At 72.4% G+C, this 57,671-nt stretch carries 37 protein-coding genes and 2 pseudogenes (1 of these 39 running past the window's edge); 27 read left to right on the top strand and 12 right to left on the bottom strand.

Going from position 1 to position 57,671, the window contains the following annotated elements:
• Window positions 1-7,138 (top strand): annotated as a pseudogene (locus ACZ6EM_RS30710) (type I polyketide synthase) (its annotated part extends 16,769 nt beyond the left edge of the window); the annotation flags it as partial.
• 481 nt (window positions 7,139-7,619) lie between these two features.
• On the opposite strand, the gene ACZ6EM_RS30705 reads toward ACZ6EM_RS30710, so the two are convergent.
• The 7 genes from ACZ6EM_RS30705 to ACZ6EM_RS30675 all read right to left on the bottom strand — a co-directional run bounded on the left by ACZ6EM_RS30705 (window position 7,620) and on the right by ACZ6EM_RS30675 (window position 15,985).
• The gene (locus ACZ6EM_RS30705; protein ID WP_465773751.1) at window positions 7,620-8,648 is read right to left on the bottom strand and encodes an alpha/beta hydrolase; all 1,029 of its coding nucleotides are present in this window, start codon (window positions 8,646-8,648) and stop codon (window positions 7,620-7,622) included.
• A gap of 11 nt (window positions 8,649-8,659) precedes the next feature.
• Window positions 8,660-9,898, bottom strand: coding sequence for an esterase/lipase family protein (locus ACZ6EM_RS30700; protein ID WP_465773750.1), 1,239 nt, complete (start codon window positions 9,896-9,898; stop codon window positions 8,660-8,662).
• A gap of 257 nt (window positions 9,899-10,155) precedes the next feature.
• Complete coding sequence (locus tag ACZ6EM_RS30695) at window positions 10,156-10,368, bottom strand: ferredoxin (RefSeq protein WP_465773749.1); 213 nt, start codon at window positions 10,366-10,368, stop codon at window positions 10,156-10,158.
• A gap of 15 nt (window positions 10,369-10,383) precedes the next feature.
• The gene (locus ACZ6EM_RS30690) at window positions 10,384-11,589 is read right to left on the bottom strand and encodes a cytochrome P450 (RefSeq protein WP_465773748.1); all 1,206 of its coding nucleotides are present in this window, start codon (window positions 11,587-11,589) and stop codon (window positions 10,384-10,386) included.
• Between the two features lie 204 nt (window positions 11,590-11,793).
• Entirely contained in the window at window positions 11,794-13,158 is a 1,365-nt protein-coding gene (locus ACZ6EM_RS30685) for a hypothetical protein (protein WP_465773747.1), read from the bottom strand.
• Window positions 13,155-14,468, bottom strand: a complete 1,314-nt coding sequence (locus tag ACZ6EM_RS30680; RefSeq protein WP_465773746.1) for a phenylacetate--CoA ligase family protein — start codon at window positions 14,466-14,468, stop codon at window positions 13,155-13,157. Before ACZ6EM_RS30680 ends, ACZ6EM_RS30685 begins: the two co-directional genes overlap by 4 nt.
• Before the next feature lie 278 nt (window positions 14,469-14,746).
• Entirely contained in the window at window positions 14,747-15,985 is a 1,239-nt protein-coding gene (locus ACZ6EM_RS30675) for an MFS transporter (protein WP_401043592.1), read from the bottom strand.
• 107 nt (window positions 15,986-16,092) lie between these two features.
• On the opposite strand from ACZ6EM_RS30675, the gene ACZ6EM_RS30670 reads away from it, so the two are divergent.
• Entirely contained in the window at window positions 16,093-16,674 is a 582-nt protein-coding gene (locus tag ACZ6EM_RS30670; protein WP_380543862.1) for a GNAT family N-acetyltransferase, read from the top strand.
• 27 nt (window positions 16,675-16,701) lie between these two features.
• Here ACZ6EM_RS30670 and ACZ6EM_RS30665 read toward each other — a convergent pair whose 3' ends face one another.
• Entirely contained in the window at window positions 16,702-18,372 is a 1,671-nt protein-coding gene (locus tag ACZ6EM_RS30665) for a class I adenylate-forming enzyme family protein (RefSeq protein WP_401043589.1), read from the bottom strand.
• A gap of 214 nt (window positions 18,373-18,586) precedes the next feature.
• On the opposite strand from ACZ6EM_RS30665, the gene ACZ6EM_RS30660 reads away from it, so the two are divergent.
• Genes ACZ6EM_RS30660 through ACZ6EM_RS30635 form a run of 6 tightly spaced genes read left to right on the top strand, consistent with a single transcriptional unit; the run spans window position 18,587 to window position 27,235 of the window.
• A complete protein-coding gene (locus ACZ6EM_RS30660; RefSeq protein WP_465773755.1) occupies window positions 18,587-18,907 on the top strand; it encodes a chorismate mutase family protein in 321 nt (106 codons plus the stop codon).
• 37 nt (window positions 18,908-18,944) lie between these two features.
• The gene (gene pabB / locus ACZ6EM_RS30655) at window positions 18,945-21,056 is read left to right on the top strand and encodes an aminodeoxychorismate synthase component I (RefSeq protein WP_465773745.1); all 2,112 of its coding nucleotides are present in this window, start codon (window positions 18,945-18,947) and stop codon (window positions 21,054-21,056) included.
• Complete coding sequence (locus ACZ6EM_RS30650; protein WP_465773744.1) at window positions 21,053-21,949, top strand: prephenate dehydrogenase/arogenate dehydrogenase family protein; 897 nt, start codon at window positions 21,053-21,055, stop codon at window positions 21,947-21,949. The genes pabB and ACZ6EM_RS30650 overlap by 4 nt, the downstream gene beginning before the upstream one ends.
• A complete protein-coding gene (locus ACZ6EM_RS30645) occupies window positions 21,946-23,196 on the top strand; it encodes an aminotransferase class I/II-fold pyridoxal phosphate-dependent enzyme (protein WP_401043581.1) in 1,251 nt (416 codons plus the stop codon). The genes ACZ6EM_RS30650 and ACZ6EM_RS30645 overlap by 4 nt, the downstream gene beginning before the upstream one ends.
• Window positions 23,193-24,068, top strand: coding sequence for a N5-glutamine methyltransferase family protein (locus tag ACZ6EM_RS30640; RefSeq protein WP_401043579.1), 876 nt, complete (start codon window positions 23,193-23,195; stop codon window positions 24,066-24,068). Before ACZ6EM_RS30645 ends, ACZ6EM_RS30640 begins: the two co-directional genes overlap by 4 nt.
• Before the next feature lie 11 nt (window positions 24,069-24,079).
• Complete coding sequence (locus tag ACZ6EM_RS30635; RefSeq protein WP_465773743.1) at window positions 24,080-27,235, top strand: amidohydrolase family protein; 3,156 nt, start codon at window positions 24,080-24,082, stop codon at window positions 27,233-27,235.
• A 13-nt stretch (window positions 27,236-27,248) separates the two neighbouring features.
• On the opposite strand, the gene ACZ6EM_RS30630 is transcribed toward ACZ6EM_RS30635, so the two are convergent.
• Window positions 27,249-28,358, bottom strand: a complete 1,110-nt coding sequence (locus ACZ6EM_RS30630) for a helix-turn-helix transcriptional regulator (RefSeq protein ID WP_401053086.1) — start codon at window positions 28,356-28,358, stop codon at window positions 27,249-27,251.
• Between the two features lie 476 nt (window positions 28,359-28,834).
• Here ACZ6EM_RS30630 and panD point away from each other — a divergent pair, with 476 nt between their 5' ends.
• Both panD and ACZ6EM_RS30620 read left to right on the top strand, forming a co-directional pair.
• A complete protein-coding gene (gene panD / locus ACZ6EM_RS30625) occupies window positions 28,835-29,257 on the top strand; it encodes an aspartate 1-decarboxylase (protein WP_401053088.1) in 423 nt (140 codons plus the stop codon).
• A gap of 315 nt (window positions 29,258-29,572) precedes the next feature.
• Window positions 29,573-29,749, top strand: coding sequence for a hypothetical protein (locus ACZ6EM_RS30620; RefSeq protein ID WP_465773742.1), 177 nt, complete (start codon window positions 29,573-29,575; stop codon window positions 29,747-29,749).
• Window positions 29,750-29,823: 74 nt separating this feature from the next.
• Here the strand turns inward: ACZ6EM_RS30620 and ACZ6EM_RS30615 are convergent, their stop codons facing one another.
• A complete protein-coding gene (locus tag ACZ6EM_RS30615; protein ID WP_465773741.1) occupies window positions 29,824-30,270 on the bottom strand; it encodes a hypothetical protein in 447 nt (148 codons plus the stop codon).
• Between the two features lie 82 nt (window positions 30,271-30,352).
• Between ACZ6EM_RS30615 and ACZ6EM_RS30610 the strand changes: the two genes are divergently transcribed.
• Both ACZ6EM_RS30610 and ACZ6EM_RS30605 read left to right on the top strand, forming a co-directional pair.
• Window positions 30,353-30,865, top strand: coding sequence for a phosphatidylserine decarboxylase (locus tag ACZ6EM_RS30610; RefSeq protein WP_465773740.1), 513 nt, complete (start codon window positions 30,353-30,355; stop codon window positions 30,863-30,865).
• Between the two features lie 160 nt (window positions 30,866-31,025).
• Window positions 31,026-32,639: a M4 family metallopeptidase gene (locus ACZ6EM_RS30605; protein ID WP_465773739.1), complete on the top strand. Its 1,614-nt coding sequence runs from the start codon at window positions 31,026-31,028 to the stop codon at window positions 32,637-32,639.
• Between the two features lie 236 nt (window positions 32,640-32,875).
• On the opposite strand, the gene ACZ6EM_RS30600 is transcribed toward ACZ6EM_RS30605, so the two are convergent.
• Window positions 32,876-34,030 carry an oxygenase MpaB family protein gene (locus ACZ6EM_RS30600; RefSeq protein ID WP_465773738.1) on the bottom strand — a complete coding sequence of 385 codons (1,155 nt, stop codon included), beginning with the start codon at window positions 34,028-34,030 and terminating at the stop codon, window positions 32,876-32,878.
• Between the two features lie 648 nt (window positions 34,031-34,678).
• Here ACZ6EM_RS30600 and ACZ6EM_RS30595 point away from each other — a divergent pair.
• From ACZ6EM_RS30595 to ACZ6EM_RS30525, 15 genes and pseudogenes are all read left to right on the top strand, one after another.
• Window positions 34,679-36,019: a GH1 family beta-glucosidase gene (locus ACZ6EM_RS30595; RefSeq protein ID WP_465773737.1), complete on the top strand. Its 1,341-nt coding sequence runs from the start codon at window positions 34,679-34,681 to the stop codon at window positions 36,017-36,019.
• Window positions 36,020-36,686: 667 nt separating this feature from the next.
• Window positions 36,687-38,003 carry a discoidin domain-containing protein gene (locus ACZ6EM_RS30590; RefSeq protein WP_401046736.1) on the top strand — a complete coding sequence of 439 codons (1,317 nt, stop codon included), beginning with the start codon at window positions 36,687-36,689 and terminating at the stop codon, window positions 38,001-38,003.
• 2 nt (window positions 38,004-38,005) lie between these two features.
• Window positions 38,006-39,277 carry an MFS transporter gene (locus ACZ6EM_RS30585; protein ID WP_465773754.1) on the top strand — a complete coding sequence of 424 codons (1,272 nt, stop codon included), beginning with the start codon at window positions 38,006-38,008 and terminating at the stop codon, window positions 39,275-39,277.
• On the top strand, window positions 39,274-40,245 hold the full coding sequence (locus ACZ6EM_RS30580; RefSeq protein WP_400297529.1) for a TolB family protein: 972 nt from the start codon (window positions 39,274-39,276) through the stop codon (window positions 40,243-40,245). The genes ACZ6EM_RS30585 and ACZ6EM_RS30580 overlap by 4 nt, the downstream gene beginning before the upstream one ends.
• Before the next feature lie 214 nt (window positions 40,246-40,459).
• Window positions 40,460-41,044, top strand: coding sequence for a cysteine hydrolase family protein (locus ACZ6EM_RS30575; protein ID WP_465773736.1), 585 nt, complete (start codon window positions 40,460-40,462; stop codon window positions 41,042-41,044).
• Window positions 41,041-42,015, top strand: a complete 975-nt coding sequence (locus ACZ6EM_RS30570) for a GlxA family transcriptional regulator (RefSeq protein WP_401046742.1) — start codon at window positions 41,041-41,043, stop codon at window positions 42,013-42,015. The genes ACZ6EM_RS30575 and ACZ6EM_RS30570 overlap by 4 nt, the downstream gene beginning before the upstream one ends.
• Before the next feature lie 64 nt (window positions 42,016-42,079).
• Window positions 42,080-42,208 (top strand): annotated as a pseudogene (locus ACZ6EM_RS30565) (family 1 glycosylhydrolase); the annotation flags it as partial.
• A gap of 616 nt (window positions 42,209-42,824) precedes the next feature.
• The gene (locus ACZ6EM_RS30560; RefSeq protein ID WP_465773735.1) at window positions 42,825-43,673 is read left to right on the top strand and encodes a hypothetical protein; all 849 of its coding nucleotides are present in this window, start codon (window positions 42,825-42,827) and stop codon (window positions 43,671-43,673) included.
• Window positions 43,674-43,739: 66 nt separating this feature from the next.
• A complete protein-coding gene (locus tag ACZ6EM_RS30555; protein WP_465773734.1) occupies window positions 43,740-44,858 on the top strand; it encodes a hypothetical protein in 1,119 nt (372 codons plus the stop codon).
• Complete coding sequence (locus tag ACZ6EM_RS30550) at window positions 44,855-46,354, top strand: hypothetical protein (RefSeq protein ID WP_465773733.1); 1,500 nt, start codon at window positions 44,855-44,857, stop codon at window positions 46,352-46,354. The genes ACZ6EM_RS30555 and ACZ6EM_RS30550 overlap by 4 nt, the downstream gene beginning before the upstream one ends.
• Window positions 46,351-47,739, top strand: a complete 1,389-nt coding sequence (locus ACZ6EM_RS30545) for an AAA family ATPase (protein WP_465773732.1) — start codon at window positions 46,351-46,353, stop codon at window positions 47,737-47,739. The genes ACZ6EM_RS30550 and ACZ6EM_RS30545 overlap by 4 nt, the downstream gene beginning before the upstream one ends.
• A gap of 75 nt (window positions 47,740-47,814) precedes the next feature.
• Window positions 47,815-49,329 (top strand): TIGR02677 family protein, encoded by a 1,515-nt coding sequence (locus ACZ6EM_RS30540; RefSeq protein WP_465773731.1) that lies wholly within the window; start codon window positions 47,815-47,817, stop codon window positions 49,327-49,329.
• Window positions 49,326-50,540: a TIGR02678 family protein gene (locus ACZ6EM_RS30535; RefSeq protein ID WP_465773730.1), complete on the top strand. Its 1,215-nt coding sequence runs from the start codon at window positions 49,326-49,328 to the stop codon at window positions 50,538-50,540. Before ACZ6EM_RS30540 ends, ACZ6EM_RS30535 begins: the two co-directional genes overlap by 4 nt.
• Window positions 50,541-50,556: 16 nt before the next feature.
• A complete protein-coding gene (locus ACZ6EM_RS30530) occupies window positions 50,557-54,654 on the top strand; it encodes a TIGR02680 family protein (RefSeq protein ID WP_465773729.1) in 4,098 nt (1,365 codons plus the stop codon).
• Window positions 54,655-54,743: 89 nt separating this feature from the next.
• Window positions 54,744-55,877, top strand: a complete 1,134-nt coding sequence (locus tag ACZ6EM_RS30525) for a TIGR02679 family protein (RefSeq protein WP_465773728.1) — start codon at window positions 54,744-54,746, stop codon at window positions 55,875-55,877.
• A 206-nt stretch (window positions 55,878-56,083) separates the two neighbouring features.
• Here ACZ6EM_RS30525 and ACZ6EM_RS30520 read toward each other — a convergent pair whose 3' ends face one another.
• Window positions 56,084-57,436 carry a chloride channel protein gene (locus tag ACZ6EM_RS30520; protein WP_465773727.1) on the bottom strand — a complete coding sequence of 451 codons (1,353 nt, stop codon included), beginning with the start codon at window positions 57,434-57,436 and terminating at the stop codon, window positions 56,084-56,086.
• Window positions 57,437-57,671: the final 235 nt, after the last annotated feature.

Raw genomic sequence — 57,671 nt, 5'->3', positions numbered from 1 at the left:
CGACCGGCCGCTCACCGACGCGGTGTTCGAGGGCATCGGCATCGACCGTACGGTGTGGGCGCAGGCCGGGCTGTTCGCGGTCGAGGTCGCCTCGTACCGGCTGCTCGAATCCTGGGGCGTGACCCCCGACTTCCTGCTCGGGCATTCGATCGGTGAGATCGCGGCCGCCCATGCGGCGGGCGTGTTCTCGCTGGCGGACGCGTGCGCCCTGGTGGCGGCGCGCGGCCGGTTGATGGACGCGCTGCCCGAGGGCGGGGCGATGCTGGCGGTCCAGGCCACTGAGGCCGAGGTCCGCGCCGCGATCGGCGACCGGCTGGACGTGGCGGCCGTCAACGGCCCGACCTCCGTGGTGGTCTCCGGTCCGGTCGAAACGATCGAGGAGTACGCCGCGCGCTGGAAGGCCGAGGGCCGCAAGACCCGTCGACTGACCGTCTCGCACGCCTTCCACTCGGCCCTGATGGAGCCGATGCTCGCCGAATTCGCCGCCGTGCTCGCGGAGTTGACCTTCAACGAACCGCGGATCCCGGTCGTCTCCAACCTGACCGGCGGGATCGCCGGGCCCGGGCTGCTCACCACCCCCGAGTACTGGGTGCGGCAGGTCCGGGAGGCCGTCCGCTTCGCCGACGGCGTCGAGACCCTGCACCGGGAGGGCGTCACCCGCTTCGCCGAGCTCGGCCCCGACGGCGTGCTGAGCGGACTGGCGCAGCAGAGCGTGGCGGACGGCGTGTTCGCGCCGCTGCTGCGCCGCGGCCGGGAGGACTCCCGGACCGCGCTGCGGGCGTTGGCCCGGCTGTGGGCGGACGGCGCCGAGGCCGACTGGTCCACGGTGCTGCCCGAGGGCCGACGGGTGGAGCTGCCGACGTACGCCTTCCAGCGGCAGCGGTTCTGGCCGCAGGCCGGTGCCGCCGAGCCCGTCGGCGACGTGGTGGAGGCCAGGTTCTGGGACGCGGTGGAACGCGAGGACTTCGGCGATCTGGCCGACCTCCTGGACACCCCGGACCCCGCCGAGCTGCTCGGCGCGGCCCTGCCGGTGCTCTCCTCGTGGCGGCAGCGGCGCAAGGTCGACTCGGTGGTGGACTCCTGGCGCTACCGGGTGATGTGGCGGCCGCTCGGCACCCCGGCCGGCGCCCCGGCGCTGACCGGCCGGTGGCTGCTGGCCGTCCCGCGGGCGGCCGCCGAGCACCCGCTGACCGAGGCCGTGGCGGCGGCGATCCGCTCGGCGGGCGCCGAGGTGGTCCGCTTCGAGCCCGTCGGCACCGACCGGGCGGCCCTGGCCGCGCAGCTCGCCGAGGCGGGCCCGGGCACGTTCGCCGGTGTGGTGTCGCTGGCCGCGCTCGCCGGGGAACCGGACCCGGACTCGGCGGTCTCGCCGGGCCTGGAGCTGACCCTGGCCCTGTTCCAGGCGCTCGGCGACGCGGGCGTCACCGCCCCGTTCTGGGCGCTGACCGCGCACGCGGTCTCCGTCGGCCGCTCGGACCGGGCCGCCGACGCCGGACAGGCGCAGGTGTGGGGCCTCGGCCGGGTCGCGGCGCTGGAGTCCCCGGACCGCTGGGGCGGTCTGATCGACCTGCCGTCCGCGCCGGACGCCCGGGCCGGCACCCGGCTGGCCGCCGTGCTCGCCGGTGGCGGCGAGGACCAGGTGGCCGTGCGCGGCTCCGGCACGTACGGCCGCCGACTGGTCCGGGCGACGGCCGGCGCGGGCGCGCCGTCCTGGTCGCCGACCGCCGGGGGGACCGTCCTGGTCACCGGCGGGACCGGCGCGCTGGGCGCCGAGGTCGCCCGCTGGCTCGCCGACCACGGCGTCGCCCGGGTGGTGCTGACCGGCCGTCGCGGGGCGGCCGCGCCGGGCACGGCGGACCTGGTCGCGGAGCTCGCGGCGCGCGGCACCGAGGCCGTGGTCGCCGCCTGCGACGTGACCGACCGGACCGCACTGGCCGCGGTGCTCGCCGCGGTGCCGGCGGACCGCCCGCTGATCGGCGTGGTGCACGCCGCCGGCGTGCTGGACGACGGGGCGCTGGACGCGCTCACGCCGGAGCGCCTGAGGACGGTGCTGGCCGCGAAGGCGGCCGGCCTGGTCATTCTGGACGAGCTGACGCGGGGCCACGAGCCGGAGTTCTTCGTCGCCTTCTCCTCGCTGGCGGGCGCCGTCGGCAGCGCCGGCCAGGGCAACTACGCCGCCGCCAACGCCTTCGTGGACGCCTGGATGGAGGGGCGGCGCGAGCGCGGCCTGCCGGGCGTCTCGGTCGCGTGGGGCCCGTGGGCGAACGAGGGCATGGCGGCCGACCCGGCCCTGGTGCAGCGGCTGCGGCGCGGCGGCCTGCCGCCGATGGACCCGGCGCTCGCCGTCACGGCACTCGCCCGGGCGATCGGCCACGACGGGGCCGCCCTGGTGGTCGCCGACGTCGACTGGTCGCTGTTCGCGGCCGGTGCGGGCGGGCTGCGGCCCAGCGCCCTGCTGGCCGACCTGCCGGAGGCCGCCTCGGCCACGGCCGGCACCCGCGGCGCCGGACCGGCCGAGGAGTTCCGGGCCGAGCTGGCGGCGGCACCCGGGAGCAGGCGCTCCGGGCTGCTGCTGGACGCCGTGCGGTCCTGGACCGCGGCGGTGCTCGGCCACGGCTCGCCGGACGCGGTCGGCGCCGAGCAGGCGTTCCGCGACCTCGGGTTCGACTCGGTGACGGCGGTGGAGTTCCGGAACCTGGCGAGCGCCCGGACGGGGCTGGCGCTGCCGGCCACCCTGGTCTTCGACCGTCCGACCCCGGCCGCGCTGGCGCGCCATCTCGGCGAGCAGCTGTTCGGCGCGGCCGAACCGGCCGTGGCCGCCGAGGTCGCGGACCGCACCCGGGCCGAGGACGAGCCGATCGTGATCGTCGGCATGGCCTGCCGCTTCCCGGGCGGCGCCGGCTCCCCGGACGCGCTCTGGGAGCTGCTGTCCGACGGCGTCGACGCGATGACCGGCATCCCGACCGACCGCGGCTGGGAGGCCGGCTGGACGGGCGTGGACGCGGCCGCCCGGGGCGGATTCCTGGAGGGCGTGGCCGAGTTCGACGCGGGCCTGTTCGGGATCTCGCCGCGCGAGGCGCTGGCGATGGACCCGCAGCAGCGGCTGCTGCTGGAGGCCTCCTGGGAGGCCTTCGAGTCCGCCGGAGTGGACCCGAGGGCGATGCGCGGCCGGCCGGTCGGCGTCTTCGCCGGCACCAACGGCCAGGACTACCCGCTGGTGCTCGCCGCCTCGGAGGAGGACGTGGACGGCCACGTGGCCACCGGCAACGCCGCCTCCGTGCTCTCCGGCCGGATCTCGTACGCGTTCGGGCTGGAGGGCCCGGCGATGACCGTGGACACCGCCTGCTCCTCCTCGCTGGTCGCCCTGCACCTCGCGGCCCAGGCGCTGCGCCGCGGCGAGTGCGAACTGGCCTTCGCGGGCGGCGTCTCGGTGATGTCGACCCCGGTGGTGTTCGCGGAGTTCGACCGCCAGGGCGGCCTCGCGGCGGACGGCCGCTGCAAGGCCTTCTCGGCGGAGGCGGACGGTACGGGCTGGGGCGAGGGCGTGGGCGTGCTGCTGCTGGAGCGGCTGTCCGACGCGCGGCGCAACGGCCACCGGGTGCTCGCGGTGGTGCGGGGCAGCGCGGTCAACCAGGACGGCGCGTCCAACGGCCTCACCGCCCCCAACGGCCCGTCGCAGGAGCGGGTGATCCGCCAGGCGTTGGCGGACGCCGGGCTGTCGGCCGCCGAGGTGGACGTGGTCGAGGCGCACGGCACCGGTACCCGGCTGGGCGACCCGATCGAGGCCCAGGCGCTGCTGGCCACCTACGGCCGGGAGCGCACCGCGGAGCCCCTGCTGCTGGGCTCGGTGAAGTCCAACCTCGGGCACACCCAGGCCGCCGCCGGCGTCGCCGGGGTGATCAAGATGGTGCTGGCCCTGCGGCACGGCATCGTGCCGCCGACCCTGCACGTCGGCGAGCCGACCCCGCAGGTGGACTGGTCGGCGGGCGCGGTGGAGCTGGTGACGGAGCGCCGGGCGTGGCCCGCCGTGGACCGGCCGGCCCGCGCCGGTGTGTCCTCCTTCGGGATCAGCGGCACCAACGCCCACGTCATCCTGGAGGCAGCCGTCGAGCCGGACGCGGTGGAGGCCGCTTCCGCCGTCGAGTCGGACGCGCTGCCCTGGCTGCTGTCCGGGCGCTCGGCCGCGGCGCTCGCCGCCCAGGCCGGGCGACTGCGCTCCTTCGCGGAGCGGCGGGCCGAGCTGCGGCCGCAGGACGTGGCCCGGTCGCTGCTCTCCCGTGCCGGGCTGGAACACCGAGCGGTGGTGCTCGGCGCCGACCGGGACGCCCCGCTGGCGGCCCTGGCCGCGGGCCGACCGTCCGGCACTCTGGTGTCGGGCGTCGTGGCCGAGGGGCGGACGGCGTTCCTGTTCACCGGTCAGGGTGCGCAGCGGGTCGGGATGGGCCGGGAGCTGTACGAGGCGTTCCCCGCCTTCGCGGACGCCTTCGACGCGGTCTGCGGGGAGCTGGACCTGCTGCTGGACCGGCCGGTGAAGGGCGTGGTGTTCGACGGCGTCGAGGACCTGGACCGGACGGTGTGGGCGCAGGCCGGGCTGTTCGCGGTCGAGGTGGCGTCGTTCCGGCTGCTCGAATCCTGGGGCGTGACGCCCGACTTCCTGCTCGGGCACTCGATCGGCGAGATCGCCGCGGCGCACTGCGCCGGCGTGTTCTCGCTGGCCGACGCCTGTGCGCTGGTGGCGGCGCGCGGCCGACTGATGCAGGCGCTGCCGAGCGGCGGGGCGATGCTGGCGGTCGAGGCCGCCGAGGCCGAGGTCCGCGAGGCGATCGGCGACCGCCTGGACGTCGCGGCCGTCAACGGCCCGACCTCCGTGGTGGTCTCCGGCCCCGTCGAGGTGGTCGAGGAGTTCGCCGCCCGGTGGCAGGCCGAGGGCCGCCGGATCCGTCGGCTGACGGTCTCGCACGCCTTCCACTCGGCCCTGATGGAGCCGATGCTCGAAGAATTCGCCGCCGTGCTCGGCGGGTTGACCTTCGCCGAGCCGAGCATCCCGGTCGTCTCCGACCTGACCGGGACGCTCGCCGAACCCGGGCTGCTCTCCGCACCGGACTACTGGGTCCGCCAGGTCCGCGAGGCCGTCCGCTTCGCCGAGGGCGTCACCCGCCTGGCGGAGCAGGGCGTCACCCGGTACCTGGAGCTCGGCCCCGACGGCGTGCTCTGCGGGCTGGCACAGCAGTCGGTCGCGGCGGACACCTTCGCTCCGCTGCTGCGCAAGGGCCGCGAGGAGCGGGACACCGGCCTGGAGGCGCTCGCCCGGCTCTGGACGGCGGGCGCCGAGGTCGACTGGTCGGCCGTGCTGCCGGAGGGCCGCCGGGTGGACCTGCCGACGTACGCCTTCCAGCGGGACCGGTACTGGCCGCGGTTGCCGCTCGCGGCGGCCGGCCGGTCCGACGGTGCCGCCGCGGTCCTCGACGACTGCCTCTACCGGATCGACTGGAAGCCGGTCGAGGTCCCGCCGGCGCGGCTCGACGGCGGCTGGCTGCTGGTCACCGACACCGAGGACGACGGCGTGTTCGCGGACACCCTGCTCACGCGACTGCCCGCCGACACCGCCCCGGTCCGACTCGCCGTCGGCGACCTCGACCGGGAGCAACTGGCGGAGCGGCTGCGCGCGCTGGCCGAGAAGGCCCGCGGGATCGCCTACCTGCCCACCGGGCTGGACCGCGGTCTCGTGCTGCTGCACGCCCTCGGCGACGCGGAGCTGGAGGCCCCGCTGTGGATGGTCACCCGGGGCGCGGTGGCCGTGGACGCGGCGGACCGGGTCACCCGCCCCGAGCAGGCGCAGCTGTGGGGCTTCGGCCAGGCCGCGGCGCTGGAGCACCCGCGGAGCTGGGGCGGGCTGGTCGACCTGCCCGCCGAGCCGGACGCCGGCACCCTCGCGGCGCTCGCGGCGGTGCTCGACGGGGCCACCGGGGAGGACCAGCTCGCCCTGCGAGGTGAGCGGGTGCTCGCCCGCCGCCTGGTCCGCACCGACGCGGGAGCGGCCCCGGCGGAGCCCTGGCGGCCGTCGCGGCCCGGCACGGTGCTGGTCACCGGCGGTACCGGCGCGCTGGGCGCGGTCGTCGCCCGCTGGCTGGTCGGCCGGGGCGTCACCGACCTGGTCCTCACCGGCCGCCGCGGCTCCCGGACCCCGGGCGCCGAGGAGCTGACCGCCGAACTGACGGCGGCCGGCGCCCGGGTGACGGTGGCCGCGTGCGACGCCGCCGACCGGGAGGCGCTGGCGGCGACGCTGGCCGCGGTCCCGGCCGACCGCCCGCTGATCGGCGTCGTGCACGCGGCCGGTGTCGCCCAGTCGGCGATGCTGGCGCAGACCGGCGTCGAGGACATCGCGAGGATCACCGGAGGCAAGGTCGACGGCGCCGCCCACCTGGACGAGCTCACCGCGGAGGCGGACCTGGAGCTGTTCCTGGTCTTCTCCTCCATCGCCGCCACCTGGGGCAGCGGCGGGCAGGCCCTCTACGCGGCGGGCAACGCCTACCTGGACGCCCTGGCCCGGAACCGGCGGGACCGCGGTCTCGTCGGGACGTCGGTCGCGTGGGGCCCGTGGGCGGGCGCCGGGATGGCGGTCGACGGGGCGGAGGAGTACCTGCGCCGCCGCGGACTGACGCCGCTCGACCCGCAGTTCGCGCTCACCGCCCTGGCGGCGGCCGTGGACGGCGGCGCGGACGAGCTGACCGTCGCCGACGTGGACTGGACCCGGTTCGCGCCCGCCTTCACCTCGGGCCGGCCGAGCCCGCTGCTGGGCGACCTGCCCGAGGCGGCCGACGGCCGGTCCCCGGCCGGGGCCGCGGCTTCGGCCGGGACTCCGGCGGCGGACGGCGGGGCGGACGGCGGGGCGCTGCGCGCCCGGCTGGCCGGGCTGGACGCCAAGGAGCGGACGGCCGTCCTGCTGGAGCTGGTCCGGGACGTGCTGGTCGAGGTGCTCCGCTACTCCGCGGCCGAACAGATCGACGAGACCAGGCCGTTCCGCGACCTCGGCTTCGACTCGCTCACGGCCGTCGAGTTCCGCAACCGGCTGGCGCGGGAGTGCGGCGTCGCGCTCCCGGCGACGATCGTCTTCGACCACCCGACCCCGGTCGCGCTGGCAGACCACCTGCACGGCGCGCTCCCGGGCGGCGCCGAGTCGGCCGCGGACGTCGAGCCGCTGCTCGGGATGCTCGACGGGCTGGAGGCGGCGATGACCGTCAACCCGCTGGACGAGCTCTCCCGCTCCAGGGTCACCGTGCGCCTCCAGGCCTTCCTGGCCCGCTGGTCCGCCGGTGCCCCGGTGGAGGAGGACACCATCGCGGACCTCCTCGACGCCGCGGACGACGAGGAACTGCTCAACCTGGTCCGGGAGGAGCTGGGCAACAGCGACCTGGACTGAGCGGTCCCGCCCGGAGGGCCCGGGGACGTGCCGGATCGCGGTGCCACCGAGTCGATCGGTGGCACCGCGCCGCGCCGGACCCGTCGAACGGCGCACGAGGAGAGCGGCCGGAGCACGAAGAGGGCGGCCGGAGCGCATCGCTCCGGCCGCCCTTCCCCGTCCGTCGGGACTGCTCGACCCGCCGGGGGCCGTCCCGCCGTCAGGCCCCGTCCAGCACCTCCACCAGCGCCGTCAGGAACTCCTTCGGCCGTTCCAACTGCACGCTGTGCCCGGCGCCTTCGACCGCGACCTCGCGCACCCGGCCGCCGGCGGCGGCGTAGCGGTCCAGTACGGCGCGGGTCTGCGCCACCATCGGCTGGGCCGGGCAGGTGTCCGCGCCGGGCCAGCCCGGGACGGCACCGATGGCCCCCAGGTGGGCCAGGTCGAAGAGCGAGGTGTCGGAGACGATCACGTCGGCCGTGCCGCGGATCCACAGGATCGGCGGCTTCGGCTCGACCAGTTCCAGGTCGTCGATCCGGAAGTGGGTCGGCGCCATCGAGTTGAGCACCCCGCGTTCGCCGGGACCGAAGCCCGGCCAGGCCTCGCTCGTGCGGCTGTCGCCCGGGTAGTGGTCCTCCCCGGTCCGGGTGGTCAGCATCGCCGCCACGTAGTGGTCCGGCTCCGCCAGCGGCTCGCTGACGTAGGTGGTGTTCAGCACCGAGAGCGGCGCGAACGGCGACTCGGCGCCCGTCTCGCCCTCGCGCAGCAGCCGGACGAAATCGGGGGCCGCGCCGCCGGCGCCGGAGCCCGCCCCGTCGGGCGAGTTGAGCCGCCCGTCCACCCCGTGGGTGCCGCCGAAGCCGTACGGGGAGACCGGGTTGACCAGGGTGAGCGAGCGGACCAGCTCCGGGTGGTCGCGCAGCAGTTGCAGCACCACGCCGCCGCCCATGCTCCAGCCGACCAGGTGGACCGGGCCCAGGGCCAGCGCCCGGAGGTAGGAGAGCAGGTCCTCGCTGTGGTCGCGCAGGCCCCGGGTGGCGTCCACCGGCAGCGGCTCGGTGCGGCCGAAGCCGCGCAGGTCGGGGGCCAGCGGGCGGTAGCGGGCGGGGAGCCCGGTCATGGTCGAGTGCCAGAAGACGCCGGAGGAGACGTTGCCGTGCACCAGGACCACGGGTTCCCCGGTGCGGCCCGCGATCTCGGCGTAGCCCACGGTGAGCCGGTCGGTGGGGATCAGTCGATCGGTGATCATCCGGGATGTCCTCAGTTCAGCCAACTGGCGACCTGCGCGCTCGCCGCGCTGTCCCAGCCGAGTTGCAGGTGGTTGGCGAGGGCGATCAGCGCGGTGCCGCCGACGGTGCCGAAGCCGGTCTTGTCCAGGGCGCTGGCCACGAAGACCACGCCGTCGCTGGGCCCGCGGTTCTCGTTGAAGATCCCGACGATGCTGGGCGTGCCGCCGGCCAGGAGGTAGGCCGTCACCGAGGAGGGCACCCCGGCCTGGTGCAGCGGGGCGATCAGCGAGCCGGCGTTGATCGCGGCCTGGATGCCGCCGCCGTCGGTGTAGAAGCCCTGGCCGCCGTAGTAGGTCGTGTACCAGTCCTGCTGGGTCTGGTCGATGCCGAACACCGAGTCCCAGCGGGCCAGCATCTGCCGCTGCCCCGGGTAGTTGTCGTAGCCGCCCGAGGGGGTGAAGGAGAACTCCGGGTGCGCGGTGTAGGTGCCGTAGCAGGTCATGCGCAGGTGCGGGGACGGGGCGTTGACGGCACCGCCGCACTGCGGCCAGATCGAGAAGTCGTGCGCCCACCCGTGCGCGAACGGGTAGTCGTAGCCGCCGTTCGGGCCGCCGAGGGTGATCAGCTTGCGCACGTCGCCCGCGTACGGGCGGCCCCAGGAGGGCTTCACCGAGGACACGTAGGCCCGCGAGGACATCTCGCCCTTGCTCCACCCCACCACGTCCACCTGCGGGACGCCGAGCTTGGCACGGATCAGCGCGACGGCGTCGCCGACCTCCTGGGCCTGCATCAGGTTGTCGCCCTGCTTGTGCGCGAAGCCGATCGCGAAGACCCGGTAGCCCCGCCCGGCCAGGTTCTGCATCAGCCCGGTGTTCGGGCAGGACATGGAGCCGCAGCCGTAGCCGCCGGACTCGCCGGGGTTGGCCCAGGCCCGGTCCGGGTTGTCGTTGGCGCCGTGCACCAGCAGCACCGGGACCTGGTGCGCGCCGGTGTTCCAGCCCGGGGCCGAGTAGAGCAGGAAACGGCCGGAGAAGGGCTGCTTGACGCCGCCGAAGAAGGTGAGCCGCTGGCCGTCCTGGTCGCCGCGGCCGTCCGGCGGGTACTGCTCCTGCCGGAAGCCGGTGGTGGTGTCGAGGTAGCGCTCGACCCGGTCCCAGCCGTTGGCGACGGTGCCGTAGGTCGCCTCCAGGGTCAGGTTGGCCGGCACCGCGGCCGCGGCCGGCCCCGCCGGGACGGCCGCACCGATCAGCGCCAGGACGCCCGCGAGCACCCAGCCCCATCCTCTTCGCCTGCCACGCCCGTTCCTTCGCATACGCGTTCACTCCTCCACACCGGGGGCCAAGTGCGCGACACGCTACGGACGCCGCAGTGCCGTCCCTATGGAGGCGTCACATACCTCCGGCGTTCCGGTATGGGTGTCCACCACCTGGCCGGAGGCGGGACCCGGCTCCACTCTTCACGGAGACCGGTCGTCGCCGAGGTCCGCTCCCGCCGGGCGGAGGACCTCGCCGTTCCTCCACCGGACGGTCATGCGTCGGACACGCCCTGATGCCGCGGGTCGGCCGACAGGCTGATCGCCGAGGCGGGGCACAGGGCGACCGCCTCGCGAACCGCGCCCAACGCCCCGGCCGGAGGCTCGGGTTGCCGCACGACCGACGTGCCGTCGTCCTCGCGCTGGTCGAAGACCTCGCCGGCCGTCAGGACGCACATTCCGGAGCCGATGCAGCGTTCGGCGTCCACGGTGATCCTCATCGATCACGCGTCCCAGGTGACGGGGAGGCTCTTCACCCCGTAGATGTCCGCGATCTCCGGGCGCAGGGAGACCTCCTCGGGCGGTACGGCCAGGCGCAGCGTCGGGAAGCGGTCGAGCAGCGCGGGGAAGGCGACCCGCATCTCGATGCGGGCCAGCTGTTGGCCCAGGCACTGGTGGATGCCGTGGCCGAAGGCCAGGTGTCCGCCGTCCTGCCTGCGCAGGTCGAGCACATGGGGATCGGGGAAGCGCTCGGGATCGCGGTTGGCGGTGTTGAACGAGAGGATCAGCCGCTCACCGGCCCTGACGGTCCGGCCGCCGAGTTCGACGTCCTCCAGGGCCGTCCGCATGAAGGTCTTGGCGACGCTCAGGTACCGCAGCAGTTCCTCCACGGCCCGGTCGGTGAGTGCGGGATCGCCCCGCAGCGCGGCCAGTTGGTCCGGGTTGCGCAGCAGCGCGAAGGTTCCGAGGGCCAGCATGTTCGCGGTGGTGTCGAGACCGGCCGCGAGCAGGATCAGGCTGATCCCCTTCAGTTCCTCGTCGGTCAGATCGCTGTCGGTGAGGTCGCTGAGCACGTCGTCGGTGGGGTTGGCGCGCTTGGCGGCCACCAGCTCGGCCAGGTACTCCTGGGTCGAGGCGTAGGCCGCCATGAGGTCCTCGTCGCTCGTCTCCCCGTTCATGAACGAGTCGACCTGCTCCTGGAAGGAGCCCCGGTCCTCGTACGGCACCCCGAGCAGCTCGCAGATCACGATGGCGGGGATGGGCTTGGCGAACGCGGTCACCAGGTCCGCCGGGGGCCCGGCCGCCTCCATGGCGTCCAGGCGGGCGGTGGTGACCTGCTCGATGCGCTCGGTGAGCAGCCGCATCCGCCGTACGGTGAACTTGCCCGTCAGGGGCTTGCGGTAGCGGCTGTGCTGGGGCTCGTCCATGAGGACGAACTCCCCGGGCGGCGCCGGCGGGATCCGGAAGTCGCCGTAGTCGATGGTCGGGTGGAGCATCAGGTCCTTGCGCGAGCTGAACCTCGTGTCGGCCAGCACCGCCCTGACCAGGTCGTATCCGGTGACCAGCCAGCCGGGCCGTCCGCCGGGGAAGGTGTAGCGGCTCATCGGCGCGTGCCGGCGGGCGTCGATCAGCTCGGCGGGCGGGTCGAAGGGACAGCCGGGGCGGCGTGCCACCGGCATGGTCGTGACGGTGTGCGGGGATTCACCCATGGCCGTTCCTCGTTTCGCGTTGCCGCACGTTCGGATAACTGGAAAGCTACGGCTGTTTCTGACTCGACGTCAATCGGATGAAACGCGTCTTCCCAGCTCAGTAACGGTAAATTGATGCAATGACGCTGAACTCGAACGCAATGGATCGTTGCAATGGATGAAGGTTAAGGCAATGCCGCGACCGAGTTCGCTCACGCGTGCAGGTCAGGCCGGGTAGCTGAACACGGCGGTGAGCTGCGGCAGCGCGTCCCAGCCGACGACCGCGCTGCCGGCGGACTCGGACAGCGCACGGATGTAGGTGCCCGCGTACCCCTCGTCGGTCAGGTAGACGCCCCAGGTCGCGAGCCAGTCCCGCACCTCGCCGGTCTCCGCGTCCTGCACCGGCTCCGGCTGCGCCGGGGCCTTGCGCTGCACCAGGAACCGTCGTCGGTCGCACTCCGTCAGGGCCCGCCGCCAGTCCCCGTCGGACGTCTCCCAGCCGGCGACGATGCCGCCGCCGCGCGCGTCGTTGTTCGGCTTGAGGATCAGTTTCTCCCGATGGGCGCGGCAGTAGTCGATCAGATCGACCACGTCGCCGTCCACCTCGACCGTGCCCTCGGCCATCGACCGCGTCCACGGCAGCATTCCGTCGATCAGGGCCAGCTCCTCCTCGGCCAGGGCGGCCCGGAACCGGGGGTCGTGCAGCATCGGCAGGATGCCCTTGTTGCCGTGCAGGTCGGTACAGATCGGGGTCAGCTGCACGGTCCGGCCCTCCTCGTGGGCGCGGAAGACCGGCTCCATGGCCCCGGCGACCTCGGGGTCGGCGAGGATCTGGTCCACCGACACGTAGCGGAGGATCACGTCCACCGGGGTGCCGTCCAGGTGGATCTTCCCGCCCGGCGAGCTCAACTCGCCCACCTCGGCCAGCCGGAGGTCGATTCCCTTGCCCCGCATGTACTCCTGGAAGGGCAGCATGTACTTCCGGTACTGGGCCACCCGGCCGTTGCTCTCCAGCATCACGACCACCGGCGTGCCGGCGGCGGACACGCTCTCGGCGCAGCGGGTGAGCATGCGGGCGATGCCCGCCCCGATGTCGGGGTAGGTCAGCCGGTGCTTCTCGGCGAACTCCCGGAACCTGGGCACGTCCATCAGCGCCCGCGGGATGTCGCCGGTCCGTTCCATGCCGCCGAGGTCGGCGCCGATGTTGAACTCCAGCAGTCGCCAGGAGTCGCCGTCACGGTGCAGGTCGGCCCGGCCGTACGGGATCGGCGGCACGAGTCCGTTCCGGCGGACGAGCTCCACCGACCGGCGGTCGAGCCCGAGCGCCTCGCCGTAGGCGAACACGTCGCCACCGTGGAGCCTGCCGGGCAGGGAGACGATCAGGTCGTGGAACCGCATGAGCCGGTCGGCGACGCCGCGGATCGCGGTCTCCTCGACGAACAGCGGCCGGCCGAGCACCCGCCCGTCGAAGGCCGCGGTGAAGTGCGGCGGGAACCGCAGGTGGTCGACGACCCCGCGCAGGCCGTCGCGCCCCTCGGCGGCGCATTCGTCCAGGTAGGACCGGGTGACGGGGCAGGGGTTCCGGTTCATGCGGTGACCGTTCGCTGGTAGAGGGTGGGCACCTTGCCGCGCTCGGTGCGCTCGAAGTCGCCGCGCTCGACGTGCTCCACGGTGAACCCCAGGCAGCGCGGGCCGGTGACGATCTGGTTGAGCTCGACGGTGTCCGCGAAGGCCGCGACCACCGCGTCGACGGTGATGTCCCCGGGTGTGCCCGGTGACAGCAGCAGCCGTACCCGGTACCGGTTGACGGTCCAGAGCACCTGAAACTGGCAGTCGGCGGGATCGGTGATGCCCAACCGGGCGAGCCGCGACATCAACTGGTCGGCGGAGACGGTCTCGGAGTCCACGTTCAGCGACTGCCGGGCCCGGCCGAGCAGGGTGAGCACGGAGGCCTGGCTGCCGCAGCGGCACGGCTGGGCGCTCAGCCGGCCCCGGTCGCCGATGGCGTAGCGGAACAGGGCCATGCCGGTGTCGCTCAGCGGCGTGACGAGGACCTCGCCCTCCTCGCCGGCGGCCACGGCGAGCCCGGTCTCCTCGTCGACGATCTCCACCACCATCGCGTCCTCGTGCACGTGGTGGTCGTTGCCGGACAGCCACTGGCACTGGTAGCCGATGGGCCCGGTCTCGGTGGTGGAGTAGGCCAGCGAGCGGACCGTCAGTCCGGGCAGGGCGGCGGTGAGCGCCGCGGTGCGGCTGGCGCCGAGGCTCTCCCCGATGTAGAGGTAGGTCCGCATCGAGGCGAGCAGGTCCGGGGGCGTTCCGGTGAGCAGGTCCACCCCGTACCCCGGTGGCGCGGCCAAGGTGTCGATCGCGTGCTCGGAGATCATCTTCGCCGTCTCCGCGACGCTGGTGACGTTGCCCAGGGGGTACACCCGCGCGCCGAGCAGCCGAGCGACCTCCTGGGTGAACAGGAAGGATCCGTTGAGTTCGGCCCCGTAGAGGCAGTTCGCCACCCGGCGGGGCGGCTCGGGCAGGGTCGCGCGCAGCCCGCGCGCGCCGAGCGCGGACACCTGCTCGTTGAACGCCCAGGAGTGGTACATCATCTTGACCTTGCTGGAGGTCCCGCTCGAACGAAGCACCATGCCGGGCTGGTCGCCGTCGATCAGGAACTCCACCGAGTGCGGCGGACAGCCGTCGGCCAGCGCGGACGGGGTCAGCACGGGCAGTTCCGGCAACCGGTCCAGGCTGTGCACGGAGTCGAGCCCGGGCCAGCGGCGCAGCACCGCGGGCGTGCGCCGGGCCGCGGTCACCAACCGCGTGAAGTTGTGCGCCCGCAGTCGCTCGATCTCCTCCCGGCTGATGGCGTCCAGGTCGGCGGCGAGCCGAATGCCGGTGTTCATCGGGAACCTCCGTTGTGTGCTGATCTCGTCGCGCACGATCACCGTGCCTGCCCGGACGGCTCCGCGCGGCGCAACGCGTCCTTGCTCGGGGGGCCGCTGCCGCCGGTGCGATTCCGGCGCGGCCCCGGCGCCGACGGGCCGGCCGCACCGGGCATTCGGTTGGTCCCATTCCCATTCCGTCGACGCCCGAACACTAGATTCCGTCGGACGACCGGACGACCGGCTTCTTTGCGTTATGGGGCGGCATTTCTTGCTGAGGGCCGCATTTGTTGCGCGAATTATCCGACCCTCGACGGGAGGCGTTCCGGTTCGTCCAACTCCCGCCAAACCCGGAACACGAACGGCCACAGCGAAACGAGCAGGCAGAGCCCGCCGAGCACGAGCACCGCGGCGGTCGGCCCGACCGCGTCCAGCAGCACCCCGGCCAGCAGCAGTCCCAGCGGCATGGCCGCGTTGGCCGAGGCGTGGAACGCCGCGAACACCCGGCCGCGCAGCCCCTCGGGCACCCGGGCGTACTTGACCGCGGCGATCACCGGGTTGATCGGGCCGTTCGCCATCATGCAGGCCGAGACCACCAGCACCAGCAGCACCGGGTGCGGGTCGGCCGCCACGGCCAGGAAGACGGGCGCGCCGGAGACCAGGGAGCAGATCGCGAACACCCGCCACCGACGGCCGCCGTCGCCCAGCCAGCCGTACAGCGCCGTGCCCAGGATGCTGGCGCCGCTGGACGCGGCGATCAGCACGCCGACCAGCGTGCTGTCGTGCCACACGGTCAGTCCGTAGGCGGGCAGCAGCACCGAGAGCAGCCCGACGGTGAGGGCGTTCAAGGCCGCGCACTGCACGCCGATGACCAGCAGCAACCGGTCGCGCCGGAAGTGCTCGGCGGCCTGCTTGAGCTCCCGCAGGTAGCCGTGCGCGCCGCCGGCCGGCTCACGCCCGGCGGCGGCCGCGGGCCGGACCAGGAGGCCCACCAGCGCCGCCGCGGTGAGCAGCGCCGCGCCGTCGGCCAGTAGGACCCAGGTGGGTCCGATCAGCCCGATCAGAATGCCGCCGAGCGGCGCGCCGAGCAGGTCTCCGGTGCGCAACGCGGACTCCTCCGCGCTGGTGCCCCGCTCGACGCGGACGCCGGTCGCGGCCAGGACGGCGGGCAGCAGCACCTGTTTGGCGCTGCGGGAGGGCGCTCGACCGGCGCCGATCCCGAACACCAGGACCACGAGCACCGGCAGCGACAGCAGGTCCAGTGCCTCCGCGGCCGGGATCGCGAGCACCGCGACGGAGGCCGCCAGGTCGGCCATGATGCTGCCGCGCCACGCGCCGTACCGGTCCAGCAGCGGGCCGACCAGCACCACCGAGAGGACCAGCCCGAGCGTTTCGGCGGCGGCCACGGCCCCGGTCTGGAGGCCGCTGCCGGTTCTTGACAGCACGAACCAGGGAAGGGCGATCATCGTCATCGTCGCGCCGCACGAGGACACGCCGCACGCGGCGACGAGTGCGAACAACGGCAGGCGACGGATCACCGGCGTACTCCGCGGAACAAAGTGTTCACGATTCCCCTAAATGCCGATTTTCGGATGCTAGTATCCGCTGGACCATTCATCGAATAATCCAATTCGGAGTCTCACCCGTGGATCCTGTTGTCACTGACCGGCTGGTGCTGCGTTCCTTCACCGAGGCGGATATCGACGACCTGCACGACATCCAGCGCCGTCCGGACGTGACCCGGTACCTGCTGTGGGACGCCCGCACCCGCGAGGAGACGCGCACCGCGCTGGCCACCAGGATCTCGGAGTCCGAGCTGGCCGGGGAGGGCGACAACCTGGCCGTCGCGGTGGAGCTGCGCGAGTCCGGCCGGCTCATCGGCGAGTTCAACCTGGACTGGCTGAGCGCCGAACTGGGCCGCGCCGAGATCGGTTTCGTGATGAACCCCGACCACGGCGGCCGCGGGTACGCCACCGAAGCCGGCCGCGAGGTGCTGCGGCTGGCGTTCGAGCGGTACGGCTTCCACCGGGTGGTCGGCATGTGCAACGGGAACAACGTTTCGTCGATGCGGCTGATGGAGCGTCTCGGCATGCGTCGGGAGGCGTTCTTCGTGCAGGGCGAGATGCTCAAGGGGCAGCGGGCGGACCTGGCCGTGTACGCGATGCTGGGCACCGAGTGGGCCGGCGCGGACGTCATCGCCGAGGGAACTCCGGTCGCCCGGGGATGACGTCCGCACGTCGTGGTGGTCGCCCGCCTAGAGGGTGGTGGCCACCGCGGCGGGGTCGCTCGCGCGGAGGTAGTCCGCGAGCGTGTCGTAGCGTTCACGGAGCTGACGCTTGAGCACCTTGCCGGTGACGCCCTGCGGGATGTCGGTGACGGAGCGGGTCAGTTCGAGCACGGCCAGCGTGGGGTGGCCGGCCGCGCCGAGCACGGTGTTGGCCGAGGCGAGCAGCTGCGACGGGTCGAGGTGCTCGCCGTGGGCGGCGACCAGTGCCACCGCGACCGTGTTCCCGCCGTGCCGGCCGGCCACGACCGTGCAGTCCACGATCACCGGCAGCTCGTTGAGCAGGAGTTCCTCCATCTGCACCGAGTGCGCGGGGCCCGCCGCGGTCTCGATGGTGTCCACCGCCCGGTCCACCTGGTAGAAGTCGCCGGCCTCGTCCTGGTACGCCAGGTCGCCGGACAGCCAGTACCCGGACAGCCGGCTGCGGTAGGTGGTGTCGGAGTCGTTCCAGTACCCCGCGGTGATGGTGGGGCCCTTGGCGCCCAGCAGTCCGATCTCGCCGCGGTCGGCCGCGGTGCCGTCCCGGCGCAGCACGACGACCTCGGACAGCGCGTCGGGACGGCCGATGCAGCGGTCGTTGCGCTGTGAGGCCAGCGAGCGCGGCTGCACCATCAGGCCCCAGCCCAGTTCGGTGGCGCCGAAGCGGTCGTAGAACACCGCGGAGGGCAGCTCGGGGTCGCGCTTGCCCAGGATGGCCTTGAGGTGGGCCTCGTGGATGGCGTCGCCCATGGTCACCCAGCTGTCCACCGAGTCGACCGCGCCGTCGGCGACCTCGACGTCGGCCAGTTCCGTGAACGCGTGCGCGAAGGCCATCACCGTGGTCGGCCGGTACCGGCGGATGGCGTCGACCAGGTCGGCGCCGGTGGGGTCGTAGTGGGCGACCATGGGCGTGCCGGCCAGGACGGCGTAGTTGACGTACACCACCGAGCCCAGGTGCGACTGCGGCTGCGCGGCCATCATCAGGTCGTCGGGCGAGTCCAGGTAGTCGGTGAGCCGGAACCGCGGGCCGGCGACGCTGGACGCGTGCGTCTGCACCACCGGCTTGGGGAAGCCCGTGGTGCCCGAGGAATGCAGGATCGAGACCGGGTCGTCGGGCGCGTGCCGGAACCGCGCGGCGGCGGCCAGCTCGGCCTGGGGCGGCGCGGGCACGTCCTCGGCCAGGACGACCCAGCGCGAGCCCGGCAGTTCGGCGAGCTCGGGGCCGAGGAGGTCGCGCCGGCCGCGGGTCGTGTACACGCCGACCGGCTCGGTGCGCCGGATCAGTTCGAGCGCGTTCTCCTTGGGGGCCTTGCTGTTGATCAGCACCGCGATCGCGCCGATGGTCGCCAGCGCGTGCAGGTGAACCGAGTACGCGAAGGAGTCCTCGATGTGGACCGCGACCCGGTCCCGGGGCCGCACGCCCCGGTCGAGGTACCAGACCGACCAGCTCTGCACGAGCCGGTCCAGCCCGCGGAGGCTGAACTCGGTCGTCGTCCCGCCGTCGCAGGTGGCGACCGGCCGGCCGGTGGCGATGAACGGCAGGTCCGGGTTCGGGCTGACGGCCAGCGCCGACTCCAGGACGTTCCCGCCCCCGAGACGGGGATCCGCGGCGAGCTTCGCACGTGACTCGGCGGACAGCAGGGTTCGAGCGGACAAGGTCATCGGCGCGCCTTCCGGTGATGGTTTCCGGGAACCGATCGTCCGTGGACGTGCCGGAAGCGACAAGGTCTTTCTTGCGCATGTGGACCTCGGTTGTTGCGCGAGACCGCGTTTGTTGCCGCAACCGCCGCGCGGGCTCCTGCGGACCGCCGTTGGCAGGTACATCTGGAAGAGCCCTTCGGTGGGCGAGACGATCACGAGGAGATTCCAGGTGACCATGGGGGATTCGGCGGCACGATCCGGCGGAGCGGACCGTCGACTCGAGGAACTGCGGGGCGAACTGGACGGCATCGACGCCCGTCTGCTGGACGTGCTGCGCGACCGGATCGACGTCTGTGTGCGCGTCGCCCACCACAAGAGGGAGCACGGCGTCCCGATGATGCAGCCGCACCGCATCGGCATCGTGCAGGAGCGGGCCGCGCGGTACGGCGAGCGCAACGGGATCGACCAGGACTTCCTGCGCCGGCTGTACGACCTGATCATCGCCGAGACCTGCCGGGTCGAGGACCTGGTCATGGGCAACACCCCGGCGAGCTAGGCACCACGGCCACACTGAAGGAAGGACAGACCGGGCAATGCGGATGTTGCTGATCGACAACTACGACTCGTTCACCTACAACCTGTACCAGCTGCTCGGCGAGGTGACCGGCCGGGCGCCGGTCGTGGTGCGCAACGACGCCGAATTCCCGGCGGAGCGGATGGCCGAGTTCGACGGCATCGTGGTGTCCCCCGGGCCCGGCCGGCCCGACCGGGCCCGTGACTTCGGCATCAGCTCCCGCGCCGTCCTCGACTCGGGACGGCCGGTGCTCGGCGTGTGCCTCGGCCACCAGGGCATCGCGAACCTGTTCGGCGGCACGGTCGGCCTCGCGCCCGAACCCATGCACGGCCGCAGCTCGCTGGTGCACCACACCGGCGACGGCGTCTTCGCCGGGCTGCCCACGCCGTTCTCGGTGGTGCGCTACCACTCGCTGACCGTCACCGACCTGCCCGAGGTGCTCGAACGCACCGCGTGGACCGAGGACGGCGTGCTGATGGGCCTGCGCCACCGGACGGACCCGCTGTGGGGCGTCCAGTTCCACCCCGAATCCATCAGCAGCGAGCACGGCAGGCTGCTGCTGGCGAACTTCCGCGACCTCGCGATGGACGCGCGCCCCGCTCCGGCCGTCGCCCCGCCTCCACCGGCCGTGCGGCCGGCGCCCGCTGACGCCTCGCCGGATCTGCGCCTGCACGTGCGCGAGGCGGCGCACGAGCCGGACCCGGACGCGGCGCACCGGGAACTGTTCTCCGGCTCCACCCGCAGCTTCTGGCTGGACAGCAGCGAGACCCGCCACGAACGCTCGCGGTTCTCGATCATGGGCGACGACAGCGGACCGCTGGCCGAGTACGTCTCCTACGACGTCGGCCGGCGGCTGGTCACCGTCACCCACGCGGACGGCCGGGTCGAGGAGGTCCACCGGGACTTCTTCGGCTACCTCCAGGACAGTCTGGCCGCGCGGTCGCTGCCGACACCGGACGGTCTGCCGTTCGACTTCAACCTGGGCTACGTCGGTTACCTGGGCTACGAGTTGAAGGCCGAGACCGGTGGCTCCCGGGCACACCGGGCCGACACCCCCGACGCCGCTCTGCTGTTCGCCGACCGCGCGCTGGTCGTCGACCACGTGGAACACCGGTCGTACCTGCTGGCGTTGAGCACACCGGAGCACGAGGCGGCCGCGCTCGACTGGCTGGACGGGACGGCGGCTCGGCTGTCCCGGCTCGACGGGTCCGCCGTGGACGATTCGGGCCGGACGGGTGTGCTGGCCGGCGCCGAGGCCGCCGACATGGCCGGCTGGGAGACCGCCCGTCCGCGCCACGACCGCGAGGGCTACCTCAAGCGGATCGAGGACTGCCTCGACGAGATCCGGCTCGGCGAGTCCTACGAGATCTGCCTGACCAACACGGTCACCGTGGACGAGAAGATCGATCCCCGGCACACCTACTCCCGGCTGCGCCGGATCAGCCCGGTGCCCTACGGGGCCTTCCTGGACTTCGCCGAGGTCGCGGTGCTCAGCGCGTCGCCGGAGCGGTTCCTGCGGATCGGCGCCGACGGCGTCGTGGAGTCCAAGCCCATCAAGGGAACCCGGCCCCGCGGCGGCACTCCCGACCAGGACGAGCTGCTCAAGCTGGACCTCTCCACGCACGAGAAGGACCGCGCGGAGAACCTGATGATCGTCGACCTGGTGCGCAACGACCTGAACACGGTGTGCGAGATCGGCTCGGTGCACGTCCCGGTGCTGTTCGACGTGGAGACGTACGCGCCGGTGCACCAGCTGGTCTCCACCGTCCGCGGCACGCTGCGGGCGGAGGAGAGCGCGGTCGGCTGCGTGCGCGCGGCGTTCCCCGGCGGCTCCATGACCGGTGCGCCGAAGGTGCGCACGATGGAGATCATCGACCGGCTGGAGGAGGGGCCGCGCGGCGTCTACAGCGGTTCGCTGGGCTGGTTCGCCCTGTCCGGCGCCGCGGATCTGAGCATCGTGATACGGACCCTGGTCGCCACCGACGAAGGGATGAGCTTCGGCGTCGGCGGCGCGATCGTGGCGCTGTCGGACCCCGACGAGGAGTACGAGGAGACCGTGGTGAAATCGCGCGCGGTGCTCACCGCGGTCGCGGCGACGGCGCTGCGCCCCGCACTGGGAGGACTGGCATGAGCGGGGCCGGAGTTCGGTCGCTGCGGCGTTGTCTGGTGGCGGGCGGCGCCGGCGCGGTCGGCGGCATGTTCGCCTCGCTGCTGGCCGGTTCGGGCGCCGAGGTCGTCGTGGTGGACCCGGCCGGTGGCGACCTCGCCGGGGACATCACCTCGCCCGGTGACGCCCTGGTCGCGGAGCTGGGCACGGCGGACCTGGTGCTGCTGGCGGTGCCCGAGCGCACGGGGCTGGCCGCGATCCCGCTCATCGCTCCGCACCTGCGTCCCGGTACGCTGCTGGTGGACACACTGTCCGTGAAGGACGCCGTGGTGACCGCGCTCCAGGGCGTCGAAGGCGTGCAGGCCGTCAGCCTGAACCCGATGTTCGCGCCGGCCCTGGGCATGCCCGGCAAGCCGGTCGCCACCGTCGTGGTGCACGACGGGCCGGCCGCGGCCGAACTGCTGCGGCTGCTCGCCGAGTGGGGCGGCCGACCGGTGCTGCTCGACGCCGAGCGGCACGACCGGCTCACCGCCGCCGCGCAGGTGCTCACCCACGCCAGCGTGCTCGGTTTCGGGCTGGCGCTGGAGGAACTCGGCACCGACATCGGCGAACTCGGCGTGATCGCCCCGCCGCCGCACGCGACCATGCTGGCCCTGCTGGCCAGGATCGCCTCCGGGACACCGGAGGTGTACTGGGACATCCAGGTCGCCAATCCCGACGCCGCGCGGGCCCGCGGTGCGCTGGCCGCGTCCGTGCGCCGACTGGCCGACCTGATCGACGGCGGCGACGAAGCCGGGTTCGCCGCGGCGCAGGGCCGGCTGCGCGCCCTCTTCGGCACCGCCCTGGACGAGCACCGCGACACCTGCGCCCACCTGTTCGACGCCCTGTCCGCGTCCACCCGAATCGAGGCGACATGATCCATCCGCAGCAGGAGACACAGCCCGCCAACTGGGTCGAGTCCCGCATCAACAAGACGTCCGACTCCCTGGACGTGGCGTTCGAGCAAGGCCTGACCGGGCACGTGGTCACCGGCCGCAAGCCCGGCAAGGTGGTCTGCCTGGCGGACGGCACCGAGGCGCTGGAGTTCGTGTCCTGCTCCTACCTGGGTCTGGAGGAGCACCCCGCGCTGGTGACGGCCGCCGAGGAGGCGCTGCGCCGCTTCGGCGTGCACCTGTCGACCTCCCGCAACCGGATGCGCCCGCACTACCTCGGCGAGTTGGAGGACCTGCTCTCCACGGTGTACCGCGGCAACAAGGTCGTCCCCTTCACCTCCGTCGGAACCGTCCACCTGGGCCTGCTGCCGCTGCTCGGCGCCGGCGCGCTGCCCAGCTACCCGATCGCGCCCGGCGGCGCGACCTTCCTGGTGGACCGGACCGCGCACTCCTCGATGCAGGTGCTGCGGGGGGTCCTCGACCAGATCGGCCCCGCGCGCCGGTTCGACCTGGAGACGCCCGACTCGCTGGAGTCCGCGCTGCGCGACGCCCGTCGCGACGGGCGCACGCCGATCGTGCTGATCGACGGCGTCGGCTCGATGGGCGGTCTGATCGACGTCGCCGGGATCCTGGAGGCGCTGGCGCCCCACGGGGGACACCTCTACATCGACGACGCGCACGGCATCTCCGTCGCGGGCGAGCACGGCGCCGGCTACGCCTTCGAGGCGCTCGGCGACCGGCTGCCGCCCAACGTGGTCATCGCCGGCTCGCTGTCCAAGGCGTTCGGCGGCTGCGGCGGGTTCGCGGTGGTGCCGAGCGAGGACGACGTGCGTGTGCTGCGCAAGTTCGCGAACCCGCTGGTCTTCGGGCACTCGATCATGCTGCCGATGCTGGCCGCGAACGTCGCCTCGGCCCGGCTGCACCTCGACGGCGAGGTCGCCGCGTTGCAGGAGCGGCTGTGGCGCAACACCGAGGTGTTCGACGAGCTGACCGGCAACCGGCTCGTCAACGCCGGTCTGCGGTCCCCGGTGCGCGGTGCGCACTTCGACACCGAGGAGGCGGCCTTCCGCGCGGCCACCACGCTGAAGGAGGCCGGGGTGCTCATCCTGCCGGCCTTCTTCCCCACCGTGGCCAAGGGCACCGGTCTGATCCGCTTCGCCCTGTCCTCGCTGCACGAACGCGGCCATCTGGAGACGGCCGCGAACATCCTGGAAGGAGTCCGGAACGGATGACCGCCGAGACTGGTGAACCGACGCTGGGTGCGTTCCTGACGGACGCCGAGAAGACCCTCGCCGAGGCCGGCGCCTGGCAGCCGCGCGGGGACGCCGAGAAGCTGGCCGAGTACGTGCTGGGCCGCGCCGTGGAGCGGCTGCCCCTCGACGCCACGCTCGGCCGGGAGGATCTGGCCCGGCTGCGGGAGCTGGTCGCCCGCCGGGCCGACCGCACGCCGGTGGAGTACCTGACCGGCCGTGCCGTGCTCGGCGGTGTCGAGGTCGCGGTGGGTCCGGGCGTCTTCGTGCCCCGCAAGCACACCGAGCCGCTGCTGGCCTGGGGGCTGGACGTGGTGAGCGGGGTGTCCAAGCCGCTCGCGGTGGACCTGTGCACCGGATCGGCGGCGATCGCCCTGGCGGTCGCGCACGCCCGGCCGGACGCGACCGTGCACGCCATCGAGCTCGACCCGGTGGCCCTGACCTGGGCGCGCCGCAACGCCGCACGGCAGGCGGAACTCGGCGACACCCCGATCATCCTGCACGCCGGCAATGTCACCGACGCCGCGATGTTCGCCGACCTGGACGGCACGGTGGACCTGCTGCTGGCCAATCCGCCGTTCGTGGTGGACGGCGTCGTGCTGCCGCCGGAATGGCAGGAGCACCAGCCGTGGCCCGCGCTGTTCGGCGGCCAGGACGGACTGGTCGTGATCCGCGCGGTGGTGGCGGCCGCCACCCGGCTGCTGCGTTCCGGCGGCGGCGTCGCGATCGAACACGACGACGAGCAGGCCGACGTGGTCATGTCCCTGCTGCGGGAACAGGACGCCTTCACCGGCATCAGCTACGGCGTGGACCACTGGGGCACCCCCCGGTACACCACCGCGCGCAGAAAGTAACGAGGAAGACCATGGAACACACGTCACCATCCGAGAGGCTCTCCCGCCGGCAGGTGCTGCGCGGCGGCGCGGTCGTCGCGGGCGCGGGCGCGCTGTGGCTGACCGCCGGCGCGGTGCCCGCGTCCGCGCAGACGCCGCAGCCGAACGGCCGTCCCGGTGAGAGCAGCGTGACCGTGCGGGACAGCGCCAACGTCGGGGTCGCGGTGTCCCCCGACGGCCGCCGGCTCGCGGTGGACATCGCCGGCGGCATCTGGCTGCTGCCGGCCGCGGGCGGCCGGGCCCAGCGGATCACGCCGGAGGAGCACGACGCGACCCGGCCGCACTGGTCGCCCGACGGGCGCCGGATCGTGTTCCAGTCCTTCCTCGACACCGCCTACGACGTGTGGACGATCAACGCCGACGGCACCGGGCTCACCCGGCTCACCACCGGCTGGGGCTTCGACCTGGAGCCGCGCTTCTCGCCCGACGGCAAGCAGGTGGCGTTCGCCTCCGACCGCGACCACGTCAGCCGGATCTGGGTGCTGGACCTCGCGAGCGGGCAGCAGCGCGCCGTCACCGACGCCGACGAGGTGCACGCGGCCCCGGTGTGGTCCCCGGACGGCACGAAGCTCGCCTACGTCGTCGGTGACGGCGCCATCGAGGAGTTGGACCTGGGTTCGGGCCTGCGCAGGCAACTGCCCGGCGTACCCGGCGACGCCATGGTGTCCTCGCCGGTCTACGCACCGGACGGCCAGGTCAGCTACCTGAGCGCGGGCGGCACCGGGACCACGATGATGCTCGGGGCCAAGGCGATCGTGACCGGCGAGGACCTGCCGCCGCTGCCGGTGTCGTGGACCTCGGCGCAGGAGTTCGTCTACAGCTCCGGCGGCCGGCTGCGCCGCCGCTCGCTCTCCGGGGCCGTGCGGGAGATCCCGTTCACCGCCGAACTGCCGTACTCGGCGCGGAACTACCAGCGCAAGCGGCGGAACCTCGTGTCGGACGCGTCGCGCCGGGCGAAGGGCATGGCCGACCCCGCGGTGTCGCGGGACGGCAAGCAGGTGGCGTTCCGCGCGCTGAACGCGCTGTGGCTGCTGCCGATCGGCGGCAGGCCCCGCAAGGTCGTGGACGACGGGTTCTTCGCGGCCGATCCGGACTTCGCGCCCGACGGCAGGTCCCTGGTCTACGTCAGCGACCGCGCCGGCACCGCCAACCTGTGGCGGCTGGACCTGGCGACCGGGCGCTCCGACCGGCTCACCGATCTGCCCGGCGGCCAGCTCGCGCCGCGGTTCTCCCCGGACGGCGCGAAGATCGCCTACCAGGACGAGTCCGGTCAGACCTGGGTGTTCGACGTCGCCGACCGCTCGGTGCGCCAGGTGCTGCCCGCGCTCTACCAGCCGGGCCGGCCGACCTGGTCGCCGGACGGCGGCAGGATCGCGCTGGCCGCGCTGATGCCGTACTCCAAGCGAACCTCGAACGGCAACAACCAGGTGCTGACCGTGGACCTGGCCGACAACAAGGTCCGGTACCAGGAGATCGCGCCGGACCGGTCGATCAGCACCCGCGACAACGACGGCCCGCTGTGGACCTCCGACGGCCGGCACCTGGTGTTCGGCGCGGAGAGCCTCGCCTGGCGGGTCCCGGTGGCCGCCGACGGCACCATCACCGGCGAGCCGCAGCAGCTGACCGACGAGGTCACCGACTCGCTGTCGATCAGCGCGGACGGCACCGTCGTCTACCTGTGCAACGGCGTGCTGCGCACCGTCGGGCCCGACGGCGGCGCGGCCCGCACGATCACCGCCGACCTCACCTACCGTCCGGTACGGGTCAGCGAGCCCACGGTCGTGCGCGCGGGCGCGCTCTGGGACGGTTCCTGCGAGCAACTGCGCCGCGACGTCGACATCGTGGTGCGCGGCGCGACGATCGAGGCGGTGCTGCCCAGGGGCGGCGGCGTGCCCAGCGGCGCGCGGATCGTGGACGCCTCCGGGCTGACGGTGATGCCCGGCCTGATCGACACCCACAACCACTGGAACATGCGCGGCAAGCAGTGGGGCGACCGGCAGGGGCGGCTGTGGCTGTCCTACGGCGTGACCACGAGCAAGTCGCCCGGTGACCTCGCATACCAGATGGTGGAGAACCGGGAGGCGATGGAGGCCGGCACCAGGGTCGGCCCCCGCTACCTCGGCTCGGGACAGGCCCTGGACGGCAGCCGGGCCTTCTACAACTGCATGCGGCCGGTCCACTCCGCCCAGCAGCTGGAGCGGGAACTGGACCGCGCCGAAGGGCTGGACTACGACCAGATCAAGTCGTACATGCGGATGCCGGTGGCCTTCGAGCAGCGCATCGTGGCCAGGGCGCACGCGATGGGCGTGCCGGTCACCTCGCACTATCTGTACCCGGCGGCGCACACCGGCCTGGACGGCATGGAGCACCCCGGTGGCGGCCATCGGCTGAACTACTCGCGCACGCTGAGCTACGCCGGTTTCCGCATGTCGCAGGACGCGGTGGACCTGCTCGTGGCCAGCGGCATGTGGGTGTCGTCGACCATGATCTTCGCCAGCGAGCTGTACGCCGGCGACCGGTCGCTGGTGGAGGACGAGCGCACCAAGGTGCTGTTCCCGGACTGGGACTACCGGCGCCTGGTGGCCAAGGCCGACGGCGCCGCGCAGCCGGGTCCGGAGAGCGAGCTCGACCAGCGGATCACCAAGGGCATGGTGGACGCGCTGCTGCGGGTGCACCGCGGGGGCGGCCTGGTCGTCTTCGGCACCGACGCGCCGCTGGACGACATCGGCGTCAGCGCGCACCAGAACCTGCGCGTGCTGGTGAAGTACGGGTTCACCCCGCGCGAGGCGCTGATGACCGCGACCGGCAACGCCGCCAGGGCGCTGGGCTACGGCGACCAGCTGGGCGCGGTGGCGCCGGGGAGGATCGCCGACCTGGTCATGGTCGAGGGCGACCCGCTGACCGACATCCGCGCCGCGGCCGCGGTGCGGTCGGTGATGGTGGCCGGCGTCACCCGCACGGTGCCGGAGATCCTCGCGCCGTTCCGGCCGGCCAAGGCGGCCAAGGCGGCGGAGGCGGCCGGGGCGGCCGTCGTGACCGTTCGCCCGGCCGCGCCGTCGGCCTCGCAGGACCCCGCTCACTACTGGCACCGTCCGGAGTGGAGCATGCGCCAGTGCTGCCAGCACTGACCGTGCGGTCGGGCTACCGGGACACGCCCCGGTAGCCCGACGCGGAGGTGCCCAACCACTTCTTGAACGTGCGCTGGAAGTGACTCAGTTCCTGATAGCCGACCGTACGGGAGACATCGGTGATCGACATGGTGGTGTTGCGCAGCAGGTGTCCGGCCTCGGTCAGCCGCAGCGCGGTGACGAAGTCGATGAACCGCCAGCCGGTCTCCTGCTTGAAGCGGCGGGAGAAGTGATATTGGCTCATGTACGCACTGCGCGCGACGCGACCGAGTGTCAGACCGCTGTCCGCGTAGTTCCCCCGCAGGTAGGCCACGGCGGCCCGCATGTTCGGCGAGAGCGTGAGCCGGTCGGTGTCCGGCAGTCGCAGGTCCCGTCCGACCTTCGCGGGCTCGACCGTCGACTCGACCGGTTGCCGCGTGAGGAAGACCCGCTGGTCGGCGTGGCGGTAGCCGGGCAGCGTCCGGATGAGCTGGTGCGGGGGACGGATCTCGACACCGGCGGGCGCGATCAGCACCCGGCACTGGTGCAGCCAGGGCTGCAGCCGCGGCCAGGTGAACCTGTCGTCCTCCGTGCACAGTTCCGGGGTGAGCACCTCGGCGGCCCGGTCGGCGATCCGTGCCCAGTCCGCCAGGTCGAGCTGCCGCGGCGAGAGCAGGCTGTCGGCGCCCTCGTGCCGCATCCGCGCCACCGTGGCGTAGCTCTCGTCCCCGAGCGACAGCGCGAGGTCGCAGATGCCGTCGTAGGCCCGGCGCTGCAGCCGGCGGTCCACCCGCAGCGTGAACAGGCTTCCGACCATCTCGCACGCCGTGTGCCAGTCGTCGAACACCACCACCTCGGCCAGCTCGACCTTGGGGCTCGTGTTGAAGTAGGTGGCGAAGTCCATGACGCCCAGCGCCTGCGCGTTGTAGTAGGCGACGATGTCGCTCAGCGAACTCTGCCCGTGCAGCCGGCGCACCGCCGGCAGCTCCGGCAGCACGCTCGCGTGCGAGAGCACCCGGTCGCTGTCGTCGGTCAGGTAGGCCACGCTGCGTCCCCGTTCGAGCGCGTGACCGGCGACCAGCAGCCCGGTGAGCGAGCGGTCGTGGCCCGCCGGAACGTCCAGCATGACGTCCGCGTCGCTCATTCTGGCGCGGTACGCATCGAGCACGCGGTGCTCGGACTCACCGAGTTGTCGAGAATCCGTCAAGGCAGCGATCATTTTTCCCCCTTGTGCAGATATCACTCGCTGACCGCGCGCGAAGGCGCCTCCCTGCCGTCGACGGGTGTCCGATCGGCACCACGTCACGGCCTGCTCGAACCGGACTCGACGGCGATCCCGGTGGCAGCGCGCGGACAGGTCACAGTGCCGAGGGCGATTCCCCGGACGCGAGCAGAACCTCCCCAACGATTCCCGCCCGCCACGGTGTCCCCGGGCGTGAACCCGTTCGATGGTCACATCACGCCGCGAACGCGTCAACCCGCATTTGTGACCCCTGACCACCGCACTTCCCGCCGCGGAGCCCTGATCGTGACGGAGCGTCAGCCGGGGCCCCGGAGAGGTCTCCCGTGTTCGCCGAGGGCGTCGCGGTGCCAGTACACCCTGTCAAAGAAGGAGCAGTCATGTATCGCACCCTGATGCGGTCGAAGATCCACCGGGCCACGGTGACGCAGGCCGACCTGCACTACGTCGGCTCGCTGACCATCTGCGCCGACCTGATGGAGGCCGCCGACCTGGTGGCCGGCGAGAAGGTCGACATCGTCGACATCAACAACGGGCAACGGCTGTCCACCTATGTGATCGAGGGGCCGCGCGGCAGCGGTGTGATCGGCATCAACGGCGCCGCCGCCCGGCTCATCGGCGTCGGCGACCTTGTGATCATCATCGCCTACGCGCAGGTGCACCAGGACGAACTCGGCAAGCTCGAACCCCGGGTGGTCTTCGTCGACGAGAACAACCGGATCCTGCACGAGGGCTCCGATCCGGCCGACGTGCCGGCGGAATCCGGCCTGGTCCGCGGTGACACCCTCGCGACCGGGAACTGAGCCTGGGTCACCGCACAACGGTTCCATGGGATTTCGCCACGGCGGCCGGGCCGGGGCGATCGCGTGCGCCGCGATCGCCCCGGCTCGACCCGGGTCGGCACCGGTCGGCACCGGTCGGCCGCCGCGAACGACTCCGGCCGCATAGGGGTCCGACCGCCGAAGTCCGGGGTCGCCCTCGCTGGTGTTCCGGCGCGGCGTCAGTAATATGACAGCCCCTCATGTTCTCGTCAGGAGGCTGTCATGCCCGACCGCTTCGACCTGCCGGCGGGGTTCCGCTGGGGTGCCGCCACCGCCGCCTACCAGATCTAGGGGGCGGTGGAGGAGGACGGCCGCGGGCCGTCCGTCCGGGACATCTTCGCCGCCCACCACCAGCTCCTCGCCCACGGCCTGGCCGCCGCGATCCTCCACGAGCGCGGCCTGGGGGCGATGCTCTCCAACAACCTCAGCCCGGTCGAGCCGGCCTCCTCGGCCGTGCACCTCACCGTTCACTGAGCCCGCCCTGCCTCTCGGCAGTACGGAGACGGCGATGCCGCACCCCGCTCCGTTCATTCAACGACTCTGCCCCGTCACCGGCGGTACCGAAGGCCGACTGACACGTCGGCCATGACGTGCGTGACGTCGACGGCCACCGTCATCCTTTCGAGTCCCTTTGGCGACGAACCGTGTTTCCTCGCCTGTTGCGCAGGTGAGACTCGCGAGGATCTCCACCTGGACGTGGTCGATCGATTGCCAAGGAGACAGACATGCTCGGTGACCTCACCGGCGCCCTGGCCGACGCCCGCTACCGCACCTCGTTCGGGCGGGTCGCCGGGTATCTTCCGAAGGACCGCCGGGCGGTCGACGCCTGGCTGGCGGACCTCGCGGACCGGGCCCGGGACCGGAGGGAACCGCACAGCCCCGCGGTCGCGACCCTCAAGAAGCTGATCGAGACCGACACCGGCATCCAGTCGCTGGTGTCCGGGATGCTCGAACAGCTCCCGCGCGGCCTCCAGCCGGTCCACGGCGTCGAGCACCTGTTGCGGTGCGTGGCTGACCGAGGAGGACAACGGCTGGCTGTCCCCGCACGCCGTCGAAAGCCACCGGCTCGACGACTACGTGATCCCCGACCGCAGCGCCGAGCACTGGGGCTTCGCGTCGTTCAACGACTTCTTCCACCGGAAGGTCAAGCCCGAGGCCCGCCCGGTCTCCACCGACCCCACCGCCGTCCTCGCACCGGGCGACGCCACCCTGATCCGCCACGAGCGGCAGGTCGAGAAGAACGCCGGGTTCACCCTCAAAGGCCAGAGCCACTCCCCGGCGGATACGCTCAACAACAGCGCCTGCACGGACCGGTTCGTCGGCGGCGACGTCCTCCAGCTGCTGGTCCCCGCCACCGGCTACCACCGCTGGCACGCACCGGTCGACGGCGTGGTGCGGCACGTGGAGACCGTCCCCGGCCTGGTGTTCGGCACGGCCGAGCTCGACGGATCGGGCCCCGTCGGCCAGGGGCCGTCGCTGGGCGGTGCGGCGGCGTCCAGCACCCGGGCCCTGGTGTTCATCGAGAGCACCGCTCCTCGCATCGGCACGGTCTGCCTCGCCACCAACGCCCCCATCGCCAACGTCAAGTAGCGGCCGGGGTCGCCGGGCCGCTCGCAGCCGCCTTCAGCCGGTTCCGGTGCTGGGGCACGACAGTCCGGACCCGGGCGGCAACGCCATCCGATGCCGGCCCCTGGCCGGCACACGATCATGTGGACACGAACCGTGGCCGCACGCACCGAGGAATCCCCCTTTGCAGCCTGCATCCCCCCATCACGGACTCCGCCGGCCCACCCGGCTGGCCGCCGCCCTGGCGCTCCTGACCACCCTGGCGCTGACGGGCATCCAGTCGACAGGAGCCGCCGCCCGCACACTCCCTGGCACCTCGCAGACCCGGGGCGACGCGCCGACGCTGTCCCCGCAGGAACACGCCGAGCTTCTGCGGGAAGCCGCCCGGACCGCCATCGCGACGGCGAAGGCGCTGAACCTGGACCCGCGCGAGAGCCTGCAGATCGGCGATGCCACCCGGGACGCGGACGGCACCGTCCACTTCCGCTACAACCGCACCTTCGCCACGGTGCCGGTCCTCGGCGGCGACCTGATCGTCCACCGCACCCCGAAGGGCGCCCTCACCGACACCCGCGCCCACCGGGCGCCGGTCAGCGTGCCGACCATCACGCCCACGATCCCGGCCGTCCAGGTGATGCAGTCGCTCCACACCACGGAGCTCCCGCGCCTGGTCGTCTGGTCGGCCGCCCAAACCCCCGCGCTGGCCTGGGAATCCATCCTGGACGGCACCCAGGAGGACGGCACCCCCAGCGAACGCCACATCGTGACCGACGCGACCTCGGGCACTCAGCTCTACACCTACGAGGCCGTGCACACCGGCATCGGCCAAGGACAGTACAACGGCACGGTGACCCTGGGCACCGAGCACAGCCTGTTCCGGTACGAGATGGACGACACCGCCCGCGGCGGCCACCGGACCTACAACCTGCACCACGCCTCCACCGGCCAGGGCGAACTGTTCACCGACCAGGACGACCGCTGGGGCAACGGCACCCAGAGCGACGACGAGACCGCGGGCGTCGACGCCCACTACGGCGCCGCGGCCACCTGGGACTACCTCCAGCAGGTGCACGGGCGCGCCGGAATCCGCGGCGACGGTGTCGGCGCCTACAGCCGTGTCCACGCCGGTGACAACTACACGAACGCCTTCTGGGACAACGGCTGCTTCTGCATGACCTACGGCGACGGGCCCGGCAACGCCAAGCCGCTGACCGAACTGGACGTGGCCGCACACGAGATGATCCACGGCCTGACCTCCGCCACCGCGGGTCTGGAGTACCGGGCCGAGTCCGGCGGACTCAACGAGGCCACCAGCGACATCCTCGCCACCGCCGTCGCGTTCCACACCGACAACCCCACCGACGTCCCCGGCTACCTCATGGGCAAACGCCTCAACCTCAACGGCAAGGGCACCCCGCTGCGCTACCTGGACCGGCCCTCCCGGGACGGCCGCTCGCCCGACTACTGGTACGACGGCATCGCCGGCATCGACGTCCACTACTCCTCGGGCCCCGCCAACCACTTCTTCTACCTGCTCGCCGAGGGCAGCGGCCCCAGGACCATCAACGGCATCGACTACGACAGCCCCACCATCGACGGCCGCACCGTCACCGGCATCGGCCGCGTCGCCGCCGAGCAGATCTGGTACCGGGCCCTGACCATCTACATGACCACCACCACCGACTACCACGACGCCCGCGCCGCCACCCTCCAAGCCGCCGCCGACCTCTACGGCCCCGGCAGCACCGCCTACGCGACCGTCGCCGACACCTGGTCCGCCGTCAACGTCAACGGCTGACACCAGGCCGCACACCGCGCCCACGGCCAGCCGCTCAACCGACACGGCGGTCCTGCCATCGCCCGGTCCGGGCAGCGCGCCCCGGGCGCAGTGCCCGGGCGGTTCGGGCAACGACCCCGGGAGGCAGCGCCGCCGTGCGTTTCCCCTGGAAGCCGAGCCGTTCCGCTGCGCCACGTGGTGCTTCGCGCCGTGCCCCGCCCGGGCCTTTGGGGTTGGCGGGGCACGGCGTGGGGTGCTCAGCGGTCGTCGCCGAGCTCCTGGTGCATCTGCGGCTGGTCGTCCTGGTCGTGGGTGAGCGCGAACTTCTGGATCTCGTTGAACGTCTTGGAGGCCATGCCGAGGACGTCCTTGTAGGGGTTGACGCCGGTGGCCTTCTGGACGGAGCCGCCGAGGAGCCCGCCGCCCAGGCCGCTGACCACGCCGTGGCCGGCGGCGAGCGGACCGGCGGCGAGGTCGAGGACGCCCTTGGGCACGCCGGCCATGTCGGCGTACCTGTCGGTGAGCGCGTGCCGGACCAGGGCCATGAGCGCGTCGTGCGTGGGGCCGGGGTAGAACTGCTTGTAGAAGTCGACGGCCTGCTGCGTCATGAAGACGCCGTCCTCGGTCTTCTTCCACTCGTCGTCGCGCACCTGGTTCCAGACGCGCGTGACCAGGTCGGCGTCCTTGGGCAGTTGCCACCGCTCGGGGGTGCCGAGGTAGTGGTTGACGTAGTGCCAGGCACACATGAACCCGTGGGCGTCCTCCTCGGAGACGTCGATGCCGAGGTTCTTCATGGCCTCCAGAATCTGCACGCTGAACACGCAGGAGGCGCCGGTGGTGTACTTGATCGACACCGGCTCGCCCCACTTGGCGTAGTCCCATGCGCCGCTCTTCTTGTGCAACTGCCGTACGGAGGCGTGGACCAGGCGGACCTTGGTGACGTTCGCCGCGAGGGTGCCGTCGCGCAGGGCGTTCTTGTTGCCCATGTCGAGGAACAGCCGGGACGACTGCGACAGGCGCCGGCCCGGGCCCTTGACGCCGCCGAGCCGGCCGGTCGAGCGGAGCGTGAACGCGCCGGTGGGGGAGAGGTAGGTACCGATCAGGCCGACGGTGCCCTGGAGCATGGTCACTTCGCCGTGGTGGTGGCCGAAGAAGCCCTCCGCGGCGTCGACGTCCGCCTCCGACCAGTCCGGCGGCGGTGCCGCGGCCTCCCGCAGGAAGTCCGCCAGCCGCTGGGGCAGTTGGGAGAGGTCCTGGCCGGGCTTGAGCGTCCCGATGGTGCGGAAGAGGGCGTTGACGCCGTCGACTTCCTTGTGGTCGATCAGATCGGAGACGAGCTGATCGGCCTGCGGGTCACCTGCCCGGCCCGCGGCCTCCAGCTCCTGCGTCGCGTTCTGAGTCGTCAAAGCCACAGAAGGGTTCCTTCCTTCGCTGAGGGGGAGCCGCCGGTCGGCACGTGCCGGGAACCGTGGTCGACACGGCGTCCCGGGCGGATGGATCAGCGAGCAGCGGCATGCTTCCGACTCTGGCGGAACGTCGTACCTCCGCTGAGCGACAAAACGTTTCGTCCTCCCTCGAAAGAGTGAAGGGCAACACGGTGGCTGTCCGGCCACGGCACTGGTGTCGGTGAGGGCGGTCCAGGAGCCACACGTCATGCTCGAAGGGCACCCGTGGGGGCGGCGGGGACCAGCCGCACACCGGGCGATCTCGCAACGTCCGCAGCAGCGAACGCGCTCCTGTCCCGCCTGGCGATGAGTCCGCGTCGATGCTCCGTGTGAGCAGGTGGGCGTGCCGGTGGCAGCTGGGGAGGTGTCCGGCGTGCAGGGGCAGCCCGGGGGCCACACGTCGCAGATGAGCTCGCGCAGCGATAGTTCTTCTGCACGGACAACGCGTTCCGTTCAGCGCACGGCGGGCTGAGATGGACATCGCCGGGCGACTGGGGGTCAAGCGGGTTCTGGGACACCAGTTGTGGGGTCTCCGGACGTGGTCGACGGTCCTCTGGTGTTCCGGTGCGGCGTCGATAACATGAGGACTCCTCACATAATCGTCAGGAGGCTGCCATGCCGAACCGCTTCGACTTGCCGGCGGGGTTCCGCTGGGGCGCCGCCACCGCCGCGTACCAGATCGAGGGGGCGGTGGGGGAGGACGGCCGCGGGCCCTCCGTCTGGGACACCTTCGCCGCCCGGCCGGGAGTCGTCCGCGACGGCCACACCGGGGCGGTGGCCTGCGACCACTACCACCGGTACCCCGAGGACATCGCCCTGATGAAGGGCCTCGGGCTCGACGGCTACCGCTTCTCCGTCGCCTGGTCCCGCGTCCTGCCCACCGGCGCGGGCGCCGTCAACGAGGCCGGCCTCGCCTTCTACGACCGCCTCGTGGACGCCCTTCTCGACGCGGGCATCACCCCGCTGCCCACCCTCTTCCACTGGGACCTCCCGCAGGCCCTCGAAGACCACGGCGGCTGGCTGAACCGCGACACCGCGTACCGCTTCGCCGAGTACGCCACCGTCATGGCCGACCGCCTCGGCGACCGCGTCCCCGCCTGGATCACCCTCAACGAGCCCTTCGTCCACACCGTCTTCGGCTACGCCCTCGGCACCCACGCCCCCGGCCGCACCCTGATGTTCGAAGCCCTCCCGGCCGCCCACCACCAGCTCCTCGCCCACGGCCTGGCCGCCTCCGTCCTCCACGACCGCGGCCTGGAGGCGATGCTCTCCAACAACCTCACCCCCGTCGAGCCGGCCTCCTCGGACCCCGCCGACCTGGCCGCCGCAGCCGCCTACGACGCCCTCCACAACCGGCTGTTCACCGACCCCGTCCTCCTAGGCCGCTACCCCGACCTCACCGCCCTCGGCGTCCCCGACGACATCTTCGGCGCCGTCCACCCCGGAGACCTCGACCTCATCCACACGCCCGGCCTCGACGGCCTCGGCCTCAACTTCTACAACCCCACCCGCGTCGCCGCCCCCACCGACCCGGGCCTGCCCTTCGACCTCGTCGACATCCCCGACGTCCCCCACACCGCCTTCGGCTGGCCCGTCGTCCCCGAGGCCCTCCGCCAACTCCTCCTCGGCCTGCGGGACACCTACGGCAAGGCCCTCCCGCCGATCACCATCACCGAGAATGGCTGCTCCGTCACCGAGGAGACCGACCCCGACCAGCCCCGCATCGACTTCATGGCCGCCCACCTCGACGCCCTCGCCCGCGCCGCCGCCGAAGGCATCGACATCCGCGGCTACTACACCTGGTCCCTCCTCGACAACTTCGAATGGGCCGAGGGTTACCACCAGCGCTTCGGCCTCGTTCATGTCGACTTCGAGACCCAGCGCCGCACCCCGAAGGCCTCGTACGCCTGGTACCGCGACCTGATCGCCACCCACCGAGCGCGGTGGGCTCGTTAGCCCTGGGTTGCCGGGCGCCTCAGGCCGCTGATACCAGCCTTGACACCGATGCCGAGCTGTCTTTCGCGCTCTGACGGTCGGCGCCCCGGCGTGGGTCGAGGTCGGGCGGATTGGTCGGGGATCGGGGCCGTGATCGAGTTCGGCGCCGCGCCGGGCGGCGGGGGCGCACTGGAGGCCATGACCTGGTCCTTCCCTGTGGGTTGTGAGCGATTCATGTGCGCTCTGTGAGCGGCGGGGCCGAGCACGGCCGGACGAAGTCGGCCAGTGCAGCGTGCACGCCGAAGGCCTCGTGCGCCCGGTACCGCGATCGCGTCGCGGCACACCGGGAACGGTCTGCGGCGATGGATCATGACGGACAGTCAATCCGATTGCCCTGTGGGGCACTCGGGCCGTGCGGCGGCACGATGCGGGCGACGGGACGGTGTCGTCGCCCTATTGATAGGGAACTTTACTTTCTATTACGCTGTCGGCTGGCGGCTTGGCGCGGCGTCCGTGCAGGAGGGACGTGACGCGCTCAGTGAGAGCTCTGACCCGGCCGCCGCGGCGGTGTGACGCCGCTTGCCGGTGAGTTCGTGTGGTGTGGACCGGAGTCCAGCTCTCGCCGTTTCTCAAGGTCATGGAGTCAGGGATGCGTCTGGGTGTCTCGGCAAGGCCTGTTCGTGTCGGAGTGTTCGCCGCTGTGCTCGCGTTGCTCGGCGGCCTGTTGCTCGGCTGGTCCGAGCGGGCGGGGGCGGCGGGCGATCCGCTGATCTCGCAGGGGAAGGCCGCGACGGCCTCGTCCGCCGAGGGGTCGTCGTACGCGGCGGGGAAGGCGTTCGACGGGAGCGCCTCCACGCGGTGGGCGAGTGCGGAGGGAGAGGACCCGCAGTGGCTGCTGGTGGACCTCGGAGGGAGCGCGGGGATCTCGCGGGTGAAGCTGAGCTGGGAGGCCGCCTACGCGAAGGCGTACCGGGTCGAGGTGTCGGCGGACGGCGTGACCTGGACGACGGTGGCGGAGGAGAAGGCCGGCAACGGCGGGACGGACGATTGGCCGGGGCTGGGAGCCAGGGGCCGCTACGTCCGGATGTACGGGACGGCGCGCGGGACGTCGTACGGGTACTCGCTGTTCGAGATGCAGGTGTACGGGGTGCCGGACGGCGGTCCGTCACCGACCGGCCCGTCACCGACCGGCACCACGCCGGGCGGGGCGTTCACCGTGGTGGCGGCGGGCGACATCGCCGCGCAGTGCACCGCCTCGGACAGCGGCTGTGCGCATCCGAAGACGGCCGCGCTGGCCCAGCGGATCGACCCGAGGTTCTACCTGACGATGGGTGACAACCAGTACGACGACGCCAGGTTGACGGACTTCCGCAACTACTACGACAAGACCTGGGGGGCGTTCAAGGCGAAGACCCACCCGGTGCCGGGCAACCACGAGACCTACGACCCGGCCGGGTCGCTCGCCGGGTACAAGGCGTACTTCGGCAGCATCGCCTACCCGCAGGGAAAGAGCTGGTACAGCTTCGACGAGGGCAACTGGCACTTCGTCGCCCTGGACTCCAACGCCTTCGACCAGAGCGCCCAGATCGACTGGCTCAAGGCCGACCTCGCGGCCAACGCGAAGAAGTGCGTGGCCGCCTATTGGCACCACCCGCTGTACTCCTCGGGCGGGCACGGCAACGACCCGGTCTCCCGGCCGGTGTGGAAGATCCTCTACGGTGCCAAGGCCGACCTGGTGCTGAACGGGCACGACCACCACTACGAGCGGTTCGCCCCGCAGGACCCGGACGGGAAGGCCACCGCGGACGGGATCGTGGAGATCGTCGGCGGCATGGGCGGCGCGGAGCCGTACCCGATCGAGCAGGTCCAGCCGAACAGCCAGAAGCGGATCAGCGGCGAGTACGGCGTGCTGAAGCTGGACTTCACCGACTCCGGCTACGGCTGGAGCTACGTCGGAACGGACGGCCAGGTCAAGGACACCAGCCCGAAGTACAGCTGCCACTGATGATGTACCTGGCCACCACCGGCCGCCGTCCGGACGCGCCGCCCCGCCCCGCCGGGCAGGGGCGGCGCGTCCCCGGCACGGTCATCGCGCTCGGCGCGGTCAGCCTGGTCACCGACGTCTCCTCGGAGATGGTCACCGCCGTGCTGCCGCTCTACCTGGTGCTGGGCCTCGGGCTCTCGCCCCTGCAATTCGGCTTCCTCGACGGGCTGTTCAACGGCGCCACGGCGGTGGTCCGGCTGCTCGGAGGCAGGCTCGCCGACCGCGGCGGCGGCCGGCACCGGACCGTCGCCGGGGCCGGCTACCTGCTCTCGGCGCTCTCGCGGCTCGGGCTGCTGCTGGCCGGCGGGGCGGCCGGCGGCATCGCCGCCGCGCTGGCCGCCGACCGGCTCGGCAAGGGCGTGCGGACCGCGCCGCGGGACGCGATGATCTCGCTCAGCGCACCGCCGGAGGCGCTCGGCCGGGCGTTCGGCGTGCACCGGGCGATGGACACCACGGGGGCGCTGCTCGGACCCCTGGTGGCGTTCGCGGTTCTGTGGGCGACTACGGACGCGTACGACGCGGTCTTCGTGGTCAGCTTCGCCATCGGGCTGTTCGGCGTGCTGGTGCTGGTCCTGTTCGTCCCGGCGGGGGCGGGGGCGGCGCCGGGGGCCGGGGTGGCCGGGGCGGTGGTAGCGGCCGCCGAGTCGACGCCCACCGAAAGGAGGAGGAGCAGGGCACTCGGCGATCCGGTGTTCCGGCGGGTCGTCACGGCCGCCGCACTACTGGGGGCAGCGACGATCGGCGATTCCTTCCTCTACCTTCTGCTGCAACGCGGCCTGGACCTGCCGCCCCTGCTCTTCCCGTTGCTGCCGCTCGGCGCTGCGGCCGGCTACCTGCTGCTGGCCGTACCGGCGGGCCGGATCGCGGACCGGACCGGGAGGCGCATTCCGTTCCTCTGCGGGCACGCCGCGCTGCTCGCCGCCTACCTCACCCTGATGGCCCCGCCGGGATGGCCGGTGGCCTTACTCGTCCTGGTGCTCCTCGCCGTCTTCTACGCCGCCACGGACGGCGTGCTGATGGCACTGGCCGGGCCGGTGCTGCCGCTCGACGGCCGCGCGAGCGGCCTCGCGGTGCTGCAGACCGGCCAGGCGCTCGCCCGGCTGGTCGGTGCGGCCGGCTTCGGTGCGGCCTGGACGTGGTGGGGGCCGCGCCCGGCCCTGGCGGTGGCCGCACTCGGGCTGGCCGCCGCACTTGTCGCAGCATGGCGGATCCTGCCGGAGAGGGAGGCCTCGTGAAGGCGCGTCCAGTGGTGCTGATCGCAGCCGCTCTGGTACTGCTGGGCGGTTCGCTGGGGTACGTGCTGCACGCCCGGCAGCGCAACGGCGGGCAGCGGCTCGTCGCCGCGGAGAGCTCGTTCACCCTGGACGAGCCCGGGCTCTACTACCGGGACACCGCCAGCGGGCGGGTCGCCCGCAGCCCGGGGGTGCCGGACGGGCCGTCCTGTGTCCGCTTCCACGCCGGGGGAGACCGGGCCCTGTGCCTGCGGGCGCTGCCCGGCACCCCGGCACGTACCCAAGCGGTGGTGTACGACCGACGGTTCACCGAGCTCCAGACGGTGACGGTGCCCGGGATCCCGAACCGGGCCCGGGTGTCGGCCTCCGGGCAACTGCTTTCCTGGACCACCTTCGCCGTGGGGGACTCCTACGCGGCAGGTACCTTTTCCACCCGGACGTCGATCCTGGACCTGCGCACCGGCTACCTGGTCAAGTCGGTCGAGTCCATCCCGCTGACCGTCGACGGTGCCCGCTACCACGCCGCCGACGTCAACTACTGGGGCGTCAACTTCGCCTCGGACGACAACCGTTTCTACGCCACCGTCTCGACCGGCGGCCGGACCCACCTGGTCGAGGGCGACCTCCGGGCGTGGTCGGCCCGCACACTGCGGGAGAACGTCGAGTGCCCCTCGCTCTCGCCGGACGGTACCCGGATCGCCTTCAAGAAGAAGGTCTCGGCCGACCCGGCGGCGCCCTGGCGGCTCCACGTCCTGGAACTGGCGGGACTGCGCGAGCACCCGCTGGCCGAGTCGCGCAGCGTGGACGATCAGGCGGCCTGGCTCGACGGGGAGACGCTCGGGTACGCGCTGCCGGCCCAGGACGGGAAGGGCACCGACGTCTGGAGCGTGCCGGCGGACGGCAGCGGGACGCCGCACCTGCTGGTGCCCGGCGGTTCGTCGCCGGTGACCGTTCCGGCGGCGTCGAAATGACCCGGCGGCCGGCGCCGCGCAGCCCCTACCGCTCGGTGGGGTGCTCGGCGGCATCACCAACCCCCACCGCGGAGCCCCGCGACGGCGCCCGCGGCCTACCGGCCTGGACGGCGTCCGTTCCGGCCGCTCGTTCAGCCCGCCCTGACCGGATCGTTCCGCATCCAGGCCCGATGGGGTCTTCATCCGGGCACCCCGCGGCGGTGAGGATCGAGGCATGACCAACGCACTCCTCGTCATCGACGTCCAGGAATCCTTCCGCCGCCGCGAGAACTGGGCGGCCGTCTCCAACCCCGGGATCGTCGGGCAGGTTGCCCGGCTCGTCGAGCACGCCCGGGCCAAGGGCGACCTCGTCGTCTGGGTCCTGCACGCCGAGCTCGGTACCGGGACGGTGTTCGACCCCGTCCTCGGTCACGTCCGCCTGATGGAGGGGCTGGTGCCGATGGAGGGTGAGCCGGTCGTCACCAAGACCTCGCACAACGCGTTCACCACCACCAACCTGCAGCAGCTGCTCACCCGGCAAGCGATCCGCGAACTGGTGGTCAGCGGCATTCGTACCGAGCAGTGCTGTGAGACCACCACCCGGGTGGCGGCCGACCTCGGCTACGCCGTCACGTTCGTGGTCGACGCGACCGCCACCCATCCGATCGAGCATCGCGACGCGCCGGCCGGGCGCAGTCTCGACGAGATCCTCGCCGATCCGCGCACGCTCTCCACGGAGGAGATCATCGCCCGTACCGAGTACGCTCTGGCGGGCCGCTTCGCCACCGTCACCACTGTGAAGGAGTTGACCGGATCGTGACCCGCGTCGTCTTCCTGCTGGTCCCGCAGTTGCACCTGCTGGACCTCGCCGGGCCCGCCCAGGTGTTCTCGACGGCGGCCGACCACGGGCTCGGCTACGCGGTCGGCTACGTGGCCGAGCAGGAGGACGTCCCCACGGCGCAGGGGCTCACGCTGCGGGCTTCCGTCGAGTGGCCCCGGCTCACGCCGGACGACCTGATCGTGGTCCCCGGTTGGCGGGCGTCGACGCTGCGGGCACACCGGGACCTCTCCCCGGCGACGCTGGAGCGGCTGGCCGCCCACCACGCGGCCGGCGGTACGGTCGCCAGCGTCTGCGCGGGCGCGGACGCGCTCGGCCGGGCGGGGTTGCTGGACGGGCGCCGCTGCACCACGCACCACGACCTCCAGGACGAACTGGCTCGCCGCTACCCGAGGACGGTGGTAGTGCGCGACGTGCTGTACGTGGTGGACGACCGGGTGGTGACCTCGGCCGGCATCGCGAGCGGCATCGACCTGGCCCTGCATCTGGTCGCCGTCCGGCACGGGCCGGCAGCGGCCGCCCGGATCGCCCGGGAGATGGTCGTCTACGCGCGCCGCAACGGCGACGAGCGGCAGGTCAGCGTGATGCTTCGGCACCGCGCCCACTTGGTCGACGCCGTCCACCGGGTGCAGGACCTGATCGACGCCCGCTTCACCGCCCGGCTCAGCCTCGCCGACCTCGCCGGCGCGTCGGGCGTCAGCGAGCGTACCCTCACCCGCCACTTCACCGAGGCCACCGGACTCACCCCGCTGCGCTACCAGCAGGAACTGCGCGTCGAGCGGGCGGAGCACCTCATCGCGCACGGCGCCACCACGGAGGCCGCCGCCCGCGCGGCCGGCTTCCAGGACGCCCGGATGCTCCGCCGCCTGCGCGCCCGCGCCGGAGTCGTCCACGCCGGTGCGGTCCGCGGCGTGGACGGGCTGGCAGAGTGCGTCAACTCCTCCGTCGGATAGTTGACTTGATGAGAGCCAGTGCCTTTCGGCCAAGGTCTTGCCACAATGACAGCCCGTTCGACGGGCCGAGGGTTACCACCAGCGCTTCGGCCTCGTCCACGTCGACTTCACCACCCAGCGCCGCACCCCGAAGGCCTCGTGGGTCTGGTACCGCGACCTGATCGCCACCCACCGGGAGTGGTGTCAAAGGTAGTTGGTCGCCAGGGCGGGAAGAAGCGGTCCGGGCTGATACACCGTGGTCAGGCTGCGCCGACCCTGGGATCGGGCTGGTGGGTCCGTGGGGTCAGGGCGCTCATTCGCCCTGACCCCACAACCTACTGAGGCTCGGGTGTGCTCAATGGGCTGCGGCCGATGAGTGCGTTCATCGCATGGAGGGCTGCTCGCCTGCGCTGGGGCTTCCTCGACCATACGGCCGGGCAGACCACTCCGAAGAAGAACAGCAGACCAACCGCCAAGCCCGGAGCGGCGGAGATTATGGCGATGGTCGTGTTGCCCTGGAAGCCCGCCACCATCGGGCCCGCGGTTGTAGCGGTCATGGCCGTCGGAGCCAGCCAGCGGGACGGACGCCCGGGTGCGCTGCCGCCTGGCGGGTTTGCCGATTCAGTGGACACGGGACCACCCGCACCCCGTGCATGCGTGCCTTCGACCATGCTTCTCCTTCTGGCGGCGGTGGCACCACGCCTTGCCGCCATGGAGCGACCGGTGCCTGGCGAAGACGATAGCGCATGGCTTTGGAAAAGTTTGGACGCTTTTCTTGGGTGATCTTGGTTGTTCTTGGAAAATGATGGACCGTGCACTAGCCTGGGGCCATGGCCGCATCAGTGGAGGAACTCGAACAGCGCCTCACGGTTCTGCGCGCCCGACTGAGGGAGTCGCGACGTGCCGGCGATTCGACCGCCGGCGCGCGGATCCGCAAAGAACTACGTGAGGTTGAGGCGGAGTGGGAAGCCGCACTGGACGCGGAGGAGTCCCTCCAGGGGTCGCCTGCCGTGACGCCACCGGTGCAGGTCGCGCAATGGTCGCCCGGTCTGCCCGGCCGTGGGGCTGTCCCGGTGCGCGAGCAGGTCTACCAATCACTGACGATCCTCGGTGCGCCCGCCTCGCCGAAGCTCATCTCCTCGGTGTACGAGGCCTTCTTCTCCGAGTCGCTGGTAGCCACCAAACTCGCCTCGCTACGTCGCGATGAGGAGCGTTCCTTCGCTGTGCAGGGCTACTCCCGCCCCTACTACATCTGCGCCGCGATCAACCACGACCGCCTCACCGCGGCCCGTGGCCTGCTCGCGGTCTCGGTCTGGTCGTTGGAGCAGCGCCTGATCACTCCGCTCAGCCCGCGTGCCGACTTCCTTCGGCACGCGATCGGGACGGCCGAGCAGATCCAGCGCCTCGGCAACGCGGGCAACCCGCCGTCCGAGGCGGCATGGCGGCTGCTGCGCCGCTTCGCGCTCACGATTCCGGGTGCCTACAGCGAGTCCTCGCGGCCCGACCCGGAGCGGGTGCTCTCCGCCGCGCGAGCCGAGGCGGAGGTCCACCGAGGCGAGGGAAGCCGGGAGCGGATCGATGCCGCTCGCCGTGCACGCGAACAACTCAGCGACGTGCAGCAGCTTTTCGGTGCGAGGGAACTCCACAACGCCCTCCGCAGCGGGGGAGGGGTCCTGTAGTCGCGGGGTCCCGTATTCGCATCGGAACCTCAGGAGATCGGCGCCACCCCGGAACGAAGAGAGGCCATGCCTTCCCATTCACCCGAGCCGTCCGACCGGTTGGCTCAACTTCGCGGCGCGCGGCCGCCGTTGGCGTACACCGCCCGTAAGATCACCGCGCTGACGGCGAATCCGGCCTGTGCCCGGCGGTCCGTCCTGGACGCCTCGGGGGTCGACAAGACCGCTCTGGCCCGGCGGTTGGGCCATGAGCCGCGCTTCGGCCAGTCGCCGTTCGCCATAGCGCGGGAGGAGGCCTTCAAGGCCACCGTGCGCTGGGGCTCGTACGCCGAACTGATCCGGCTGCTGCGGGAGGATCTCGGCGTACCGGTCGACGAGGCCAAGCTCCAGGACCTCGGCGAGGTCGGTGGGATCACCTCGCTCGAACCTCGGGAGCGGGAGACACGTCGTGTCATCGAGCGGATCGCCGCCGGTGACGAGGAGCGGTTGATCCTGCAGAGCCCGGTGCTCACCGTGGAGGTGGCCGGCCGACTGGCCTACCTGGAACCCGATGCCCTGACCCACCGGATCAACGGCAGGTTCCATGTCGTGGCTATCAGGTCGTTCCCCGTGATCGACGGCCAGGCCGATCCGACCGCCGTCGCCCAGACCGCGAAGCAGGCCTCCGTGTACGTGCTGGCCCTGCGGCGCGCGTTCGCGGCCGCAGGGCTGGATCCGGAGCAGATCGCCGGCACCTTCCTCCTGGTCTGCCCCAAGGACTTCTCCAACCGGCCGTGCCTCAGCCAGATCGACCTGCGCCAGGAACTCGCCTCCCTCGACTTCCAGCTGAACCGGCTGCGGCGCGCCGAGGACCTGGCGCGCGGCCTTCCGGCGACGGCGACCCTCGACATCGACCGGGACCCGGCTGTGCTCCGCGAGTCGGTGGAGCAGTTGCCCGCCTCCTACGTCCCCGACTGCCTCTCCTTCTGCGAGATGGCCCACCACTGCCGAGACGAGGCCGACACCCACGGATACCCCGCCCGGCTGGGCAGCACCGTGCGGAACGCCCTGGCGGGCATCGACTCCACCAGCACTGCCCTTGCCCATCTCGACGGCGTTCTGCCGCCCGGCGAGGAGAACGCCGAGACCGTCGAACTGCTCATCGCCGCTGACCGGCTGTTCCGGCTGCGCACCGAGGAGACCGCATGAGCATGCTTGCCACGGTCGCGACGCTCCGCGCGACCCAGACCGGCAGGGCCCAGCCCCTGGCCACAGTCCGGCACCACCACCTGGACGACCGCCCGTTCGTCCTGGTGCCGCTGACCCTCGCCGGGGAGGCCTGTGCGCCGCTGGCCGCACTGGCAGGCACCGACCCGGACCATCCGACCCTGCTGACCGTCCGCCGGCCCAGGGACCGGGTCCAGCGGTTCCGGTTCGTCGAGGAGCTGGCCGCCCTGATGCTGCCCTACGTGGAGGGGTGTCAGACGGAGGCCGAGACCTACACCGTCGGCAGGGGTGAGAAGGCGGAGGAGCATGAGCGGTTCTGTCGCGCACCACAACTGCTGGTCCCCAACGGCGAAGGCATCGCCTACGTCCGGCGGCTCGGTCGGCTCACCCGGCTGCGCAGCGCGGACGGGCCGCATGCCGTTCACCCGGACGTACCGACGCTCGGCAAGTGGCTGACGTGGTTCGAGGGCCGGGCGGAGTTCCCCGGGTCGAGTGCCATGCTCGCCGTCAGCCGGGTGCTCACCGCGCACTGGGCGACCGGCCAGAGTTCCGCGGAGGACTCCCACCTGGCGGCCCTGGTCGCCTGGATCGATCCGCCTGAAGGCCGTACGGGGGCGGAGACCGCCCGGGAGGCCGAGAACCCGCTGGTCTGGCCGCCTGCCGGACCTGCCACGGATACCGGGTTCGACGCGGTCCTCGACGACCTCCTCACCCGCTTCGCGGAGGCCGAAGGGCGGGTGCGGGAGCGGTTGGGCGAGCGCATCGACCGTGCCCTGTGCGATCAGTTGCGGCCGACGTGGGACCTGGTCTGGCGGGGCGTCGGCCTGGCGCGCGCCCTGCCCGAAGGAGGGCACGTCGAGGAACGGTGGACCAGCGACCGTCGGCGGTTCTCCGACTACGCGGCCTATCTGGAGGAGCACGGCCACCCGCAGGGCAAGCGCGACCGCGCGGTGGGCGCGGCCCGGCGGCTGGGCATGCTGGAGGACGACACGTCCCGCTACCAGACCCAGCGGGCCTACGACGACCCCCTGGTGATGGCGGAGTACGAGCTGAGCGGAGAAGCGTTCAGTGGCACGGTCGTCGCCCGGGACGAGAGTCGGTTCGTGCCCGGTGCGAAGTCCCCGCGCTGGCGTCCGACGATCACCGTGCGCAGCGAGCGTCTGGTGCGGCTCACTGTCGGGACCAAGGTGACGTCGCCCGGCCGTCTGCGGCAACCGGCCGCGATCATCGGCCTCACCCCGCACGAGGGGGTCCATCTGGTGACCGTCGAGCTCTCCGGCGGCTTCGCGAACCGGCGCAAGCCGCCCGCCCCGGAGGCCACCCTCGCCGAGATCGGCGAGACGGTGACCTACACGACACTCGGCGTCGACTCCAGGCCGGCGAAACTGCCCGCCGAGGAGAACACCCCGTGGACCCACGGAGGCCCGCCGGTGCCCTACGAACCGACCGACCAGGACGCCGAGGAGGAGTGGGCGTGAACGACACCACGACGGTGGCGGCTGCGATCCCGGCCGCGCGTACCCCCGCCGACGAGGCGAGGGGCCCGGGGGTCCGGGCCGACCGTGCGGTGGCCGGGATCCTGGCAGACCTCGACCGACCCACCGGGCGGGGCGTGGTGGTGGACTCCCCTCCCGGCGCCGGCAAGTCCACCCTGGTGAAGCGCGCCGCCGGGCACCTCACCGGCGCCGGCCACCAGGTGATGATCGTCGCGCAGACCAACGAGCAGGTCGACGACCTGGTGGACAACATCGCGCGGGAGTACCCGGAACTGCCGGTGGGCCGCCTGTACGCGAAGGACTTCGCCCTGCCGGAGCGCGTGAGCCGGCATCCCAACGTCTCCGGCGACACCGGGATCGACACCTTGCGTCAACTGCCGGTCGTGGTCTCGACTGCCGCCAAGTGGCGGCACGTGGACGCGGAGAAGTCCGGGACCTGGCGGTGGGCGATCATCGACGAGGCCTACCAGATGCGTTCGGACGCCCTGCTCGCGGCGGCGCCGCTGTTCGACGCGCCTGACTCCCAGGTGCTGTTCGTGGGGGACCCCGGTCAGCTCGACCCGTTCGCGACCGTGGACACCGACCGGTGGCAGGGCCTCAGCTGGGATCCGCTGCGCAACGCCGTCGATGTCACGCTCGCCCACGAGCCCGACCTGCCGCGGCACCAACTGCCGATCTCCTGGCGGCTTCCCGAGATGGCCGCGCCCCTGGTGGCGGAGGCCTTCTACCCCTACTACCCCTTCGAGTCGGGCACCACGGCGAGCGACCGCGTGCTGACCTACGGGAGCGTGCCCCATCGGGCGACGTCGCAGGACCCGGTGCTCGCCCAGGCCGCCGACTCCGGCTGGGGCTACCTCGAACTCCCGGGGCGTCACACCCTCGACCACGATCCCCAGATGGCCGAGGCGCTCGCCGTGACGGCATCCCGCCTGCTCGAACGAGGCGCGCTGGTCAACGGTGAACCGTTGGTGCAGGCCCGGATCGCCATCGGCGCGGCGCGGACCATCCAGGTGGACGCGGTGCGGGCCAGGCTGACGGAACGAGGCCTCACCGAGATCACCGTGGACACCGCCAACCGGCTCCAGGGCCGGGAGTTCGACGTGACCCTGGTCTGGCACCCGCTCTCCGGCCGCCCGGACGCCTCCGCCTTCCACATGGAGACCGGCCGGCTGTGCGTCCTGCTCTCCCGGCACCGGTTCGCCTGCATCGTGGTGGCCCGCGCCGGGATCACCGACCTCCTCGACCGGCACCCCCGAAGCAGCCCGATCCACCTGGACGTCCCGCCCAAGTTCCCGGATGGCTGGCGTGCCCACCAGGTGGTCATGACGCACCTGGAGCGCCCCGAGCATCGGACCAGGCTGCATTAGGAGCCGGTCGAGGTCGAGCGTCGGTGTGTCACCAGGGTCAGGGAAGGGGAGCCGTTGCGCAGGGTGCCGCCGGAGATGTTCCGGTTCACGACGGGGGAGAAGGCCGAACTCTACGGTGCGATCCTCCAGGCCTTCGGAGCGGCCAACGAGCGGTTGGAGACCGCTCTCGGGCTGGAGGAGGTCCGCACCCGGCTGCGGACCGTCGGCTGGCTCAACGCGGTCCATGACGACGACCTCCAGGAGGCGCTGCGCAAGCTCAGGGAGTGGCAGCTGCTGGATGTCGTCCAGAACCACGCGGAGAACTACCGCACCGCCGAGGAATACGAGCGCCGCAACCTCCAGTACTCGCTGACCCGGCGTGGTGAGGCCGCGTTCGCCGGGGTCGAGCACGCCCTGTCCGTGCTCGCCTCGACGGGGGCGCTCCAGACGGCGGTGCTGGAGGCGATCACGGACCGGCTCGACGAGCTGTACGGGCTGCTGGGCGACTCCACGTCCTCGGACCGTCGGGTCTTCACCACGCTGCAGGAGCTGGAGGGCCACCTGGAGGCGCTGCTGGCCAACACCAAGGCGTTCAACGGCGAGTTGCAGCGCCTGCTGCGCGCCGAGGGCGTGGACCTGGCGACCTTCCGGGAGGTGAAGGCCGCGACGGTGGCCTATCTCCAGGAGTTCCTCGTCAACCTCGACCAGCGGGGTCAGGCGGTGGCCTCCGCCGTTGAGCGCGTCGAGCAGTGCGGAGTGAGCCTGCTGCACGCGCGGGCGCTACGGGGCGCCGAGCTGCCGCCGGTCGCCGACGGCGATCCCGCGCCGGCCTGGCTGGAGCGGCGCCGGGCGCGCTGGGAGGGGCTGCAGGCCTGGTTCCGGCCGGCCGACGGGGCGCGGCCCCGCGTGGAGCAGCTGCACGACGTGGCGCGGCGGGCGATCGTGACGCTCCTGCAGGTCCTCGACCGGATCACCGAGTCACGGCGCCGCTCCTCCAGTGCCGTCCAGGACTTCCGGGAGCTGGCCCGCTGGTTCGCCGCGGCGCCCGGCGAGGACGACCTGCACCGCCTGTGGTCGGCCGCCTTCGGCCTCGGTCCGGCCCGTCACGCCCATCTCGCCCACCCGGACCCGGAGTTGGTCCCCTCATCGGGCAGCTGGGCCGAGGCTCCGCCGGTGGAGGTGTCGGCCCTGCTGCGCACCAGCGGCCGCACCGAGCGGTTCACCCGTACCGGGAAGGTGCGCGACATCGGCGGGATCAAGACGGCCCGGGCCGAGCGGGCCCGGAAGGAGCGGGCCGAGCTCGAAGCCGCCTGGGACGTCCTGGCCACTGACGGTCCGGTGCGGCTCTCCGGCTTCGGCACGCTGGACCACGCCGTCTTCGAGCGGCTTCTCGACCTCCTTGGCCGGGCGCTTGCCGCACGACCGGACGGCAGCGGTACGCGCCGGGCGGTCACCTCCGACGGCCGGGTCGAGATTCTCCTCCGGCCGCCGCCCGACGGTGGGCGGGCCGTCCTGCGGACACCTCGGGGGAAGCTGGAGGGACCTGACCACCTGGTGGAGATCCACAGCGCCGGCAGCACACGGGAGCCCGCCGGGCGGGAGGCAGGATGAGCACCCTTGCGAACCAACTGGTCCTGGCCGAGCGGCAGGACGTCGCCCGAGGCATCAGGCTGCTCCTCGGCCGGCCGCTGATCACCGAACGCGGAGACCCGTCCGCCTTCGAGGTGATCCGCCGTCGGCAGGACCCGTTGACGAAGTGGTTCGACTACCACTGCGGTTGGCAGCTGGTGGTGGAGCCGCGTCTGGGGTACGCGCGCCTGCTCAAGATCCGGACCGTCCCCGACGCCTCGCGCCCCGCCCGTCGACTGCGGTCCGGCAAGGCCCCGTTCGACCGCCGCCGCTACACCCTGCTGTGCGTCGTCGCGGCCGAGCTGCTCCCGGTCCCGGTGACGACGGTCGGCCTGCTCGCCGACCGGGTCGTCCAGGCCTGTGCCACCGACGAGGCGCTGCCGCCCTTCGACACGGCGAGCAAGCCCGAGCGCATGGCCTTCGTGGACGTCCTCAAGCTGCTGGAGGCGTACGGCGCACTCCTCACCGTGGACGGCCTCACGGAGAGCTTCGTCGACTCGGCGAAGGCCAAGGTCCTCTACCGGGTGGATGCCACCGTACTGATGCGTCTCCTCGCCGCACCCGTCGGGCCGTCCCGGCTGGCCGTGTCGGCGGAGGACGTACCGCTGCGCTTCGAGGAACTCCTGCGGGGCACGGTACGCGAGAGCCGGTACGGTGGCGCCGACGCCTCCGATGCGCAGCGCAACCTCCGGCTGCGGCACGCGGTGCTGCGTCGGCTCTTCGACGATCCCGTCCTCCACCACGACGAGCTCGGCGCCGACGAACTGGCCTACCTCACCTCGCCGACCGGGCGGCAGATCGTCCGGCGCGCCGCCGAGCAGGGCGGTTTCGTGCTGGAGGAACGGGCCGACGGCCTGCTGCTCGTGGACCCGGACGGGATCGCCACCGACAGCCGCTTCCCGGACGACTCCGCGACGGCCCGTGTGGCCGCCCTGTTCCTGCTCGAACCGTTGACAGCCGCTCCGGACGGGCTGACACCGGAACAGCTCGCGGTCGAGGCGAACGAACTCCTGCGGCGCTTCCCGCAGTGGGCGAAGACCTACCAGTCGGAGGACGGCGCCCAGCGCCTCACGGCCGACGCCGTGCGCATCCTCGGCGACTTCGGCCTGGCCCGCCGGGTCGGTGACCGCACCGTCCCCCGGCCCGCGGCGTTCCGGTACCGGACCACCGTGCCCGACGGTCCCGCAACCTGACCAGGGAAGACTTCCGATGACCGTGACACAGTTCCCGCAGCGCTCCGCGTTCCCGACGGCGGCCGCAGCCATGCGGTGGCAGCCTTCCAGGGCCGGCATCCTCAATGTCTGGCGCTACTACGACGAGGTCTTCACCTTCCACGAGGGCCGACTGCTCCTGCGGGGGCAGAACGGAACCGGTAAGTCGAAGGCGCTGGAGGTGCTCCTGCCCTTCCTGCTCGACGCCAGCCTGCGACCCAACCGGCTGTCCACCTTCGGTGGATCCGAGCGCACCATGCACTGGAATCTGATGGGCGAGGGCGCCTCGGGCAAGACCCGCGTCGGGTACGTGTGGCTGGAGTTCGTCCGCGACGACGGAGAAGACGACGGCGGTCCCGGCTGGTTCACCTGCGGCGCCAGACTCCAGGCCAGCGTGCACACCACCGGTGTCACCGTCGACTACTTCACCACCGGCGCGCGGATCGACCGCCCCGGCGGTCTCTCCCTGGTCAACGACGCGGGCCAGCCGCTCACCCGCGCCGCGCTGGCCGAAGCCCTGCAAGGCCGGGGCGAGCTGCACGGATCACCGACCGACTACCGCAACACGGTCCGGAGCACGCTCTTCTCCGGGCTGAGCGAGCAGCGCTACGACGCCCTGATCACCGCGCTGCTCCAGCTCCGCACCCCCAAGCTCTCGGAGCGCCTGGATCCGTCGCTGCTGTCCTCCCTGCTCTCGCGGGCCCTGCCCCCGCTCGGCCAGGGCGAGATCACCGAACTGGCCGAGGGCTTCGAACGCCTCGACCGCCAGCGCGAACACCTGAAGGCCCTGGACGACGAGGTGGCCGCGGCCACCGCCGTCGCGAACCAGCAACGCGGCTACGCCCAACGCGTCCTGCGCGCCGGGGCGGCGGCGCTCATCTCCGCGACGACCGAGATGGACAACCTCGCTCGCATCGCCAGGGAGAGCGGGGAGGCGCACGCGGAGGCCGTGCGTGAGCGCGACGGGAACAAGCGGGCGCAGCAGGAGCTCGAACACGGACGGCAGGAGACCGAGGGCGCCATCGAGGGGCTGCTCGACTCCGAGGCCTACCGGCAGGGGCAGGAGCTCGACCAGCTCCGTCGCAGGAGCGACCAGGCCGCCCGGGCCGCGGCCCGGGCCCGCACCGCCGCCGACCGGAGGGTTCGGGCGGCCGACGAGGACGCGGGGCGTGCCGACGATGCGCGGCTGCGTTCCGAGCAGCGGGCCGAACACACCCGGGCCGCCCGGGAGGAGGCGCGGGGCGCGGCGCGGCGAGCAGCCATGGAGTCCGTCTGCGCCGAGGTGCAGACGGTGCTCGGTGCCGCACCTGGTCCGTCCGGGGAAACAGAGGAGCAGGGGCGTACGGCGCGCCGCCTGCTGCGCGGTGCGGTCGTCTCGCGGCACCGCCAGATCGGCGAGGTCCGCGCCGCCGTGGAGCGCCATGAGCGTTCCCTCGCGGACCGGACGACGGCGGAGCAGCACCTCGACTCGGCGCGCGAACGGCTGGCCGGGGCGACCGCGAAGCGCGAGGGGAACGCCCACGCCTACGAGGTCGCCGTCGACGCCCATGCCGCCCTGTTGCGCCGTTGGGCGACGGACGACTGCGCGGAGCTGTCGATCGACGACGCCGAGGAGCTCGCGTCCCGTGCCGCCGTCGAGACCGACGTCCTCGTGCTGGTCGAAGCCGCCGCCCGGGCGGCGGAGAGTTCCATCACCGCCGACGAGACGACCGCCCGCGCCGGCCGGGACGACGCCCGTGCCCGGCGTGACCGGGTCGTCGGGGAACTGGAACGCACCGCGGCAGCGGTCGATCTCCCGCCGGTTCCACCGCGGACCCGCACGGCCGACCGGTCGGTCCTGCCGGGGGCACCACTGTGGCGACTGCTGGCGTTCCGGCCGGACGTGCCGCCCGCCGATCAGGCAGGCATCGAAGCGGCCCTGGAAGCGGCCGGCCTGATCGACGCCTGGATGGCTCCCGACGGCGGCCTCGTCGTCACCGGACACGACACCCTGGCCGACCCGGCAGCGGCCGTGCCCGCACCGGGTCCCTCGCTGCTCGACGTCCTCTCTCCCGAACCCGACGGCCCGGTGCCGCCGAGCCGGGTGCAGCGGCTGCTCGCAGGCATCGCCTACGGTCCCACGCTCCCGACGGGCCACCCGGCCGCCGTGGCGGCCGACGGAAGCTGGCGGCTGGCGACGGCGGTCGGTTCCTGGACCAAGGAGGAGTCCAGCCACATCGGCGCCGCGGCCCGGGAACGCGCCAGGCAGCGGCGGATCGCGGACCTCACCGCCGAACTGGCCGAGGCCGACACCACCGTCACCGGGTACGAGACGCGACTGCGTTCCCTCGCCGACCGCCGGACGCGCCTCGGAGCCGACCTCCGCTCCCGGCCGCACCACCGGGAAGTGGAGCAGGCCAAGCGCGTCTGGGAACGGTCCGAGTCCGAGGTGGGCGCGCGCGAGGACGCCGTACGCGAGGCCGTCGAACGGCTCGCGCGACAGGAGGAGGCGGTCGCGGACGCGCTACGCGCGCTCGCCGTCGCCTCGGCCGAGCACGCCCTGCCGACCGAACGCGCCGCCCTGGACACGACCGCCACGGCCGTCGACGCGCTGCGTGAACAGGCCGACGTCTGGCTCGACGCCCACCTGGCCTGGACGGCCGCCCAGCACGCCTGGAACTCCGCGCGCAGCCGCGCCGAGGCGTCCAGGGGCGCGGCAGCCGAGAGCCTGGAGGAGGCCGAGACCGTCGAGGCCGCTGCCCGCGGGCTCCGATCCACGCTCCGGGCGGTCGAGAGCACCGTCGGCGAGGACTACCGCCAAGTGGCCGCCCGCATCGGTGACTTCCGGACGTCCCTCGACCGGATCCGCCGCGACATCGAATCCGGAACCCAGGCACTTCTCACGCTCGAAGGCCGCATCGGTGCACTGGGTGCCACCACGACCCAGGACGAGGCCCTGCACGAGAGGGCCGTGGTGGCCCGGAACGAGGCAGCCCGCAGCTTCCGGCACCTGTGCGTCCTCGGATTCCCCGAGGACGCGGGCCTCGGCCTCGTCCTCACCTCCGTGGACGGCACTCGCGCGACTCTCGAAGCCGCACGCGAGACCGCTGCGGCATGGCCCAACCTGCCGCACGGCACCAGGAACCTCGGCGACTCCCTGAACCGCCTCTCCGAGGCCGTCCACCGAGCCCGCCAGAGCCTCAGCAGCCGTGCCGACCTCGAACTCGAAGCCGAGGAGGACATCCACGTCCTCACCGCCACCATCGACGGCATCCGCGTCGGCGCGACCAGCCTCCTCGCCATCCTCACCGGCGACCGTGACCGCAGCCAGGACGACATCACCGCCGCCGAACGGAGCCTCTTCGACCGAACCCTCACCGGCGACACCCGCCGCCACCTCGCTTCCCGGATCCGCCAGGCCGGTGAACTCGTCGAGCGGATGAACGGCCACCTCGAACGGGTCCGCACCGCCTCACGGGTGGCGGTCCGTCTGGTGTGGCAGATCCACCCCGACCTGCCCGCCGGCACCCGGACGGCCCGTGAACTGCTGCTCAAGGACCCGGCCCGGATCACCGAAGCCGACCGCGAGGCCCTGCACGCCTTCTTCCGGGGCCGTATCGAGGAGGCCAAGGCCCGTAACACGGCGGCCACTTGGGAGGAGCAGCTCGCAGAGGTCCTCGACTACACGGCCTGGCACCAGTTCGTCGTCAAACTGGACCGCGCCAACGGCGCCGGGTGGCAACTGCTCACCAAGAAGCTCCACGGCGCACTGTCGGGCGGGGAGAAGGCCATCGCACTCCACCTGCCGCTCTTCGCCGCCGTGGCCGCTCACTACGAGGCGGTGCCGGAGTCCCCGCGGCTGATCCTGCTCGACGAGGTCTTCGTCGGCGTCGACACCGTCAACCGCGGGCAGGTCTTCGCCCTCCTCGCGGCGCTCGACCTCGACCTGGTGCTCACCTCCGACCACGAGTGGTGCACCTACCGGGAGCTCTCCGGGATCGCCGTTCACCAGCTGATCACCGGAGGCGACGGCGACGATGCCGTCACCAGCGCCCGCTTCACCTGGACGGGTGCCGACCTGCTGCCCGACGAAGCCGCCGTGGACGGATCGGCATGACGGGCCGCCATCCCCTCGATCTCCCCGAACTCAGGCCCCTCTGGTCGGCCGTCCACGATCGCCTGTCGACCGGCCGCCCCGTAAGCCGGGTGCGGTCGGGACCGCTCGACGACGCCGGTCGGGAGGCGTTGGCCGACCTCCTCGGACTGGACCGGCTCCCTGGCGTCGAACCGACGATCCCGCTTGCCGGACTCGACCACGCCGTGCTGGAGGTCTGCGGCCGGACCGTCCGGGACGTGGTGGCCGCGATCCTCGGCCCGGTCCACGACCGGGCTGCCGAGCGCGAACGCAAGACGGGCCAACGCGAAGCCTTGTGGGGGTGGCTGGCCGGCCACGACGTGGTCACCGCCCAGCCCGTTCTGCTGGAGTGGGTCGGCCACCTGCGGACCAACGGCCTCGTAGACGGCTCACCCGACCGGACCCGAGGCCTGCTGACCGCCGCGCTGACCGTCCTTCACGCACTCCCGGCCGACGGCGAGCCACTACCGGTCCTCGCCGCCCGCCTCCTCGACGGCGACTCCCACGCCCTCGACGACGGGACACGGCTGTCCTCGATCGTCCTGCGTGCACTGGCGGTGCTGTACGGCACCGACATGCCCGACGCCGCAGAGGGGCGACGCGCACTCTGGAGCCGAGCCGGCGTGGCCGACGACGAACTGTCCGCCACCGTGCTCGCCGTCGGACTGCGGCCCGCGGGGGAAGGCCCGGTCGCCAGGATCTCCCGCATCTGCGCCGAAGCCGGTCAACCGGCCGGCTTCACCCTGGCCCAACTGCGCTCAGCCGGCGAATTCGCCGGTCCCGCAGGACCGGTGCACGTCACCGAGAACCCCAGTGTGCTCGCCCTCGCCCTACGGCGTTTCGGCCGGCGGTGCCCGCCGCTCGTCTGCACCTCCGGCTGGCCCAACACCGCCGTGATCCGCCTGCTGCGCCGACTCGTCGACGACGGCGCCTCCCTGCGCTACCACGGCGACTTCGACGGCGAGGGCATCCGCATCGCGGCTCACGTCATGGCCAAGGCCGGAGCCGTTCCCTGGCGGATGACAGCCGAGGACTACCGGGCCGCCGTGCCCCGGGTTCCCTCGGGCCCCGATCCGGGGCGCCTCACACCCGCCCCGTGGGACCGGGCGCTCGTCGACTCCATGGCCGACCTGCGCACCGCGGTGGTCGAGGAGGTGGTCGCCGACCTCCTCCTTGACGACTTGACAGGTCACCGACATGGATAGAATGACACCCTGTTCGACGGGCCGAGGGCTACCACCGGCGGTTCGGCCTGGTCCACGTCGACTGTTGGTCTGACCTGACTGAAGGTTCCATACGTCATTTCCCTGAGTGGGAGTCCTCCGCGAAGGAGTGCGCCCGGTCGGCGCAGGCGGGGCACTGGTGGGTCGCGGGTGGTCCGGTCCCGTGCGGACCAGTCCTGCCGTGAGGCTCAGACGGGGTGCGGGGTGCCGGACGCCGGTCGTGACGTCTCCGGCCGGGCGAGCCTGGATGACGTGACATGGCAGACCACGACCGCCACGATCACCAGCGGCATGGCGGTGACGCCGTCGGACCCCAGCAGCAGGGTCGCCAGTAGGACGGAGGTCATCGGCAGCCTGAGCATGACGACCGACATCGCGCCCATGCCCATGGCGGCGGAGGAGATGACGGGCAGCCCGGGCAGGTGGGAGAGCGCGATCCCTGCCGTGGCACCCAGGAACAGCGCTGGGAAGATCGGTCCTCCCCGGAATGCCGCCAATGACACACCGTAGGCGAGCCACTTGCACACGAGCAGCAGTGTCAGTGCTCCCACCGAGTAGCTCGTACTGTGGAGCAGCAGTTGGGGCAGCGCGGACTGACCCGAGAACAGGACGTCGGATGGCGGCTTCCCCACGCCCTCGGCGTACGCGATGGCGAGCCCTGCCACGGCGAGGCCGGCCACCGGCGTGAGCAGCAACCGTCTGTGGTTGACGCGCGGCTGGAGGAAGAGCGCGAGGCGCCGGACTCCCGTGCCGGCGAACGCCGCCGCCACCCCGATGGCGAGTGCCCAGCCGAACTGGGCGATGTTCGGATGGTTCACTGCGGGAAGGCTGGGAATCGTCAGCGTGCCCGCCCCGACCCCGGTCCAGGCGCCGAGCCCGATGAAGACGAGATACCCGACTCCGGAGGCCAGCAGACCGGGCAGCAGTACGATCCCCAGCGTCGGGCCGCCGAGTCCTGACGCCTCCATCAGCAGGAACGCTCCGAGCAGGGGCGAGCCCAGCAGGGCGCTGATGGCCGCGAAGCTTCCCGCGGCGCCGACCACGGCCTGGGTCCTGGCATCGACGTCCGGCTTGATCAGCCGGACGACGTACACGGCCAGGCCTCCGCCGAGCGCGATCAGGGGCGCCTCGGGCCCGATCACCGCGCCGAAGCCGAGCGACGCCAGCGCTGCGAGAAGGATCCCGGGCAGTTCGGCGGCCGCAGCGGCGCCCGCGGTCTTGAGCCCCTCGGCCGGCTGGTGGCCGCCGTTGCCGGGCAGGTACTGGACGGTCAGTGCCACCAGAAGTCCTGCCAGCCCCATCAGGGGCAGCAGCCACCAGGGCGGTGCCCCGTGGAATCCCAGTCCGTTCGGGAGGTCGGTGTAGAGCGCCTTCTGGAGCTGGTCGACGGCCTGGAGGAAGCCGTACGCGCCCGCCGACAGGAGCACGCCGAGGACGGCCGAGATGACCAGGAGCGCCAGGTAGCCCTTGGTCCGCAGGGGGCCGAATGGGTCGGCGGGCGGCGCCGCCGCAGGATCGCCCGTGGGCTCGTCCGATGACATCAAGTCGCTTTCCCGGCACTACCCACTGTGCCGACTCTCGGTCGATGCTGACAGCAGAAGGTCCGACTCCTCCGCGCTCTGCTGAAGTCGGGACCGTCAAGGGTCATTCGAGCCGACATCTCCGGATCGTGCGGCGCTTTCTAGTGCCGCATCAGACTGCGTTCGCCCCGTTGTGACGCATCGCTCGGTTGCCGCCAGGTGGCAACCGAGCGGCCAGAATGATCACGTGGCTGAA

It is taken from the genome of Kitasatospora sp. NPDC041917 (assembly GCF_055589745.1).
The sequence above is the reverse complement of the archived record's forward strand: the minus strand, read 5'-3'. Positions and strand labels throughout refer to the sequence as shown.

What these genes read in the sequence shown, in the direction of transcription:
- ACZ6EM_RS30705 (WP_465773751.1), bottom strand. Translation starts at nt 8,648, where the DNA reads ATGATCACCGATCGACTGATCCCCACCGACCGGCTCACCGTGGGCTAC.
- ACZ6EM_RS30690 (WP_465773748.1), bottom strand. Translation starts at nt 11,589, where the DNA reads ATGGGTGAATCCCCGCACACCGTCACGACCATGCCGGTGGCACGCCGC.
- ACZ6EM_RS30685 (WP_465773747.1), bottom strand. Translation starts at nt 13,158, where the DNA reads ATGAACCGGAACCCCTGCCCCGTCACCCGGTCCTACCTGGACGAATGC.
- ACZ6EM_RS30680 (WP_465773746.1), bottom strand. Translation starts at nt 14,468, where the DNA reads ATGAACACCGGCATTCGGCTCGCCGCCGACCTGGACGCCATCAGCCGG.
- ACZ6EM_RS30665 (WP_401043589.1), bottom strand. Translation starts at nt 18,372, where the DNA reads ATGACCTTGTCCGCTCGAACCCTGCTGTCCGCCGAGTCACGTGCGAAG.
- ACZ6EM_RS30660 (WP_465773755.1), top strand. Translation starts at nt 18,587, where the DNA reads ATGGGGGATTCGGCGGCACGATCCGGCGGAGCGGACCGTCGACTCGAG.
- pabB (WP_465773745.1), top strand. Translation starts at nt 18,945, where the DNA reads ATGCGGATGTTGCTGATCGACAACTACGACTCGTTCACCTACAACCTG.
- ACZ6EM_RS30650 (WP_465773744.1), top strand. Translation starts at nt 21,053, where the DNA reads ATGAGCGGGGCCGGAGTTCGGTCGCTGCGGCGTTGTCTGGTGGCGGGC.
- ACZ6EM_RS30645 (WP_401043581.1), top strand. Translation starts at nt 21,946, where the DNA reads ATGATCCATCCGCAGCAGGAGACACAGCCCGCCAACTGGGTCGAGTCC.
- ACZ6EM_RS30640 (WP_401043579.1), top strand. Translation starts at nt 23,193, where the DNA reads ATGACCGCCGAGACTGGTGAACCGACGCTGGGTGCGTTCCTGACGGAC.
- ACZ6EM_RS30635 (WP_465773743.1), top strand. Translation starts at nt 24,080, where the DNA reads ATGGAACACACGTCACCATCCGAGAGGCTCTCCCGCCGGCAGGTGCTG.
- ACZ6EM_RS30630 (WP_401053086.1), bottom strand. Translation starts at nt 28,358, where the DNA reads ATGAGCGACGCGGACGTCATGCTGGACGTTCCGGCGGGCCACGACCGC.
- panD (WP_401053088.1), top strand. Translation starts at nt 28,835, where the DNA reads ATGTATCGCACCCTGATGCGGTCGAAGATCCACCGGGCCACGGTGACG.
- ACZ6EM_RS30595 (WP_465773737.1), top strand. Translation starts at nt 34,679, where the DNA reads ATGCCGAACCGCTTCGACTTGCCGGCGGGGTTCCGCTGGGGCGCCGCC.
- ACZ6EM_RS30585 (WP_465773754.1), top strand. Translation starts at nt 38,006, where the DNA reads ATGTACCTGGCCACCACCGGCCGCCGTCCGGACGCGCCGCCCCGCCCC.
- ACZ6EM_RS30575 (WP_465773736.1), top strand. Translation starts at nt 40,460, where the DNA reads ATGACCAACGCACTCCTCGTCATCGACGTCCAGGAATCCTTCCGCCGC.
- ACZ6EM_RS30560 (WP_465773735.1), top strand. Translation starts at nt 42,825, where the DNA reads ATGGCCGCATCAGTGGAGGAACTCGAACAGCGCCTCACGGTTCTGCGC.
- ACZ6EM_RS30555 (WP_465773734.1), top strand. Translation starts at nt 43,740, where the DNA reads ATGCCTTCCCATTCACCCGAGCCGTCCGACCGGTTGGCTCAACTTCGC.
- ACZ6EM_RS30550 (WP_465773733.1), top strand. Translation starts at nt 44,855, where the DNA reads ATGAGCATGCTTGCCACGGTCGCGACGCTCCGCGCGACCCAGACCGGC.
- ACZ6EM_RS30540 (WP_465773731.1), top strand. Translation starts at nt 47,815, where the DNA reads ATGTTCCGGTTCACGACGGGGGAGAAGGCCGAACTCTACGGTGCGATC.
- ACZ6EM_RS30535 (WP_465773730.1), top strand. Translation starts at nt 49,326, where the DNA reads ATGAGCACCCTTGCGAACCAACTGGTCCTGGCCGAGCGGCAGGACGTC.
- ACZ6EM_RS30530 (WP_465773729.1), top strand. Translation starts at nt 50,557, where the DNA reads ATGACCGTGACACAGTTCCCGCAGCGCTCCGCGTTCCCGACGGCGGCC.
- ACZ6EM_RS30520 (WP_465773727.1), bottom strand. Translation starts at nt 57,436, where the DNA reads ATGTCATCGGACGAGCCCACGGGCGATCCTGCGGCGGCGCCGCCCGCC.